This window comes from Polynucleobacter sp. MWH-UH35A, from assembly GCF_018687075.1.
Classification (GTDB): domain Bacteria; phylum Pseudomonadota; class Gammaproteobacteria; order Burkholderiales; family Burkholderiaceae; genus Polynucleobacter.
In genome coordinates, this window is sequence record NZ_CP061285.1 from 452,685 (window position 1) to 510,355 (window position 57,671).

At 46.2% G+C, this 57,671-nt stretch carries 51 protein-coding genes and 1 tRNA gene (2 of these 52 cut by a window edge); 31 read left to right on the plus strand and 21 right to left on the minus strand.

The window, feature by feature from the left end; all coding sequences use genetic code 11:
• Window positions 1–801, plus strand: the 3' portion of a protein-coding gene (gene aceA, locus ICV36_RS02450; RefSeq protein ID WP_215400964.1) for an isocitrate lyase. The gene continues 498 nt to the left of window position 1, outside the view; 801 of the gene's 1,299 nt are visible here — the last part of the coding sequence; the start codon falls outside the window, past its left edge; it ends in the stop codon at window positions 799–801.
• Window positions 802–908: 107 nt separating this feature from the next.
• The gene (locus ICV36_RS02455; RefSeq protein ID WP_215400965.1) at window positions 909–1,349 is read left to right on the plus strand and encodes an HIT family protein; all 441 of its coding nucleotides are present in this window, start codon (window positions 909–911) and stop codon (window positions 1,347–1,349) included.
• Here ICV36_RS02455 and ICV36_RS02460 read toward each other — a convergent pair.
• From ICV36_RS02460 to ICV36_RS02480, 5 genes are read right to left on the minus strand one after another with little or no spacing between them, the layout of a single operon-like run.
• On the minus strand, window positions 1,346–1,771 hold the full coding sequence (locus tag ICV36_RS02460) for a DUF1841 family protein (protein ID WP_215401530.1): 426 nt from the start codon (window positions 1,769–1,771) through the stop codon (window positions 1,346–1,348). The genes ICV36_RS02455 and ICV36_RS02460 overlap by 4 nt on opposite strands.
• Window positions 1,764–2,420, minus strand: coding sequence for an endonuclease III (gene nth / locus ICV36_RS02465; protein WP_215401529.1), 657 nt, complete (start codon window positions 2,418–2,420; stop codon window positions 1,764–1,766). Before nth ends, ICV36_RS02460 begins: the two co-directional genes overlap by 8 nt.
• On the minus strand, window positions 2,420–3,106 hold the full coding sequence (gene rsxB / locus ICV36_RS02470) for an electron transport complex subunit RsxB (protein ID WP_215400966.1): 687 nt from the start codon (window positions 3,104–3,106) through the stop codon (window positions 2,420–2,422). Before rsxB ends, nth begins: the two co-directional genes overlap by 1 nt.
• A 53-nt stretch (window positions 3,107–3,159) precedes the next feature.
• Window positions 3,160–4,440, minus strand: coding sequence for a polyhydroxyalkanoate depolymerase (locus ICV36_RS02475; protein WP_215400967.1), 1,281 nt, complete (start codon window positions 4,438–4,440; stop codon window positions 3,160–3,162).
• A 41-nt stretch (window positions 4,441–4,481) separates the two neighbouring features.
• Complete coding sequence (locus ICV36_RS02480; RefSeq protein ID WP_215400968.1) at window positions 4,482–5,681, minus strand: amino acid aminotransferase; 1,200 nt, start codon at window positions 5,679–5,681, stop codon at window positions 4,482–4,484.
• Between the two features lie 171 nt (window positions 5,682–5,852).
• On the opposite strand from ICV36_RS02480, the gene uvrB reads away from it, so the two are divergent.
• The 8 genes from uvrB to fdx all read left to right on the plus strand — a co-directional run bounded on the left by uvrB (window position 5,853) and on the right by fdx (window position 13,575).
• Window positions 5,853–7,994, plus strand: a complete 2,142-nt coding sequence (gene uvrB / locus ICV36_RS02485) for an excinuclease ABC subunit UvrB (RefSeq protein ID WP_251375053.1) — start codon at window positions 5,853–5,855, stop codon at window positions 7,992–7,994.
• Window positions 7,995–8,145: 151 nt separating this feature from the next.
• Window positions 8,146–8,715, plus strand: coding sequence for a Fe-S cluster assembly transcription factor (locus ICV36_RS02490; protein ID WP_215400969.1), 570 nt, complete (start codon window positions 8,146–8,148; stop codon window positions 8,713–8,715).
• 29 nt (window positions 8,716–8,744) lie between these two features.
• Window positions 8,745–10,004 (plus strand): IscS subfamily cysteine desulfurase, encoded by a 1,260-nt coding sequence (locus ICV36_RS02495; RefSeq protein ID WP_371743207.1) that lies wholly within the window; start codon window positions 8,745–8,747, stop codon window positions 10,002–10,004.
• A 40-nt stretch (window positions 10,005–10,044) separates the two neighbouring features.
• Entirely contained in the window at window positions 10,045–10,431 is a 387-nt protein-coding gene (gene iscU, locus ICV36_RS02500) for a Fe-S cluster assembly scaffold IscU (RefSeq protein ID WP_068322308.1), read from the plus strand.
• Between the two features lie 32 nt (window positions 10,432–10,463).
• Window positions 10,464–10,787, plus strand: coding sequence for an iron-sulfur cluster assembly protein IscA (gene iscA, locus ICV36_RS02505; RefSeq protein WP_068948041.1), 324 nt, complete (start codon window positions 10,464–10,466; stop codon window positions 10,785–10,787).
• Window positions 10,765–11,292: a Fe-S protein assembly co-chaperone HscB gene (hscB, locus tag ICV36_RS02510; RefSeq protein ID WP_371743208.1), complete on the plus strand. Its 528-nt coding sequence runs from the start codon at window positions 10,765–10,767 to the stop codon at window positions 11,290–11,292. The genes iscA and hscB overlap by 23 nt, the downstream gene beginning before the upstream one ends.
• Window positions 11,293–11,320: 28 nt before the next feature.
• A complete protein-coding gene (hscA, locus tag ICV36_RS02515; protein ID WP_215400971.1) occupies window positions 11,321–13,186 on the plus strand; it encodes a Fe-S protein assembly chaperone HscA in 1,866 nt (621 codons plus the stop codon).
• Between the two features lie 50 nt (window positions 13,187–13,236).
• On the plus strand, window positions 13,237–13,575 hold the full coding sequence (fdx, locus tag ICV36_RS02520) for an ISC system 2Fe-2S type ferredoxin (protein ID WP_215400972.1): 339 nt from the start codon (window positions 13,237–13,239) through the stop codon (window positions 13,573–13,575).
• 168 nt (window positions 13,576–13,743) lie between these two features.
• Here the strand turns inward: fdx and ICV36_RS02525 are convergent, their stop codons facing one another.
• The 6 genes from ICV36_RS02525 to ICV36_RS02550 form a co-directional block, all read right to left on the minus strand.
• The gene (locus ICV36_RS02525) at window positions 13,744–15,087 is read right to left on the minus strand and encodes a sulfate adenylyltransferase subunit 1 (protein WP_215400973.1); all 1,344 of its coding nucleotides are present in this window, start codon (window positions 15,085–15,087) and stop codon (window positions 13,744–13,746) included.
• Window positions 15,087–16,010: a sulfate adenylyltransferase subunit CysD gene (gene cysD, locus ICV36_RS02530; protein WP_215400974.1), complete on the minus strand. Its 924-nt coding sequence runs from the start codon at window positions 16,008–16,010 to the stop codon at window positions 15,087–15,089. Before cysD ends, ICV36_RS02525 begins: the two co-directional genes overlap by 1 nt.
• Window positions 16,011–16,051: 41 nt before the next feature.
• On the minus strand, window positions 16,052–16,780 hold the full coding sequence (locus ICV36_RS02535; protein WP_215400975.1) for a phosphoadenylyl-sulfate reductase: 729 nt from the start codon (window positions 16,778–16,780) through the stop codon (window positions 16,052–16,054).
• Window positions 16,777–17,571, minus strand: coding sequence for a sulfite exporter TauE/SafE family protein (locus ICV36_RS02540; protein WP_215400976.1), 795 nt, complete (start codon window positions 17,569–17,571; stop codon window positions 16,777–16,779). The genes ICV36_RS02535 and ICV36_RS02540 overlap by 4 nt, the downstream gene beginning before the upstream one ends.
• 18 nt (window positions 17,572–17,589) lie before the next feature.
• On the minus strand, window positions 17,590–17,754 hold the full coding sequence (locus ICV36_RS02545) for a hypothetical protein (protein ID WP_215400977.1): 165 nt from the start codon (window positions 17,752–17,754) through the stop codon (window positions 17,590–17,592).
• 110 nt (window positions 17,755–17,864) lie between these two features.
• Window positions 17,865–18,641 (minus strand): ferredoxin--NADP reductase, encoded by a 777-nt coding sequence (locus tag ICV36_RS02550; protein WP_215400978.1) that lies wholly within the window; start codon window positions 18,639–18,641, stop codon window positions 17,865–17,867.
• 166 nt (window positions 18,642–18,807) lie between these two features.
• Here ICV36_RS02550 and ICV36_RS02555 point away from each other — a divergent pair, with 166 nt between their 5' ends.
• Entirely contained in the window at window positions 18,808–19,284 is a 477-nt protein-coding gene (locus tag ICV36_RS02555; RefSeq protein ID WP_215400979.1) for a disulfide bond formation protein B, read from the plus strand.
• A 47-nt stretch (window positions 19,285–19,331) separates the two neighbouring features.
• Here the strand turns inward: ICV36_RS02555 and lysS are convergent, their stop codons facing one another.
• The 4 genes from lysS to ICV36_RS02575 all read right to left on the minus strand — a co-directional run bounded on the left by lysS (window position 19,332) and on the right by ICV36_RS02575 (window position 24,783).
• Window positions 19,332–20,882: a lysine--tRNA ligase gene (lysS, locus tag ICV36_RS02560; RefSeq protein WP_215400980.1), complete on the minus strand. Its 1,551-nt coding sequence runs from the start codon at window positions 20,880–20,882 to the stop codon at window positions 19,332–19,334.
• 32 nt (window positions 20,883–20,914) lie between these two features.
• Window positions 20,915–22,019, minus strand: a protein-coding gene (gene prfB / locus ICV36_RS02565) for a peptide chain release factor 2 (protein ID WP_215400981.1) whose coding sequence is annotated in 2 segments (ribosomal slippage) — window positions 20,915–21,946 and window positions 21,948–22,019 — 1,104 coding nt in all. Because the reading frame shifts where the segments join, the coding sequence is not laid out codon by codon here.
• Window positions 22,020–22,053: 34 nt separating this feature from the next.
• A complete protein-coding gene (gene recJ / locus ICV36_RS02570) occupies window positions 22,054–23,805 on the minus strand; it encodes a single-stranded-DNA-specific exonuclease RecJ (protein ID WP_215400982.1) in 1,752 nt (583 codons plus the stop codon).
• 21 nt (window positions 23,806–23,826) lie between these two features.
• Window positions 23,827–24,783 (minus strand): hypothetical protein, encoded by a 957-nt coding sequence (locus ICV36_RS02575; protein WP_251375054.1) that lies wholly within the window; start codon window positions 24,781–24,783, stop codon window positions 23,827–23,829.
• A 67-nt stretch (window positions 24,784–24,850) separates the two neighbouring features.
• Here ICV36_RS02575 and ICV36_RS02580 point away from each other — a divergent pair, with 67 nt between their 5' ends.
• From ICV36_RS02580 to ICV36_RS02595, 4 genes are all read left to right on the plus strand, one after another.
• Entirely contained in the window at window positions 24,851–26,113 is a 1,263-nt protein-coding gene (locus ICV36_RS02580; protein ID WP_215400984.1) for a lipoprotein-releasing ABC transporter permease subunit, read from the plus strand.
• A complete protein-coding gene (locus ICV36_RS02585) occupies window positions 26,106–26,801 on the plus strand; it encodes an ABC transporter ATP-binding protein (protein ID WP_215400985.1) in 696 nt (231 codons plus the stop codon). The genes ICV36_RS02580 and ICV36_RS02585 overlap by 8 nt, the downstream gene beginning before the upstream one ends.
• 11 nt (window positions 26,802–26,812) lie before the next feature.
• On the plus strand, window positions 26,813–27,649 hold the full coding sequence (locus ICV36_RS02590; protein WP_215400986.1) for a TatD family hydrolase: 837 nt from the start codon (window positions 26,813–26,815) through the stop codon (window positions 27,647–27,649).
• A 112-nt stretch (window positions 27,650–27,761) separates the two neighbouring features.
• Window positions 27,762–30,128: a DNA internalization-related competence protein ComEC/Rec2 gene (locus ICV36_RS02595; RefSeq protein WP_251375117.1), complete on the plus strand. Its 2,367-nt coding sequence runs from the start codon at window positions 27,762–27,764 to the stop codon at window positions 30,126–30,128.
• A gap of 74 nt (window positions 30,129–30,202) precedes the next feature.
• On the opposite strand, the gene ICV36_RS02600 is transcribed toward ICV36_RS02595, so the two are convergent.
• A tRNA-Met gene (locus ICV36_RS02600) sits at window positions 30,203–30,279 on the minus strand.
• Between the two features lie 155 nt (window positions 30,280–30,434).
• On the opposite strand from ICV36_RS02600, the gene ICV36_RS02605 reads away from it, so the two are divergent.
• From ICV36_RS02605 to radA, 3 genes are read left to right on the plus strand one after another with little or no spacing between them, the layout of a single operon-like run.
• Complete coding sequence (locus tag ICV36_RS02605) at window positions 30,435–32,378, plus strand: potassium transporter Kup (RefSeq protein ID WP_215400987.1); 1,944 nt, start codon at window positions 30,435–30,437, stop codon at window positions 32,376–32,378.
• 47 nt (window positions 32,379–32,425) lie between these two features.
• On the plus strand, window positions 32,426–32,884 hold the full coding sequence (locus tag ICV36_RS02610; RefSeq protein WP_251375055.1) for a hypothetical protein: 459 nt from the start codon (window positions 32,426–32,428) through the stop codon (window positions 32,882–32,884).
• A 31-nt stretch (window positions 32,885–32,915) separates the two neighbouring features.
• Window positions 32,916–34,280, plus strand: coding sequence for a DNA repair protein RadA (gene radA, locus ICV36_RS02615; RefSeq protein ID WP_215400989.1), 1,365 nt, complete (start codon window positions 32,916–32,918; stop codon window positions 34,278–34,280).
• Here radA and prmB read toward each other — a convergent pair whose 3' ends face one another.
• Genes prmB through dapD form a run of 3 tightly spaced genes read right to left on the minus strand, consistent with a single transcriptional unit; the run spans window position 34,281 to window position 37,211 of the window.
• Window positions 34,281–35,177: a 50S ribosomal protein L3 N(5)-glutamine methyltransferase gene (prmB, locus tag ICV36_RS02620; protein WP_215400990.1), complete on the minus strand. Its 897-nt coding sequence runs from the start codon at window positions 35,175–35,177 to the stop codon at window positions 34,281–34,283. It abuts the gene before it with no gap.
• Between the two features lie 46 nt (window positions 35,178–35,223).
• Window positions 35,224–36,375 (minus strand): succinyl-diaminopimelate desuccinylase, encoded by a 1,152-nt coding sequence (gene dapE, locus ICV36_RS02625; protein ID WP_215400991.1) that lies wholly within the window; start codon window positions 36,373–36,375, stop codon window positions 35,224–35,226.
• An 8-nt stretch (window positions 36,376–36,383) separates the two neighbouring features.
• Entirely contained in the window at window positions 36,384–37,211 is an 828-nt protein-coding gene (gene dapD, locus ICV36_RS02630; protein WP_215400992.1) for a 2,3,4,5-tetrahydropyridine-2,6-dicarboxylate N-succinyltransferase, read from the minus strand.
• Between the two features lie 175 nt (window positions 37,212–37,386).
• Between dapD and smc the strand changes: the two genes are divergently transcribed.
• The 4 genes from smc to ICV36_RS02650 all read left to right on the plus strand — a co-directional run bounded on the left by smc (window position 37,387) and on the right by ICV36_RS02650 (window position 45,105).
• Window positions 37,387–40,908, plus strand: coding sequence for a chromosome segregation protein SMC (gene smc, locus ICV36_RS02635; protein WP_215400993.1), 3,522 nt, complete (start codon window positions 37,387–37,389; stop codon window positions 40,906–40,908).
• A complete protein-coding gene (locus tag ICV36_RS02640) occupies window positions 40,909–41,982 on the plus strand; it encodes a cell division protein ZipA C-terminal FtsZ-binding domain-containing protein (protein WP_251375056.1) in 1,074 nt (357 codons plus the stop codon).
• A 9-nt stretch (window positions 41,983–41,991) separates the two neighbouring features.
• Window positions 41,992–44,007 carry an NAD-dependent DNA ligase LigA gene (gene ligA, locus ICV36_RS02645; RefSeq protein ID WP_215400994.1) on the plus strand — a complete coding sequence of 672 codons (2,016 nt, stop codon included), beginning with the start codon at window positions 41,992–41,994 and terminating at the stop codon, window positions 44,005–44,007.
• Window positions 44,008–44,127: 120 nt separating this feature from the next.
• Window positions 44,128–45,105, plus strand: a complete 978-nt coding sequence (locus ICV36_RS02650) for a glycosyltransferase (protein WP_215400995.1) — start codon at window positions 44,128–44,130, stop codon at window positions 45,103–45,105.
• Between the two features lie 1,440 nt (window positions 45,106–46,545).
• Here ICV36_RS02650 and ICV36_RS02655 read toward each other — a convergent pair.
• Window positions 46,546–49,140: a [protein-PII] uridylyltransferase gene (locus ICV36_RS02655; protein WP_215400996.1), complete on the minus strand. Its 2,595-nt coding sequence runs from the start codon at window positions 49,138–49,140 to the stop codon at window positions 46,546–46,548.
• A 4-nt stretch (window positions 49,141–49,144) separates the two neighbouring features.
• Window positions 49,145–49,981, minus strand: a complete 837-nt coding sequence (gene map, locus ICV36_RS02660; RefSeq protein WP_215400997.1) for a type I methionyl aminopeptidase — start codon at window positions 49,979–49,981, stop codon at window positions 49,145–49,147.
• Between the two features lie 268 nt (window positions 49,982–50,249).
• Here map and rpsB point away from each other — a divergent pair, with 268 nt between their 5' ends.
• From rpsB to bamA, 9 genes are all read left to right on the plus strand, one after another.
• Window positions 50,250–50,999 carry a 30S ribosomal protein S2 gene (gene rpsB, locus ICV36_RS02665; protein ID WP_071467757.1) on the plus strand — a complete coding sequence of 250 codons (750 nt, stop codon included), beginning with the start codon at window positions 50,250–50,252 and terminating at the stop codon, window positions 50,997–50,999.
• Window positions 50,999–51,883, plus strand: coding sequence for a translation elongation factor Ts (gene tsf, locus ICV36_RS02670; protein WP_215400998.1), 885 nt, complete (start codon window positions 50,999–51,001; stop codon window positions 51,881–51,883). Before rpsB ends, tsf begins: the two co-directional genes overlap by 1 nt.
• A 185-nt stretch (window positions 51,884–52,068) precedes the next feature.
• Window positions 52,069–52,779, plus strand: a complete 711-nt coding sequence (gene pyrH, locus ICV36_RS02675) for a UMP kinase (RefSeq protein WP_215400999.1) — start codon at window positions 52,069–52,071, stop codon at window positions 52,777–52,779.
• A gap of 24 nt (window positions 52,780–52,803) precedes the next feature.
• A complete protein-coding gene (frr, locus tag ICV36_RS02680; protein WP_215401000.1) occupies window positions 52,804–53,364 on the plus strand; it encodes a ribosome recycling factor in 561 nt (186 codons plus the stop codon).
• 25 nt (window positions 53,365–53,389) lie between these two features.
• Complete coding sequence (locus ICV36_RS02685) at window positions 53,390–54,163, plus strand: isoprenyl transferase (RefSeq protein WP_215401001.1); 774 nt, start codon at window positions 53,390–53,392, stop codon at window positions 54,161–54,163.
• Between the two features lie 24 nt (window positions 54,164–54,187).
• Window positions 54,188–55,015 carry a phosphatidate cytidylyltransferase gene (locus ICV36_RS02690; protein ID WP_215401002.1) on the plus strand — a complete coding sequence of 276 codons (828 nt, stop codon included), beginning with the start codon at window positions 54,188–54,190 and terminating at the stop codon, window positions 55,013–55,015.
• 5 nt (window positions 55,016–55,020) lie between these two features.
• On the plus strand, window positions 55,021–56,211 hold the full coding sequence (gene ispC / locus ICV36_RS02695) for a 1-deoxy-D-xylulose-5-phosphate reductoisomerase (protein WP_215401003.1): 1,191 nt from the start codon (window positions 55,021–55,023) through the stop codon (window positions 56,209–56,211).
• On the plus strand, window positions 56,199–57,332 hold the full coding sequence (locus tag ICV36_RS02700) for an RIP metalloprotease (RefSeq protein WP_215401004.1): 1,134 nt from the start codon (window positions 56,199–56,201) through the stop codon (window positions 57,330–57,332). The genes ispC and ICV36_RS02700 overlap by 13 nt, the downstream gene beginning before the upstream one ends.
• A 71-nt stretch (window positions 57,333–57,403) precedes the next feature.
• Window positions 57,404–57,671: the 5' end (the start) of an outer membrane protein assembly factor BamA gene (gene bamA, locus ICV36_RS02705; RefSeq protein WP_251375057.1), read on the plus strand. Its footprint extends 2,006 nt past the window's final position; only the first 268 of its 2,274 coding nucleotides appear in the window; the start codon lies at window positions 57,404–57,406; the stop codon falls past the right edge of the window.

Consider the following 57,671-nt stretch of genomic DNA (forward strand, 5'->3'; position numbering starts at 1 on the left):
TTTGAGTTAGCAAAAGCACTCATTAAGCAAGGCGCTGCCGGCGTTCACTTTGAGGACCAACTTTCTTCTGTTAAGAAATGTGGTCACTTAGGTGGAAAGGTATTGCTGCCAACTACTGAGTCAGTACAAAAATTAATCGCAGCCCGTTTAGCCGCTGACGTAATGGGTGTTCCAACAATTATCTTGGCACGTACCGATGCTGAAGCTGCTGATTTGTTAACTTCAGACTATGACGCAAACGACAAGCCATTCTTGACTGGTGAGCGCACTGCAGAAGGCTTCTACAAGACTCGCAAAGGCTTGGATCAAGCGATTTCCCGTGGTTTGGCATACGCTGAATACGCTGATATGGTTTGGTGTGAAACTGGTACGCCTGACCTCGAGTTTGCTCGTCAGTTCGCTGAGGCAATTCGTGCGAAGTTCCCAGGCAAGATGTTGGCTTACAACTGCTCACCTTCTTTCAACTGGAAGAAAAACTTGGACGATGCAACTATTGCTAAGTTCCAACGTGAACTGGGTGCAATGGGTTACAAGTATCAGTTCATTACTCTCGCTGGTATTCACTCTATGTGGTACAACATGTATGACTTGGCGCAAGACTACTCTAAGCGTGGTATGACTGCTTATGTTGAGAAAGTACAAGAGCCAGAATTCGCTGCTCGTGACCGTGGTTACACCTTCGTTTCACATCAGCAAGAAGTTGGTACTGGTTACTTCGACGACGTAACGACTGTTATTCAAGGTGGCAAGTCTTCTGTGACAGCTTTGACTGGTTCTACTGAAGAAGAGCAGTTCCACTAAAAAATCCCTAAGTAGTGCGTAGTAAGCAGTAACATACCAATACTGCCGCGGCATCTAAATTACCCCACAAGGGTGACTTAGATGCCGTTTTCGTTTACATTCTTCCCATGACTAATTGCGTACTCTGTAAAGAAGAACTCAAGCCTGAAGAGGGGCAGCTTATTTGGCGCGGTGATGACTGTCGAGTCATCATGGTGAATGATCCCGATCTGCCTGGTTTCTGTAGGGTGATCTGGAATCGCCATGTGGCCGAAATGACTGACCTCACCTATGGAGAGCGTGAGCACATCATGACTTTGGTATTTGCCGTTGAAGAAGCGGTGCGCCATGTGATGCATCCTGATAAGGTAAATATTGCTGCCCTGGGGAACATGGTTCCTCACATTCATTGGCATGTCATCCCAAGATTTAAGGACGATGCTTTTTTTCCTGGGTCAGCTTGGTCTAAAAAGACTCAAGAAACAAAAGAATCTACATTAGAAGCCAGAAGAATAAAGACTCAAGAATTACCGACAGGAATTAAAGCTGCCATTGCTAAGCTTGCTTAAGTTAGCTTTTTAAGGGCCTCTAAATACTTCTCGGGATTGAGTGGTTGGCCTTCTCGCTGCGCCTCCCACATCACCTGTCCTAGGCATTCCATCATCGCATGTTGTGCTTCGTGCATTGAGCCCAGTTTTTGTGAGAGTTTGTCTGCGATCTCTTTAATGCCGGGTGGTTGATTGATGGATATCTGTTCGCTGATCGAAAGGTGCATTGATAAATGCAAGAAGGGATTTGTTTCACCGCGTTCAGGAGTGTAGTCTTGCCCTAGGGCACCTTCAGGATCAGCAAGGAGCTCGTGGTATTCCGGATGCTCTACCATCCAGTCACTTGCAATCGTCTCCATGGGATCGAGAATATGGTTTTCTATTTTCTTTTTCCAGGTGTCGCAGAAAAAACGACGCACTTCCTCTCGAGTTGGGTTAAATATCGCCACGAACTTTTCCTTTGCCTGTCTTTTGTTTGAAGCCACATAGAGGCTCTACTATGCATTGTGCACAATCTGGATTGCGGGCTTTGCAGGTGTATCTACCGTGCAAAATAAGCCAATGATGGGCATCATGCAGATACTCTTTTGGTACACGCTTGAGTAGCTGCTCCTCGACCTTCAAGACGTCCTTGCCAGGCGCTAAGCCGGTTCGGTTGGAGACTCTGAAGATATGTGTATCAACGGCGATAGTCGGCTGACCAAAGGCGGTATTGAGAATGACGTTCGCAGTTTTTCTGCCTACGCCGGGTAGAGCTTCTAATTCTTCGCGGGTTTGCGGTACTTCGCCACCATGTTTTTCCAGGAGAAGCCGGCAAGTCTCCTGAATATGTTTTCCTTTGGAATTAAATAATCCAATATGCTGAATGTACGGCCTCACTCCTTCTTCACCAAGATCTAGGAGGGCTTGCGGAGTATTGGCAACCTTATAGAGCTTGCGTGTTCCTTTGTTGACCGATACATCAGTTGCTTGCGCGGATAACAATACGGCAATTAATAGCTCGAATGGCGAGCTATATTCCAGCTCTGTTTTTGGTTTGGGATTATTAGCTTTGAGCTGCTCAAAAAAAGCACGACGCTTTTCTAGATTCATCATTTCTTTTGTTGGGCGCGGGCAATGGCTGCTGCAATAATGGCTCGTTTGCGCTCTTGCTCTTTTAGCTCGTCTGCAGAAGATGGATTTTCCGCATTCACTACTGCTAATTTAGTCGCAGCCTTTTTCGCCAGGCGTTCATCATTGTCTTTTTGCTCTCTATCAAGCCGTTGTTCGCGATCGTGATACCGCTTGCGGGAAATATCTGCTAACTCTTGGGTCCAAGCATCCCAACCAGTTTTCTTGCCAGTGACTTCAATCATGCTGATGCAATCGACAGGACATGGAGGAATGCAGAGATCGCAGCCCGTGCACCATTCTGTTAGTACCACATGCATTTGCTTGGAGGCGCCGACGATTGCATCTACGGGGCACGCCTGGATGCACAGCGTACAGCCGATGCATTTCTGAGGGTCGATGAAAGCTACTGGGCGCGGACGCTCAATGCCGCAATTTGGGTCAATAGTGGGGTGAAGCTCAAAGGCGTCTTGTGGGTAGATAGGCGTCAGGATCTTACTTAGTCGCGCAATCCCCTCAACGCCACCAGGAGGGCAGCGATTAGGCGGCACATCGCCAGTTGCCATTGCCTTGGCATACCCACGGCAATCTGGGTAGCCGCACTTAGTGCATTGAGTTTGCGGCAGAATACCCTCAAGTTGATCGATGAGGTTTTTTGTTTGGCTCATGAAATCACTGGTAGAGATCTTCGCAAAATTAAAGGCTCCGAAGAGCCCTTAATTTATGCAGACTTGGTAGTCCGTGTCGCAGTTTTCTTCGTGTTCTGATGTTCGCGAATGAACGTTTTAATTTTTGGATAGACCTTCTCACGCCAACGTCGACCCGAAAAGATGCCGTAGTGACCAGCACCAGCAACCTCATAATGGTCTTTATTTTCTTTTGGAATTCCAGCGCATAAAGCATGGGCTGAACGTGTTTGACCACTTCCAGAGATATCATCCAGCTCACCTTCAACAGTCAGAAGCGCAGTCTTTTTAATATCCTGTGGTTTAACGAGCTCCCCGGCAACTTTCCAGGTGCCATTCGGTAATGCGTAGTCTTGGAATACAGTTTTAATAGTATCCAAGTAGAACTTAGAGTCCAGATCCAGAACGGCGTTGTACTCATCATAGAAGCGAATATGTGCTTCAGCATCTTGCTCGTCACCGCGCACTAGATTCTGGAAATAATCCCAGTGAGATTGCAAATGGTTCTGCGGGTTCATTGCAATGAACCCAGTGTGTTGCAAGAAGCCTGGATAAACTTTGCGACCAGCGCCAGGGTAAGTAGGCGGTACGCTATAAATTACATGACTCTCAAACCACTCATAAGACTTTTGGTCGGCTAAGTTATTAACTGCAGTTGGAGATTTACGTGCATCAATTGGGCCGCCCATCATGATCATGGATGCTGGAGTTGCTTCGCCTGCTGATGCCATCAATGAGATTGCGCCCAATGTCGGAACGGTAGGTTGGCAAACAGAGATCACGTGTAAGTCTTTTGCACCAATGGTGCGAATGAACTCTTGAACATAGTGTACATAGTCATCAAGACCAAACTCGCCATCTTCTAATGGCACCAAACGTGCATCAATCCAGTCGGTGATGTAGACCTTATGGTCCTGTAAGAGTGTGCGTACAGTGTCGCGCAATAAGGTTGAGTGGTGTCCAGATAATGGAGCAACAATTAATACGACCGGATCTTCCTTCAGTTTCTTGATGACTTCAACATCATCAGAGAAGCGCTTGAAGCGCACCAAATTGCAAAATGGTTTTGCAAGCGTAGTTCTTTCGTGAATAGCCACTTCTTTTCCATGTGCTATCACTGAACGAATGCCAAATTCTGGCTTCTTGTAGTTTTTACCTAAGCGATAGAGGAGCTCATAGCTGGCGGCTAATCTATCTGATCCCGGAACCTTGGAGGCAGGGTTCGCTGCATTAATAAAAGCTTCAGAAGCGGCTCGTGCCCATGAACTAACTGGTTGAAGTAAGGCTTTTTGAAATTCGTGTAACTGATATAGCATGGTACCTCCGGTAATTCAGTGTATACGCCTATTGCACTTGCTTAAGACAATACGCGGGCGATTGCTTTTGCTACTTTATCAATATTTTTAGTATTGAGTGCTGCGACACAAATGCGTCCAGTAGAGAGTGCATAAATGCCATCTTCTTTCTGTAAGCGCTCTACTTGCTCAGCTGTTAAACCTGAGTAAGAAAACATGCCACGCTGCTTTTCGATAAAAGTAAAATCTTGCTTCACACCAGCAGCAGCGAGTTTTTCCACGAGACCATGACGCATGGCTTTAATGCGATCACGCATTTCTGCCAACTCATCTTCCCAGAGCTGACGTAATTCTGGTGAATTCAAAACCGCAGCGGCAATCGCAGCGCCATGGGTTGGAGGGTTGGAGTAGTTTGTGCGAATCACACGCTTCAATTGAGAAAGCACGCGAGTGGATTCATCTTTACTTTGCGTCACGATTGACAGGGCGCCAACACGCTCACCATAGAGTGAAAAAGACTTGGAGAAAGAGCTAGATACAAAGAAAGACATGCCTGATTCAGCGAAGAGACGCACTGCAATACCATCTTGCTCAATCCCAGCGGCAAAGCCTTGGTAAGCCATATCCAAGAAAGGGATGAGGCCTTTATTCTTGCAGATATCGATGACTTGACGCCATTGTGCTTCAGTAATGTCGGCACCAGTTGGGTTATGGCAGCAAGCGTGTAGCAACACAGTAGTGTTCTTTGGGAAGGACTCTAAAGACTTCACCATGCCATCAAAATCAACGCCGCGAGTTTTGCCGTCAAAGTAGGTGTACTCAACCACTTCAAAACCAGCAGATTCAAAAATACCGCGGTGGTTTTCCCAGGTTGGATTGCTGATTGCGCATGGCGCATTTAAGTTGAGACGTTTAATGAAGTCAGCGCCAACCCGCAAAGCGCCTGTACCGCCAAGACATTCAGCAGTAACAACGCGACCATCTTTAATGAGTGCAGAGTCAGCCCCAAACAATAAATTTTGCACTGCACTGTTGTAAGGGTTTGGACCTTCGATTGGAATGTAGCTGCGTGGTGAGTGCTTCGCAACAATTGCCTCTTCAGCCTTAATCACTGCTTTTAAGAGAGGAACCTTGCCATCGTCGGTGTAGTACACGCCAACACCCAAATTCACTTTGTCAGCACGTTGGTCTGCAACATAGGCTTCGGTGAGGCCAAAAATAGGATCTTTAGGGGCTAATTGAACTGAGGCAAACAGGGTCATTTGTGCTTGAAATTGAAGGTTATAGGGTGGTTTTGTTCTTAATTGACGTTAAATTCAGTTTAATTGTCGGTTTTTGAGGCCAGAATCAACTATTTCCTAAGAAAAACGGCAAAATCAATGTTTGTACAAAATTCGCTGTGAAGAAATCTCACAGGTGAAATGATAGCCGAGATGCCCCCTAAGTTACCGAAAACTGGATCAAAAACCGAAGTAAAAGTGGTCGATAAAAGCCCTGTGGCCGATCCCTTGGGGGATGCTGGTCACGACCTGGACCCAGCCAAATTTGTTACCTTCCCGGACTCCCCTTATCAGCTGTACCAGCCGTTTCCGCCTGCTGGGGACCAACCTCAGGCAATTGATGCCCTGGTGGAGGGTATTGAGGACGGATTGACCTTCCAGACGCTTTTAGGAGTTACGGGATCCGGAAAGACCTTCACGATGGCGAATGTCATCGCCAGAACGGGTCGCCCAGCCATCATTTTTGCCCCTAATAAGACCTTGGCGGCTCAGCTTTATAGCGAATTTAGGGAGTTTTTTCCAAAAAACGCCGTGGAGTACTTTGTTAGTTACTACGACTATTACCAACCTGAGGCTTATGTTCCTCAGCGCGATCTTTTTATTGAAAAAGATTCCTCGATTAATGAGCACATCGAGCAAATGCGTTTGTCAGCCACTAAGAGTCTTTTAGAGCGTCGTGACGTCATTATTGTTGCAACGGTCTCTGCAATTTACGGCATCGGTAACCCTGGCGACTATCACAGCATGGTGATGACATTACGTCCTGGGGACAAGATGAGTCAGCGCGATATTTTGACGCGACTGATCGCTATGCAATATGACCGTAACGAAATGGATTTCAAACGCGGCGTATTTAGAGTGCGCGGCGACACCATTGATATTTTCCCTGCTGAACATAATGAGCTGGCAGTACGCGTTGAGTTATTTGATGATGTCATTGAAAGCTTGCAATTCTTCGATCCGCTAACCGGGAAAATTCGTCAAAAGATTCCACGTTTTACCGTCTATCCAAGTTCGCACTACGTTACACCGCGCGACACTGTTCTTAAAGCAATTGAAACCATCAAAACAGAATTGCGTACTCGCTTAGACGAGTTTGTTAAAGACGGCAAGCTAGTCGAAGCGCAGCGCCTTGAACAGCGCACCCGTTTTGATCTGGAAATGCTGAATGAATTAGGTTTTTGCAAAGGGATCGAGAACTACTCGCGCCATCTCTCTGGTGCCGCACCTGGCGAAGCACCCCCTACGCTAGTGGACTATTTGCCCAATGATGCCTTGATGTTCCTTGATGAAAGCCACGTCTTAATTGGGCAGCTCAATGCAATGTACAACGGCGATAAATCCCGCAAACATACCTTAGTGGAATTCGGTTTCCGTTTGCCTTCTGCGATGGATAACCGTCCATTGAAGTTTGCTGAGTTCGAAACCAAGATGCGTCAAACCATTTTTGTTTCCGCAACGCCTGCTGATTACGAGAACGCTCATCAAGGTCAGGTTATTGAACAAGTAGCTAGACCAACAGGGTTAGTCGATCCAGAAATTGAAGTCTTGCCTGCAAGCACACAGGTTGATGATTTGCTCGATCAAATTCATGCGCGCGTCAAAGTAGGTGAGCGCGTATTGGTAACTGTGCTAACTAAACGCATGGCTGAGCAATTAACGGACTACCTTTCGGATAATGGCGTCAAAGTGCGTTATGTACATTCTGATATCGATACGGTAGAACGTGTAGAAATTTTGCGCGACTTACGTTTAGGTGTCTTTGATGTATTGGTTGGTATTAATTTGTTACGCGAAGGTTTAGATATCCCCGAGGTTTCGTTGGTTGCCATTTTGGATGCTGATAAGGAGGGCTTCTTGCGCTCTGAGCGCAGCTTGATTCAGACGATTGGCCGAGCTGCTCGAAACGTCCGAGGAAAAGCGATTCTGTACGCCGATAAGATCACGGATTCCATGCGCAGAGCAATGGGGGAGACGGAAAGGCGTCGTGCCAAACAAATCGCCTTTAATAAGCAACATGGTATTGAGCCTAAAGGGGTTCAAAAGCGCATCAAGGACATTATTGATGGTGTCTATGACGTCAAAGAGAAGCGTCAGGAGATGCAGGTTGAGCAAGAGCGTGCTCGCTATGAGGATATGGGTGAGAAGGACCTGGCCGCAGAAATTAAGCGTCTTGAGAAGCAAATGAACGCTGAAGCGAAGAATCTGGAGTTTGAAAAGGCTGCCAGCACCCGAGATAGGCTTACTAAGGTCAAAGAAATGGCCTTTGGGGCAAGGTCCAGAGACTCGGTTTAAGTATTCATCCACTATTTCCTGGTTTATGAGAGGGATTTTTGGGATAATTCCCGAGCAGATTGCTGGGGAATATGTTAAAGTTGAGTGGAATGGTCGGGTATTACCCGCCCGACTGTTAGCTGTCCATAACAATCCATTACCAAGGTGACATATGAGACTTACAACCAAAGGTCGTTTTGCAGTAACCGCAATGATTGATTTGGCCCTGCGCGAGACGCATGGCCCCGTAACTTTGGCCGGAATTAGCCAAAGACAAAAGATTTCACTTTCTTACCTCGAGCAGCTGTTCGGTAAATTGCGGCGCTTCAATATTGTGGAGAGTACTCGTGGCCCTGGCGGCGGTTACGCCTTAGCGCGACCATCCTCCGAAGTAAGCGTTGCCGACATCATTGTTGCTGTTGACGAGCCTCTTGATGCAACCCAATGCGGCGGCAAAGGAAACTGTCATACCGATGAAGAGAATCATGGCCGTTGTATGACTCATGATCTCTGGAGCAATCTCAATTCCAAAATGGTTGAGTATCTCAGCTCAGTAAGCTTAAAAGATTTGGTTCAACAGCAAGAAGGACGAGGCATTGTCATTCAAGATATGCGTCCGAAAAAAATCAAAGTTGAATCTGCTAAAGCAGATAAGCCTGCACCTGTGCTTGCGGCAAAAAAAGAAATCGCCCCTAAGACCCCCTTGGTGAATTCCGTATTCAACTTGGCGCGACAAAGCTAATAACAGTAACAATAACTAGTAAATAAACCATGAACGCACCACAAGATCTTCCGCAACAACCGGTACCGATGTTTAGTCCTAAACACTTCCCTGTGTATATGGACTATTCCGCCACGACGCCGATTGATCCTCGTGTGGTTGACAAAATGTTGCCCTACTTGCGTGAGCAGTTTGGTAACGCTGCCTCACGCAGTCATGCTTATGGCTGGGCTGCTGAAGAAGCGGTTGAGTGGGCGCGTTCAGAGGTTGCTCAGTTGGTGCACGCTGATCCAAGAGAGATCGTCTTCACCAGCGGCGCTACTGAAAGTATTAATTTGGCACTAAAAGGTGCTGCGCATTTCTACAAAGATCGCGGCAACCATATTATTACTGTCAAGACTGAGCATAAGGCCACTTTAGATACCTGTCGTGAATTAGAGCGAGAGGGTTATGAAGTCACTTACTTGGATGTATTGCCCAATGGCTTAATTGATTTTGCGCAGCTCGAAGCGGCAATGAAGCCTGGCACAATTTTGGCATCAGTAATGTATGTTAATAATGAAATTGGAGTTGTACAAGATATTCCTGTGATTGGCGATCTATGTCGGTCGCGCGGTGTGATCTTTCATGTGGATGCAGCACAAGCAACGGGCAAGGTTGAAATTGATTTAGAAAAGATCAAAGTAGATCTGATGAGTTTTTCTGCTCATAAAACCTATGGTCCAAAAGGTATCGGCGCTTTGTTTGTGCGTCGTAAGCCACGTATTCGTATTGAGGCGCAGATTCATGGCGGTGGGCATGAGCGCGGTATGCGTTCTGGTACCTTAGCGGTTCACCAAATCGTTGGTATGGGCGAGGCTTTCCGTATTGCTCGTATTGATATGGCAGAAGAGAACAAGCGAATCCGTGCATTGCGTGATCGCTTATTAAATGGCTTGAAAGACATTGAAGAGGTTTATGTCAATGGCGACATGGACCATCGTGTTCCCCATAACCTGAACATCAGCTTTAACTATGTTGAAGGCGAATCTATGTTGATGGCCTTGAAAGATTTGGCTATCTCATCTGGCTCAGCATGCACTTCAGCTTCCTTAGAGCCGTCTTATGTATTACGTGCCTTAGGCCGTAACGACGAGTTGGCCCACAGCTCGATTCGTTTCACATTAGGACGTTTCACAACGGAAGAAGAAGTGGATTTCACGATTAAGTTGGTGAAAGATAAGATTGCCAAATTGCGAGAGTTATCCCCGCTGTGGGAAATGTACAAGGATGGAATCGATCTCAGCACGATTCAGTGGGCAGCACACTAAAAAGAATATAGAAAAAATATAGAAATAAAGAGGACATAGCATGGCATATAGCGAAAAGGTCATTGACCATTATGAAAATCCCCGTAACGTTGGCTCTTTTGAAAAGGGTGATGACAGCGTAGGTACCGGCATGGTTGGCGCGCCAGCTTGCGGCGACGTGATGAAGTTACAGATTCGCGTGAACGATCAAGGCGTGATTGAAGACGCTAAGTTCAAGACTTATGGCTGTGGCTCTGCGATCGCCTCATCCTCATTGGTAACCGAGTGGGTTAAGGGTAAAACCTTGGATCAAGCGCTTGAGATTAAGAACTCACTGATTGCTGAAGAGCTAGCTTTGCCACCAGTAAAAATTCACTGCTCTATCTTGGCAGAAGATGCTATTAAGGCAGCTGTTGCCGACTACAAAGAGAAGCATCCAGCTAAATAAAGCAGACGAAGTAAATAAGAAGAATCAAAACTATGGCAATTACCCTTACTGAAAAAGCGGCGAAACACGTTAACCGCAATCTAGAAAAGCGCGGCAAGGGTTGTGGTTTGCGCTTGGGCGTTCGCACTACCGGTTGCTCTGGTTTGGCGTATCAGTTGGAGTACGTAGATGAGCCTGCGGCTGAGGATCAAGTATTTGAGTCCAATGGTGTCAAGGTGTTTGTAGATCCAAAGAGCTTGGCTTACTTAGATGGTACCGAGCTAGACTTTGTGCGTGAGGGTTTGAACGAGGGGTTTAAGTTTCAAAATCCAAACGTAAAAGATGAGTGTGGTTGTGGCGAATCCTTCCGCGTCTGACGATTACTTCCGTTTCTTTGGACTAAATCAGCAATTCAAAATCGATTTGCCTGCTCTAGATCAGGCATACCTAGCGATTCAGAAGGAAGTGCATCCCGATCGCCACGCTCGCGGTAGCGATGTAGACCAACGCTTAGCGATGCAAATGGCTACCTTGGCTAACACTGCGTTCCAGACGCTCAAGAACCCTATTCAACGTGGCTTATATTTATGTAAGCTTCATGGTGTTGACGCTAATTTGGAAACCAATACCGCCATGCCTGCTGCTTTTCTCATGAAGCAAATGGAGTGGCGTGAGAGTTTGGATGAGCAGGCAGAGGATTTACCCGCTCTAGAGTCTTTAATGACTGAGGTTGAGCGGTCCAAAGAAGACGCCCTTACTGAAATTGCTCAAGCTATCGATGGCGCCAAAAATTATGAGCGTGCTGCAGAATTATTGCGCGGCTTGCTGTTTATCGATAAGTTTGCGATTGAGCTTGATGACACTATTGCGGCTCTAATCTAGTTCATATCCAAGCTAAACTCTATTTCTTATGGCCTTATTACAAATCTCTGAACCCGGTAAATCGCTAGCACCTCATCAGCGCCGCATTGCCGTGGGCATTGATTTGGGTACGACTAATTCTTTGGTGGCTATAGTGCGTGATGCGTTGCCTAAAGTGCTTGCTGATGCACAAGGGCGCGAACTACTTCCTTCTGTCATTCGTTATTTGCCTAATGGCAGAACTCAGGCTGGCTTTGAGGCTCTTGAGAGCCTAGTGCTTGACCCAAAAAATACAATTGTTTCGGTCAAACGCTTCATGGGTCGAGGGTTAGCTGACGTCCAGCATATTGAAAATACTCCTTATGACTTTGTTGATCAACCGGGCATGCTTAAGCTGAGAACAGTTGCTGGTGATAGGAGCCCGATTGAAGTTTCTGCAGAAATATTAGCGCGCTTACGTCAATTGGCAGAGGACTCAGTCTCTGATGAAATCGTTGGGGCAGTAATTACAGTTCCTGCTTACTTTGATGATGCACAGCGCCAGGCAACAAAAGATGCTGCGAAATTAGCGGGTGTTGAGGTGCTTCGTTTGTTAAATGAGCCTACTGCGGCTGCAATTGCTTATGGACTCGATAATGCCTCTGAAGGTGTGTATGCAGTTTATGACCTGGGTGGCGGAACCTTTGATATCTCCATACTGCGTATGAGTCGCGGAGTTTTTGAGGTGCTCTCTACTGGCGGTGATTCTGCCTTAGGGGGTGATGACTTTGATCATCGTTTGTATTGTTGGGTGATTGAGCAGGCAAAACTTCCGCCGCTATCGATTCATGACCACCGCACACTCTTGCAGGCCTGTAAGCATGCCAAAGAACAATTGAGTCACAACCCTCTGGCTCGTGTACATGAGACGCTTGCCGATGGCACGGTAGTCAATGTCGGCATTAGTCAGGCGCAATTCTTCGAGATTACGCAGAACTTAGTTGCTAAAACCCTAAGCGCTTGTAAAAAAGCCCTGCGTGATGCGGGATTAAAGGCGGAAGATGTTAAGGGTGTTGTCATGGTGGGTGGTTCAACCCGTATGCCAAATGTGCAACGCGCTGTAGGTGAGTTATTTAGTACCCAGCCTTTAAATAATTTAAATCCTGATCAAGTGGTTGCGCTCGGTGCAGCAATGCAGGCTGACTTATTGGCAGGCAATCAAAGCAAGGATGATGAATGGTTGCTCTTGGACGTCATTCCACTATCTCTTGGTATTGAAACGATGGGTGGTTTGGTGGAAAAGATTATTCCCCGTAATACGCCAATTCCGGTTGCAAGAGCGCAGGATTTCACCACTTTTAAAGATGGGCAGACTGCTTTGGCGATTCAAGTGGTGCAGGGTGAGCGTGAGTTAGCGCAAGATTGTCGTTCACTGGGAAGATTTGAATTGCGCGGCATACCTGCCATGGCTGCAGGTGCTGCCCGTATTCGGGTGACTTTTCAGGTAGATGCCGATGGCTTGCTTTCAGTAAGCGCTACTGAGCAAGGTTCTGGTGTCAAGGCATCGATTGATATCAAACCTTCATATGGTCTTACAGACGCTGAAATTACACGTATGCTGCAAGATGGTTTTACATCAGCCAAAGAGGATTTGCTATCTAGATCTTTGCGTGAAGAACAAGTAAATGCACAGCGCTTGCTCGATGCAGTACAAACAGCCCTCGATAGCGATCGTAATCTGCTCAATGCGGATGAGCAAGTAGCCATTGATCGCGAGATGGCGGCTTTGCAAAAGATTTTGAACGAAGAGACAGATAGCTCAGTTGTTCGTAAGGCAGTGGATCATGCTGCAAAAGCGACTGATGACTTTGCTCAAAAACGTATGAATGCGAGCATTCAGAAGGCTTTATCTGGCAAGAATGTTGCTGAGATTTAAGAAAAAAAGACCTGAAACGAATTCAAATTAAATACCAATAGAACAGAATCATGACTCAAATCGTCGTACTACCGCATAGTGAGTATTGCCCTGAAGGTGCAGTTGTAGAGGTTGCTCCGGGTACTTCGATTTGTGAGGCTTTGTTGGAGAATGACATTCCGATTGAGCATGCTTGTGATATGGTCTGCGCCTGCACCACCTGCCACGTCATTGTGAAAGAGGGATATCAAAGCCTTAATCCCCCTGATGAGAATGAGGAAGATATGCTGGATCGTGCTTGGGGTTTAAATCCTCAATCTCGTTTATCTTGCCAGGCCATTGTGGCCAAGCAAGATTTAGTGATTGAAATCCCTAAATATTCAATCAATCACGCCAAAGAAAACCATTAATGCACCAATTTAGGGCTTTTAGCTCTAAATTCATGCAATTCATTAATTTCTGGAGTAAGCTCGGCTTTAATATGAATCCATAGTTTCATTTTTTAGGTAGCACCTCCAAAAATCTTTTAAGCCATCCTTCGGGGTGGCTTTTTCTTTGTGCCCATGGAGTAAAAGTGCTTACTGGGCTACCGCCTCGCGAATCATGCCTGCAGCCACCGTATGGTTTGTTGCTTCATCAATCAAGATAAAGGCACCAGTTCGTTGGGATTGATCAAAAAGATCAGCACCAATCGGCTTTTGCAAGATTAAATCTACGCGCCCAATTTCATTGGCTGACAGTGCGTGTACGTCGCTTGCATGAGATAGGGTCTGCACATCCAGGACTTGTTGAATGCCCTTCACTTTTGCCCCAACAGTATTAGTGGTATGGCGCAAAGCATATTTGCGGCTCAACGAGAGTGGTTCGCTATTTAACCAGCATAAGTCCGCAGAAAGTTGTTTCGTTAAGACTGGCGGTTTTGAGTCATCGGCACCAATAAATAAAGAACCGCGCGATACGTCAATATCCTCAGACAGTTGAATTGCTACTGCTTGACCAGCCCCTGCTGAATCTACCGCATTATTGCCATTGCTTTGCTGGTTACTCGAGCGGTTACCTAGATAAATTTCTGCAACTGTCGCTTCAGATCCGCTTGGTAATACCTTGATCTTTTGCCCTTTGTGAATACTGCCAGACTCGATTTCTCCCAGGTAGCCACGGAAATCATCAGAAGCACTACCATCTTGGCGGGCTACATATTGCACTGGAAAGCGTAGTGCTAGTTTTTCAGATTCAGGGCTAGTGTCTAGACTCTCAAGCCACTCTAAAAGGGTGGGGCCTTTATACCAAGGTGTATTGTTGCTCGCAGTAACAACGTTGGCACCTAGCAGTGCAGAAATCGGAATTAAGGTTGGCTTAGGCAACCCAATTTTTTGAGTCAGATCTTCAATCGCAATTTTGATGGTATTAAATACTGTCTCATCAAATTCGTATAAGTCCATCTTATTGACAGCAAACACGACATGACGAAGGCCTAATAAATGAACAATCGCCGCATGACGTTTAGTCTGTGCCAATAAAGTAGCTGGAGTGGTGTTGAGGTCAACGCGTGTTGCATCAACCAAAATGACTGCAACATCAGATTGAGATGCGCCAGTCACTAAGTTGCGAGTGTATTGCTCGTGGCCTGGAGCATCAGCAACAATAAATTTACGTTTTGGGGTGGAGAAGTAGCGATAAGCTACATCAATAGTGATGCCTTGCTCACGCTCAGCCTCTAAGCCATCAGTAAGGAGGGCTAAATCAACGCCTGCATCAGAGGAGGTAACGCGAGCATGTTTGGTTTTGGAGAGAGATTCTAATTGGTCCACCAAAATAGATTTGGTGTCATAGAGCAAGCGCCCAATCAAGGTGCTTTTGCCATCATCTACACTACCAGCGGTTATGAAGCGAACGACGTTTTGATGTTGATTGGAATTCATCAGAAGTAACCTTCTTTCTTGCGGCGCTCCATCGAGGCCTCATTGGTTTGGTCATCCATGCGGGTTGCGCCACGTTCGGTAATTTCGGTAATAGCGGTCTCAGCAATGATCTCCAAAGGAGTAGCTGCAGTGCTCAACACGGGGCAGGTGCAGCTAATATCACCTACAGTGCGGAAACGCACGTTTAGGATTTCGCTGATATCACCTGCTGCTTTAGGCGTTACATCAGTTACTGGAACTAATAAATTATTTTTCTTTATTACTTCACGTGGATGCGTGTAGTAAATACTTGGCAGCTCTAATTTCTCGCGAGCGATGTATTGCCAGATATCGAGCTCTGTCCAGTTGGAGATGGGGAACACGCGCATGTTCTCACCTTTGGCAATACGGGCGTTATAGAGATTCCAAAGCTCTGGGCGTTGTGCTTTAGGATCCCATTGACCGAATTCATCACGGAAGGAGAAGATACGCTCTTTAGCGCGTGCTTTTTCTTCATCACGACGTGCGCCGCCCATTAATGCATCAAACTCATGTTCCGCAATAGCCTCTAAGAGGGTTACCGCTTGCGCAGCATTGCGGGAATCGGTTTCTTTACGTAGGCGAACAGTGCCCTTTTTGATCGAGTCTTCAACCTGACCCACAATCAGTTTTACACCCGTCTTTTCAACTACAGCATCTCGATAAGCAACTACTTCTGGATAGTTGTGTCCAGTATCAATATGCAAAATAGGAAACGGCAGTTTTACAGGGCGGTCGCCAAATTGAAACGCCTTGCGGGCTAAGTGGAACATCACGATGGAGTCTTTGCCGCCAGAAAAGAGCATGGCAGGGTTTGAGCACTGTGCAACCACTTCACGGATGATGTAAATAGATTCGGCCTCAAGCCAATCTAAGTGATCATCAAGCAATTTTTGTTCTGACATTCTGTGAGTTATTTCTACTAAGTTTTGATATTGAGTTTGGATTATTTATTAAGGTGTAAGCCACATTCTTTGCTATCGCTTTGCAGCCACCACCAGCGACCAGCCCGAATATCCTCACCCTTTTTGACCTGACGGGTGCAGGGCTCGCAGCCAATGCTGGGGTAGCCCTTGAGGTGCAGTGGATGTATCGGTATGTTTTCTTGTTTGATATGAGCCCAGATATCTGATTCGCTCCAATCAAACAAGGGATTGAACTTTGCGATACCCCTTACATCATCTAATTCTTCTAAATTGAGTTCGGTGCGAGTGATGGACTGTTCGCGTCGTTGGCCCGTAATCCAGGCATCAGCACCAAGAAGTGCGGCATTTAGAGGTTTGATCTTGCGCGCACCACAGCAAGCCTTTTTGGGTTCTTCACCATCGTAAAAACCATTTACACCATATTGATCGATGAATGCTTGTACGTCATCGTCTTTTGGATAAATTTTTTCAATTGAAATGCCATATTGACCTTCTGTGGTTTTAACCATGTCCACAGTCTCTTGATGAAGGCGACCTGTTGCCAAGGTGAATAGCTTAATTTTGGCTCCAGTTTTAGTAATCGCATCCGTTATGACCATGTCTTCAGCTGCTAGGCTGGTTGCGAAGCGAACATCAGAGAAGAGCGTGGAAATATCAGCCAAACGTTGCTTTAAAGCGGCAGACTTCTGGGCAAGCTCATCTGGTGTGAGCGCACTTGGTGGAATTGACCAAAAATCAGGCGCAATCATGAAGCAACCAATTTGATGCCAACCAAAAATAGTGTTACCGCGAGGGTATTTCGTGTTGCTTTTTCGGATAGTGAGCTTGAGAGCTTAGCCCCTAGCCAAATCGCTGGAACGGATCCCAGTAGAAGTCCAAGCAGTAAGTCAAAGTGAACATTTCCGAGCCACCAGTGGCCGATACCAGCAAGAGCGGTGAGAGGAACTGCATAAGCAATATCAGTGCCAGCAACTTGTGAGGGCTTGAGATGCGGGTACAAAATGAGTATCAAAGTTGCTCCTATTGCACCAGCCCCAATGGAGGAAACTGTGACCAATATGCCAATCACTGCGCCAACAGCGACGGTTGCAATTTTGAGGTTTGAGCCGCTAGGAAGAAGACTAGGATTATCCTGCACCCATTTCAAAATCTTCGCTCTAAATAGTAAAGATATGGCTGTTAATAAAACTGAAACCCCGATAGAGAAGCTGATGAAGTGATTAAAGCTTTTGGAGACAGGGCCAATAAACTTCAGTGCCAGAATAGAAAGGATGGCTGTGGTGATACTACCAAGACACAATAGCTTTACGATGTCCCAGCGAACATTCCCGTGCAGTCGATGTGCTACAGTGCCGAACCCTTTGGTGATAGCGGCAAAGGCCAAATCGGTTCCGACAGCAGTTGTTGGAGCAACTCCAAAGATAATGGTTAATAAAGGCGTCATCAGCGAGCCGCCACCAACACCTGTCATACCGACAAGTAGTCCAACCAACGCGCCAGAAACAATAAACTGTGATGAGTCTTGAAAAAATTGCAGCATGAATTCTTCCCGTTTGGTTTATGTGAATGATTGTTCAAACTCTTCGAGTTTGATGGCATTCATGAGGAAGAGAATTTGACGCTGGAAACTTTTTCGTTCGATGGCCTTTTCAAGCGGTAATCGATCATGTTCACGTAATAGCTTTGTGATTACTGGGTTGTAATGCTCGCGTACGGGTGACATCAAAGTTCCTTGGTAAATATCTCGTTGAAGAGAATTTACCAAGGGGTCTATATATCCACAAGGAATATATAGCGATATCTAAATTACTTTTAGATATAAAGAAGAAAGACTTATTTTTCTACGAAAGCCCGCTCAAAGACATAGTCACCCAACTGACCAAGACTTGGGGAAACCTTAAACCCTTTGGCATCGAGCATTTCGGAAGTTTCTTTGAGCATAGAAGGGCTGCCGCAAATCATGGCGCGATCCACTGCTGGATCCAATGGCGGCAAACCAATATCTTTAAAGAGTTGGCCAGATTCAATTGCAGTAGTAAGACGGCCAGTGTGCTTAAAAGCCTCACGTGTCACTGTTGGGTAGTAAATGAGTTTTTCACGAACAAGTTCGCCTAAGTATTCATCTTGAGTCAACTCATTCTTGATGTAGTCCTCATAAGCAAGTTCACTAACGAGACGCACGCCATGAATGAGAATAACTTTCTCAAACTTTTCATAAGTCTCTGGATCACGAATGATGCTCATGAATGGAGCAAGACCAGTACCGGTGCTAAAGAGGTAAAGATGCTTCCCAGGATTTAAGTCGTCCAATACCAGGGTGCCAACAGACTTCTCACTGACGAGAATTGGGTCACCAACTTGGATCTTCTGGAGGCGTGATGTTAGGGGGCCATCTTGAACTTTGATGCTCAAAAACTCAAGGTGCTCTTCATAGTTTGGGCTAGCAACGCTGTAAGCTCGCACCAATGGTTTGCCTTCAACCTCTAGACCAATCATCAAGAAGTGGCCGCTGCGAAAACGCAAGCTCTTATTGCGGGTGGTAGTAAAGCTGAAAAGAGTGTCGTTCCAATGGTGAACGGATAAAACGGTTTCGGTGTTGTATGCGGCCATAAATACGTTTTGATGAGAAGTGGCAAAAGGATAATTATCACATTCTTAGGCTTTAAATTAAGGCTAATTCCATCAAAAATACGACTCAGTCGTGATATAGATCAGACTTTTAGTAATAAGACAGTGGTTTACGGAGAGTTCTTTACCCATTGGCTATCATCTATAGATGAAAAGAATCCAATACCTCTTCCTGTCAATTTTTAGCCTGAGTTTGGTGATTGTTGCCGTGATCTTGCAGCAGACGGGCTACCAAGGTGTTAGCTTTATGCCCTGTCCTTTATGCATTTTGCAAAGGATTGGCTATCTTGGAGTCGCAATTTCTTGTTTATTGGCGGCAGGTATTGCACCACTAAGAAGGTTATTTCATGGCTTGGCGCTTTTGGCTGCTGGATATGGAGTAGCAGTGGCTGGTCATCATGTTTGGCTTTTACTTCACCCACGTGAATCTTGCGGTATAGATCCTTTGGAGACTTGGATTAATCAATTTCAGTTAGCGAACCATCTTCCCTGGTTATTTAAGGCCGATGGATTATGTTCTGCAAAGCTCCCAGCAATTTTGGGATTGCAAGTACCAGAGTGGTCCTTGCTGTGGTTTTCGGTTCTCTTATTGATATTGTTAATTACCTTCTTTAGGAAATCCTAAGCAATAAAAAAGGCACCCTATGGTGCCTTTTTCTTCTGAAGAAGTGATTACTCTTCTTCGCGGCGTAGATGTGGGAACAAAATCACATCACGAATATTTGGAGCATCGGTAAGTAGCATTACCAAGCGATCTATACCAATACCGCAACCGCCAGTTGGGGGCATGCCATACTCGAGAGCTCGAATGAAGTCATGATCGAAGTACATTGCCTCTTCATCGCCTGCTTCTTTTTGCTCAACTTGCTTGCGGAAGCGATTAGCTTGATCTTCAGCATCGTTTAATTCAGAGAAGCCATTGGCAATCTCACGGCCAGTGATAAAGAGCTCAAAGCGCTCAGTAATACCTGGGCGAGTATCCGATTCTCTAGCAAGCGGACTCACTTCAATCGGGTAATCAATGATGTAAGTTGGCTCCCAGAGGTGCTCTTCAGCTACCAATTCAAAAAGGGCTAATTGGAGGGCGCCAATACCAGCATTTTTGAGGGTAGGAGCGTCTGGATTCTCGCCACCTTTTTTCAATTCTGCACGAATGAAGGCTGCGTCTTCAAGTTGGGCTGCCTCATAGCTCTTGCCAGACTGACCGCAGTACTTCAGGATGGCTTCAGTAATAGTCAAGCGTTGGAATGGCTTACTCAGATCAAGTTCGCGACCTTGGTGAGTCAAAACAGCAGTACCTTGTGCATCGATTGCTGCTGCACGAATCAAGCCTTCTGTGAAATCCATGAGCCAACGATAGTCTGTATATGCTGCGTAGAATTCCATCATGGTGAATTCTGGGTTGTGACGCGGACTCACACCTTCATTACGGAAGTTGCGGTTGATTTCAAATACACGTTCAAAGCCACCGACCACCAGACGCTTTAGGTAAAGCTCTGGGGCAATACGCAAAAACATTTGCATATCTAAAGCATTGTGGTGCGTAATAAATGGTTTAGCTGCAGCGCCACCAGGAATCGGGTGGAGCATTGGTGTTTCGACTTCCATGAAGTCGGCGTCAAGCATGTGGCGACGTAATGAAGCGATGGCATTGCTACGCGCTTTGAAAGTATTACGACTCTCTGGGTTCACAATCAAATCCACATAGCGCTGACGATATTTAGTCTCTAGGTCTGAGAGGCCATGGAACTTATCTGGCAATGGTCGCAGTGATTTGCTGAGTAAGCGCAAATTGCTACACTCAACTGATAGCTCACCTTTATTGGTTTTAAAGAGGTTGCCTTCAGCCGAGATAAAGTCTCCCATATCCCAGTGTTTAAAGGCACCATGGACATCGGCTCCACTGAGTTCATCATTGATATAGAACTGAATTTGACCGCTGCGATCTTGAATGGTTGCGAAGCTTGCTTTACCCATCACGCGCTTAAGCACCATGCGTCCCGCTACTTTGACATGCACTTTCTTTGCAGCTAATTCTTCTTTGGTTAGGCTGTCGTAGTGAGCATGTAAATCAGCTGCCAAATGCGTTGGAACAAAATCATTTGGAAATGCAACGCCACCTTCGCGAAGCTTAGCGAGTTTTTCACGGCGCTCCGCAATGATGTGGTTCTCATCAACTGCTTCAGTAGCTGGGGCATTGTCTAAATTGGTTTTATCGTTCATATCTATAGTGATGCAGTAATGGGTGTTAGTTTTTATACGCCTTGCTTCAGGCTAGCTTCAATAAAGGCATCGAGATCACCATCCAATACTTTTTGGGTATTTGATATCTCGACGTTGGTGCGTAAATCTTTAATACGGCTTTGATCTAATACATAAGAGCGGATCTGATGACCCCAACCCACATCTGTCTTGCTGGCCTCTAATTTGTCTTGTTCGGCGCGACGTTTTTGCATCTCATGCTCATAAAGTCGAGACTTCAACATCGTCATGGCTTCAGCGCGGTTGCGGTGCTGACTGCGATCGTTCTGGCACTGCACCACAATCCCAGTTGGAATATGGGTTAAACGGACTGCGGAGTCGGTTTTGTTAATGTGCTGACCGCCTGCACCAGAGGCGCGGTAGGTGTCTGTACGAATATCAGCAGGATTGACTTCAATCTCAATCGAGTCATCAATTTCTGGATAGACATAGATGGAAGCAAAGGAGGTATGACGTCCGTTTGAAGAGTCAAACGGTGACTTACGTACTAAACGATGCACCCCAGTTTCTGAGCGGAGGTGTCCATAAGCATATTCACCATCGACTTTGATAGTCGCGCTTTTAATGCCAGCAACGTCACCATCAGACTCTTCAAGAATTTCAGTTTTATAGCCTTTGCGTTCGCAATACTTGAGGTATTGGCGATAGAGCATGCTCGCCCAGTCGCAGGCTTCTGTGCCACCAGCACCCGCTTGAATATCAATAAAGCAATTGCAAGAGTCCATCTCATTGTGGAACATGCGGCGGAACTCGAGGTCGCCAACAATCTTGCTATAGCTCTCAACATCCTGCTCAATTGCAGCGATCGTTTCAAAATCACTTTCCTCTTTGGCCATGTCAAACAGCTCAAGAGCACTAGTAATGTTGGTATTGAGATCGGTAAGGGTTGTAACTACGCCATCAAGCAACTTCTTTTCTTTGCCGAGTGCTTGTGCTTTCTTTTGATCATCCCAAATCGTGGGATCTTCTAGTATTGAGTTAACTTCAGTAAGGCGACGTGACTTTACTTCGAAGTCAAAGATACCCCCGAAGAGCTTGCTCACGGGTGAGCAGATCGGACAAGGTATTTGAAATAGTGTTTAGTTGTTCAGCTTCCATCCCCTAATTATAAGGGGGTTATTGCAGTCGATCCTTAGGTGCTAGCCGCTTCGTCATGGGCTTCAATCATTAATTGAACACGGGCTTGACCTTGATAGCGGTCGGTCACGAGGCGGTAGGCCAATCTGGCCTTAGCGGGTAGGCTTTGTGTGCGGTTAAACCAAACTGCTGTTAATGGTTTCGAGCTTGCTCCAGCCCCCAGGGGCTTAACCATTAAGCGAAGATGTTTTTCTTTCATGAGGCTTTGTTGGGCAATTTCAAATTCCCCGTAGAAAACCGGCTGAGGAAAGCCTTGACCCCAGATCTCTTCTGCCAAGAGGTCGCCAATTTCAGGGGTAAATTCAGAAAGCTCTAGGGCGCCATCGTGAGCATGGCGGCGCTCTAGTAATTCGTCAGTTAGTAATTCAGAAGCAACTTCTTGGAAGCAGGCGTCAAACTTTTCGAAATCACCTTTGCGAATCGTCAGGCCTGCTGCCATTGCATGGCCACCAAATTTCAGAATGAGTCCAGGTTCGCGTTTGGAAACTAAATCTAGAGCATCTCTTAAATGAAAGCCCGTCAGTGAACGGCCTGAACCGCGTAATTCTTCGCTCGCATTTCCATCGGCTGGAGCAAATACGATAGTGGGGCGGTTGAAGCGCTCCTTTAGGCGCGAAGCAACAATACCAACTACACCTTGGTGCCACTCGGGATTCCACAGACAAATGCCGTTGCGATCTGACATCGTTCCCGAAAGTTGATCCTCAGCAAGGTGAGAAAGAGCGGTTTCTTGCATGCCCGCTTCAATGACACGTCTTTCACGATTAATGCGATCTAGCTCATGTGCCAGAGTCATCGCTTCATCGGCGTTATCGGTTAGCAGCAGGCGTATACCTAATGTCATATCGGCTAGACGCCCAGCAGCATTGAGCCTCGGGCCGATGGCAAAACCCAGGTCAAAGGTATTCGCTTTGCGTGGATCACGTGTAGCCGCTTGAAAAAGTGCCTGAATACCAGGTTGAGATATTCCTGCGCGAATGCGCTTTAGGCCATTAGAAACCAATACCCGATTGTTGCGATCGAGCTGTGCAACGTCTGCAACCGTTCCTAAGGCAACAAGATCTAAAAGATTTTCTACCTTGGGTTGAGTCTCGTTTGTAAATTTACCGCGCTTGCGTAGTTCAGCACGCAGAGCAATCAGCAAATAAAACATCACGCCAACACCAGCGAGTGCTTTACTTGAAAAAGTGCAGCCCGGTTGATTGGGATTTACGATTGCTAGTGCTTTTGGCAAATGATCTCCGGGGAGATGGTGGTCGGTCACAATCACTTCCATACCAAGTTCTTTGGCGCGATTAACACCAGCCTCACTTGCGATGCCGTTATCAACAGTAATTAAATATTTTGGTTTGGGATTTTGTTGCGCTGCTAATTCCACTACCTCAGGAGTCAAGCCATATCCCATCGTAAAGCGATTAGGTACCAGAAACTGAATTGGAATATTTGAACCACCCAACATACGCAGGCCCCTAAGGCCGACAGCACATGCCGTTGCTCCGTCGCAATCGTAGTCAGCGACGATGAGCATGGGCTCATTTTTCTCCAGAATATCTGCCAATAAAGTTGCTGTGCTGAGGCAGTTTTTCAGTTCTACCGGTGAAAGCAGTTGCTTAAGATCGAGCGAGAGTTCTTCAGGAGATTGCAGACCTCTTGCTGCATAGAGCCTGGCCAATAATGGATGTAGGCCACTTTGTGTCAACCACGTAGCGGTGCGTTCTGAGAAGGGGCGTTGAGAAAATAGGCTCATATAAATCTCATGGGCAGCTGATCACTGAGTAATTTCTTTCCAAGTCAGAGGCTCTGCTTTTTTCCAGAAGACCCAAGATTTTTTATGGAGATCTTTGGTAGTGAAGATGCGTTCCCGCACTTTTCCTTTTGGAAAATCGACAATAACAACTTCATCTAGTTGTTTACTTTGCAATGCTCTGCTTAATTGAGGCCAAGCCAGTTGAGGCTGCTCCAGCCAGGCAAAGGCGCCAGATAGATTATTCTCATTCAAGATAACTTCGTATGGAAGGCCTAAAAGCCTTGCCAGGCCGGCCAGCAAAGGGTGTTGACCGATGAGTTGATGTGATTGTTTGAGGGCATCAGGGGCTTGAACATCGTTGAGTTTGCCAATGCCGCTAATCCAGAGAGAGTTAATAGGGGGTAGACCACGTTGAGCTCGTTCTGCATTTACCGAGCCAATGTGCCAGATCATCTGGATTTCATTTTGGAGTTTGCGCCAACGTTTGGCGACCCCTTCTTGATTGGTATCGCGTGGCATCCACCAATCAATATTGCGACCATGTGCTTGATCAACGCTATGACTTGCTAAGCTTGCAAAAGGTCCGGCGGGAATAAACCAATAGTGTTGATTTTCAAAAAGGACTAAGTTCTGAAAATCTTCCTCTATGAATGGAAGCGCAGCTTTGAGAAGTTGATCGGACTCTTCTGCCGTCAGATCAATCTGATTCTGCCCCATCAAAATAAGGTGATCTCGTGTGGCATGTAAGTGAACTGGTTGTAGGCAAGCTATGACTTGCTCTGGATCGACCGCTAGGTTGGATTGCCCAAGAAGCAATACCGGGGCTATTGGAGTCAAGTTCCCGAGCAAATAGCGCTCATGAGGTAGCCCTTGGCATGGACCCTTCTTGCTATCAAGCTCATCTAAGGCATCTTCTCCTGAGAGCATCAGGGTAAAGCGGCGCAGATGGGCTTTAGCGGAGTTGGAATTGGCAGTCATTCCCCTGATTTTAGGTGGCATTTAGGTATTCCGCCCTAATGCCTGTGTGATTCACTAAACTGTGACTATGTTGAGACTTCCTATTGAGCTAGAAATTGGCCTGCGCTATACCCGATCCAAGCGTCGCAAGACGGTAGGGAAGCGTGACGGTTTCTTATCCTTTATCTCCGGAATTTCTACTGCCGGTATCGCTTTGGGGGTTGCCTCGCTTATTGTGGTTCTTTCTGTCATGAATGGTTTTCAGAAAGAAGTACGCGATCGTATGTTATCGGTCTTGTCCCATGTGGAAATCACTACTCCAGATGGTTTGGCTAATTGGGAGCCGCTGGCACTAAAAGTTGCCACTCAACCTCATGTAGTTGGTGTGGCGCCAATGGTGAGTTCACAGGGGTTATTGAGTCGCGAAAGTATGATGCGCGGCGTTGCAATTCGTGGCATCTCGCCTAGCGAGGAGGGTAAGGTCTCTGATTTACCAAAACAATTTGTTGCCGGCAATATTGATGATCTCAAGCCGGGAAGTTTTGGTGTTGCACTCGGCGCCCAACTTGCAGCCATTGTTGGCGCACATGTGGGTGATCGTATTAATTTGATTGTTCCTGAAAGTGACTTAACGCCAGCAGGTGCTATGCCGCGCATGCGAACACTGCAGGTAGTTGGGATTGTGGATAGCGGGCATTATGAATATGACAGCTCCTTGGCCATCATGCACTGGAAGGATGCTGCTGCCTTATTGCGACTTCACGATCCATCTGGTCTGCGGATCAAGGTAGATGAAATGCAGCGCGCACCAGAGGTAGCAAATGAGTTGGCTGGCATCGTGCCTCAAGCGCTTTGGGTAACAGATTGGTCAAGATCTAACCGTAATTGGTTTGCTGCTGTGCAGACTGAAAAGAAAATGATGTTCATTATTCTGACTTTGATTATTGCAGTTGCCGCCTTCAACTTGGTGTCTACCCTGGTGATGACGGTAAATGAGAAGCAGGCCGATATTGCGATATTGAGAACGATGGGTGCGAGCCCTGGACTGATTCAGAGAATCTTTTTAATCCAGGGATTGGCGATTGGTTTATTGGGTTCTTTGGCAGGCGTTGCTCTCGGTTTGTTGATCGCACTCAATATTGATGTCATCGTGCCATTCATTGAAGCAATCTTCCGAGTGCAGTTCTTGCCCCGTGAGGTGTACTTTATTAGCGAGCTTCCTTCAGATGTGAGAGCGGGGGATGTGCTCACTGTTGGATTGATGGCATTTGGCCTCTCCGTGTTGGCAACGCTTTATCCAAGTCGTCGTGCTGCCAAAGTGCAGCCTGCGGAGGCTCTTCGTTATGAATAACTTAAATCACTTAGTGCTCAAAGCTAGAGGGCTTGCAAAGACCTACGGTCAGGGCCCTACAGCAGTTGAGGTTCTCAAGGCCATTGATTTGGATGTCGCGCCCTCAGAAAAGGTTGCCATTGTTGGCTCCTCAGGTTCTGGTAAAAGTACTCTGCTACACCTCTTGGGCGGCTTAGATAGTCCAAGTGCTGGTTCTGTAGTGTTAGCGGGCTCAAATCTGAGTGACTTGTCAGTTAGAAAATTAGATCAGCTTCGCAACCATAGTCTTGGATTTATTTATCAATTCCATCATCTTTTGGATGAATTTAGTGCAGCAGAGAATGTGGCACTCCCATTGCGTATTCGCGGTCTCAGCAATGATGAATCGATGGCTCGTGCTAGTAAGATGCTGCAAGCAGTAGGCTTAGCAGCCCGTGAATTACATACGCCAGGAGAGTTATCGGGTGGAGAGCGTCAACGTGTAGCAGTGGCCCGTGCCTTAGTCGGTAATCCAGCATGTGTTCTTGCAGACGAACCAACAGGCAATCTAGATACCGAGACTGCTGATGGTGTTTTCGATTTGATGTTGGATATTGCCCGTGATCAAGGGACTGCTTTTGTGATTGTGACCCATGATCCAGTACGCGCTAAACGTTGTGATCGGATTTTGCATTTAGAGCATGGAGCTTTGAAGACATTTTCAGGGTGAGTGGATATCCCATGTGGATCGATACCCATTGCCACTTAGATGCCCCTGAGTTTGCAGACTCACTAGATGCGGTGATTCATGCTGCCGCTGAAAAAAACGTTCAAGCAATTCTGCTTCCCGCTGTAAAGGTGGCTGATTGTGCTTATGTCAAAGAGTTAGCGCATCAATGTAGTCAACGAATCCCTGGGCTGGTATACACCCTTGGCATTCATCCGCTTTATACCAATCAAGCGCAAGAAGAGGATATCGAGACGCTCGAGAAAAGCATTGTTGAGTCGCTTTCTGACCCGCGCTTTGTAGGTGTGGGTGAGATAGGTTTAGATTATTTTGTCGAGGACCTAGATCCTCATAAGCAGGAATTCTTTTTTAATGCCCAATTGGATTTGGCACAGAAGTATCAACTACCTGTAATCCTGCATGTGCGACGCTCACAAGATGCAATCCTAAAAGCATTACGTCGTCGCAGAATCCCCTCCGGCATAGCCCATGCTTTTAACGGCAGCTTCCAACAGGCCGAACAATTTATTGAGCTTGGATTTAAGTTAGGCTTTGGTGGCGCAGCTACTTATGAGCGGGCTTTGCAAATTCGCAGACTTTTACAAGAATTACCATTGGATAGCATCGTAACGGAAACAGATGCACCAGATATTCCGCCGGCATGGCTCCGAGATGAAGGGCTTACATTCAATGAGCCCGCTTTTGTTTCAAGAATTGCAAGGGCGTTAGCCTCAATTCGCGGGGTGGATGAGGAACATTTTGCTTCAGCCGTATGGGCAAATGCAATGCAAGCTTTGCCCCGTTGGTTGGCACTCTGCGCAACTATCCCTAAACTCAACTTAGCTTCCTAATTATTTGCGATTAGCTATTACGGCGTTTATCGCCGGGGGATCGCTCCTTCTCTTTTTGCCGCAAGTTCCAGAATACTGGTTGCAAATATGCATCTTTATCGGAGCCCCTTCTTTGCTGGCGGCTTATTTATTTCCCCAGAGATCTCCCATTAAAAGATTCGCATTCATCATTTTTATATTTGTAGTGGGGTTTAGTTGGAATGCTCGCTATGCTGAAAATCGCTTGGAAAATATTCTTGTCATAGAGTTAGAGGGTAAAGAGTTAAATCTTGAGGGCACGGTAGCAGCCCTGCCACAGAGTCATTCTTCGGGTGCCAAGTTTGCATTTGAAGTAGATCGTGCTAGCGCGGGAGGAGAAAATATTGGCTATTTTCCTGGGCGTATTTACTTAAGCTGGCAGCCTGCCTGGAGAAATCCTCAGTTAATTCCTGAGCTGATTCCTGGGCAACGGTGGAAGTTTAAGGCGAAGCTCAAGCGTCCATACGGATCCTTAAACCCGCATACATTTGATTTTGAGCGTTGGTCCTTTCATCAAGACTTTGGTGCTAGTGGTTCGGTTAGATCAGGTGAGTTATTGCTAGATCAGGATATTGCCTGGCTCGATTTTGAGTTACGTATGGAGCTAGCACGTTGGCATTTACGTAAAAAGATACAGTTGATGTTACCCGGCGATGCAAGGTATGCAGGCGTATTAATTGCATTGGTGATGGGTGATCAAAATGCAATTAACCAGGATGACTGGCAAGTATTTAATGCAACGGGTATTGGGCACCTGATATCAATATCAGGACTGCACGTCACGATGTTGGCGGGGGTTGGTGCTTCGCTGGCTGCTTTTATTTGGCGACGACGAACTTTGCCCCTCATTCTTCCCGTGGGTAAGATGGCAGCGATCTCGGGATTTGTGACTGCGTTTGTTTATGCTTGGTTGGCAGGCTTTCAGATTCCAGCGCAAAGAACAATGTACATGGTTGGTGTAGTAGCGTTTGCTTTATGGACGGGCCGAAATCCACGTTCATTTGATATCTGGTGGTGGGCTTTAGCTTTTGTTCTGCTTGTTGATCCTATGGCTCCCTATACCCCAGGATTTTGGCTGTCCTTTGGAGCTGTGGCGGCGATTTTATTTGCTATGGGTGAGTCTTCGGGTTTATTGGGCATCCCCACCGGAAAAGAATTGGAGACAAGCTGGAAGCATCGCATGTTCCAAGCCCTTAGAGAGGCGTGTCGAGTTCAAGCTGTTGTCACGTTGGCATTACTACCATTTACTTTGTATTGGTTTTATCAAGTCTCTGTTGTTTCTCCGCTAGCAAATGCATTGGCTATTCCTCTCGTGAGTTATGTCGTAACACCACTGGCCATCGCTGGCGCCTTACTCCCAGAATTTATTGGTCGCTGGCTGTTGTGGCCTGCTCACGCATGCATGGAGTATTTGGCGATAGTACTCGAGTGGATGGCGGGCTGGAGTTGGTCAGTTGTTTGGTCAAAGCAACCAGAGTGGTGGATGCTACTGGTGTCTGTGTGTGGAATCGTGTATGCCATTCGTCCAGGCGAAATAAAACACACCTGGAAGTGGAGATTACTTGGCATTGTGCTTACTACCCCATTGTTTCTCTCATCAACCAAATGGTTTGGGAGTGAGAATCTTGCTCAGGGAGAATTTACGGCGAGCGTTTTCGACATTGGTCAGGGAACAGCAATACTTATCGAAACTGCCAACAGAAAACTACTGTATGACACTGGACCTATTCAAGGTAAGAAAGATGATGCAGGGCAGAGAGTCATCCTTCCTTATTTACGTGGGCGTGGAATTGATCGTATTGATCGCATGGCTATAAGTCATAGTGATAGTGATCATATTGGCGGCGCTGGAATATTGCTTAAGCATATCCAGTTTGATTCCATGATGGGGTCTCTACCCAAATCAAATCCTTTACTTCAAAATTTACAAGAAAGAAAAATACCATCTATCCCTTGCCGTTTCGGGCAGCGCTGGATATGGGATGGTGTTGAGTTTTTGATTTGGCATCCTCACGAGGAAACAGTATTTGCGGAGCATTACCCCGGCAAGCCAAATGAAATGAGTTGTGTACTTGAGGTACGCAATCATCAAAGCTCCTTATGGTTAACGGGAGATGTTGAAAGACATGGTGAGGCTGAAATCATTGAACGACTGGATGATCGTATGCTGAGGAATATTGGAGATAGGGAATTAATCTTCATGGCGCCACATCACGGCAGTAAAACTTCCTCGTCTCTAGGTCTTTTAAAAAGATTGGAGCCTGATCAAGCTTTTGCACAAAATGGCTACCGCAATCGATATGGCCACCCACATCCAGATGTGACCGCACGTTATCGGACTTTGGACATTCCTTTTTATCAAACTCCAGAAACTGGAGCGCAGACATGGCTATTTAAAAAGAACACAAAGGCTTCGACACAATTTTGGAGGCAGGAAATAAAACGACTATGGCATCGCTAAACCTAGAAATTGAGCTTTTAAATGCCCAGAAAAGCAAAAAGCCCTTAAAAATTAAGGGCTTAGTACGTAATTCTTGGTTGCGGGGGCAGGATTTGAACCTACGACCTTCGGGTTATGAGCCCGACGAGCTGCCAGACTGCTCCACCCCGCGTCTGAAGCTGAAATTCTACCATTTTTCAGGGGTGCCTGTCGAGGTTTTCCTGTAAATAACGCATAAATAAGCGGTTTTTGACTAGAAATTCTCGATTTAATGGCGGCAGTTAAGGAGTAACATATTGCCACGCAACATCACGCTAAGGTTTATTAATGTCAGTTAGCAATCCTGAGTTTTCAGAGTCATCCTTATTAAGGCCTGTGGAGATTTCTCGAGAGGATCACCCTCACAAGAAAGGTGCTTCCATCTCTCTTATGTTCGCGGCTATTGGCGTAGTCTTCGGTGACATTGGTACAAGTCCTTTATATGCGCTCAAGGAATGTTTCAGTCCCGATCACGGTATTCCGTTTTCACCGGATGCTGTTTATGGTGTGATTTCGATGGTGTTCTGGGCTTTTGCGATTGTGGTTTCGCTCAAGTATGTTCTATTCGTGATGCGCGCTAATAACCACGGTGAAGGCGGTATTTTGGCTCTGATGGCGCTTGCACTGAGAACTGCGCCTGCAAACTCAAAGCGATCCCTACTTATCATCATGGCTGGTGTATTTGGCGCCTGCATGTTTTATGGTGATGCAATCATTACCCCGGCGATTTCTGTGCTTTCTGCAGTTGAGGGTCTAGAGGTAATTTCCAGTGATCTCACGCGCTATGTGATGCCGATCACTATTCTTATTTTAATTATTCTCTTTTTCATTCAGAAGACTGGCACTGATGTTGTGGGTAAGCTTTTCGGCCCAATCATGATGGTCTGGTTTATTGCCATTGGATTGATGGGTGTGCATCAAGTTATTCAGAACCCCGCTATTTTTGCAGCCATTAATCCACTACATGCTATTCGTTTTCTGGTTGAGCATTCTTTACAGGGTTTTATTGTTCTGGGTGCTGTTTTCTTGGTGCTAACGGGGGCTGAAGCTCTATATGCTGATATGGGCCACTTTGGACTTAAGCCAATTCGCATGGGCTGGTTTTTTATTGTGATGCCTTGTTTGCTCTTGAACTATTTTGGTCAAGGCGCAATGTTTTTGAGTAATCCTGAGACCATTACCAATCCATTCTTCTTAATGGTGCCTGAATTCTTGGTATTCCCATTGGTGATATTGGCTACAGCTGCAACTGTCATTGCCTCGCAGGCCGTGATCTCCGGTGCTTTTTCAATGACAAGCCAAGCTATTTTGTTGGGCTTTGTACCGCGCATGAAGATTCGTCATACATCCGATAGGGAGATTGGCCAGATCTATATGCCGCTCGTGAATTGGGCGCTCTTGGTTTTGGTGATTGCTGTTGTGTTGGCGTTTAAAAAGTCTGAGAACTTAGCTGCTGCTTACGGTATTGCGGTTACTACCACAATGATTGTGACTACATTTTTGGCGGCAATTGTGATGCGAGTAGTGTGGCGCTGGAATACCCTCTTTGTCACCTTGGTGATCAGTGCATTCTTGATTGTCGACTTGGCTTTCTTGACGGCCAATCTTCTCAAGATCATGGAGGGCGGATGGTTCCCTTTACTTTTGGGTGCTGTTTGCTTCCTGTTCTTAATGACTTGGTTCCAGGGGCGCAAGATACTGCGTCAAAATGCTATGAACAATGGCATTGAGCTCAAGAGCTTTATTGATTCGCTGATGATGCATCCTCCGCATCGCGTAGAGGGCACTGCCGTATTCTTGACTGCGCATGTGGATTATTTGCCTGTCTCGTTTCTGCACAACTTAAAACATAACCACGTACTTCATGAGAGAGTCTTTTTCTTAAAGGTTAGTATTTGGGATGTGCCGTACGTAAAAGATAAAGAGCGCATTACCTTGCGTGATCTTGGTAATGGTATTTTTGTGGTTCGTGCTGTATATGGATTTAATGAAACCCCAGATATGGGACAAATCATTGAGTTGATTGAGAAGTCATCCGATCTGAAATTTGATTTGATGAACACCTCATTCTTCTTATCCCGTGACACGATTGTTTCTACTGAAATTCCTGGAATGGCCATCTGGCGTGAAAAATTATTTTGCTGGATGTATCAAAATGCTGGCCGCCAATCAGACTTCTTCAAAATTCCGGCAAATCGCTTGGTGGAGCTGGGTGCAAAGGTCGAGATTTGAGAAAAAATCTTTTACTCCAATCAAAAATATTCATTTCGATATTTTTATTGGCTACTGCACTTAGCGGCGTTGTCCTGGCTACTCCTGCAGAAGAAGCAGAGCTTGAGCAGCTGGACAGAATTGAGCAAGAGTTAGAGCTTCAACGTGAATGGGCAAAATATCGCTGGGGTAAAACATCTTCTGAGTGTTACCAAAGGTATTGGGTAAATTCTTGTTTAAAAGATGCTCGTGCAGATTACCGCAAGGAAATCTATCCCATTCGCGAGCAAGAAGTGGCCTTGCATGAGGTGCAGCGTAAATTGCGTGAGAGCCTCAAGAACCAAGAGGATATTAAGCGCGCAGCTGAGCGAGCTTCACCAGAAAAAGCGGCCGAGCGAGCTGCTAATCAAGCCGAGTACGAGCAAAAGCAAAGGGATGCAGCAGCAAGGGCCGCTGACTTAGAGCAACGTCGTAAAGATGCTCCTAAGCGTGCGCAAGAAAATAAAGCGGGCACTCAGCTCGATTAATTTTATTCATTTCAATTTCATCGGGTAACTCTTGGCTAAAGTCAAAACGGTTTATATCTGCCAGTCTTGCGGTGGTACGTCTGCCAAATGGCAGGGTCAGTGTCCATCTTGCCAGGCTTGGAATACCTTGGAAGAAGGCCTTCCAGAAACCACTTCAAATTCACGATTTCAGGGGTTGGCGCAATCCTTGCCAAGGCAAAAGCTCTCCGCAATTACTGCGGAAGACTTGCCAAGATTTAGTACGGGTGTCGAGGAGTTTGATCGTGTGCTGGGTGGTGGCTTAGTTCCAGGTGGCGTAGTGCTCTTGGGTGGCGATCCTGGTATCGGTAAATCAACTTTGCTATTGCAAGCGCTTGCAGAGATGAGCGCTGCTGGGATGAATGTCCTCTATAGCAGTGGTGAGGAATCTGCTGCACAGATTGCGCTGCGTGCAAAGCGTATTGCATTAAACGCACCTCAATTGGAAGTATTGGCTGAAATTCAGTTAGAAAAACTGATTTCCATTATGGATACCGCAAAGCCACAAGTGCTTGTGGTGGACTCCATTCAGACTTTGTATTCAGAGGTGCTAAGTTCAGCCCCTGGTTCTGTGGCTCAGGTGCGCGAGTGCGCAGCGCAGCTTACTCGAGCGGCAAAATCCAGTGGTATCTGTGTATTGATGGTTGGGCACGTTACCAAAGATGGTCATCTGGCTGGTCCTAGAGTTTTAGAGCACATTGTTGATACCGTTTTGTACTTCGAAGGCGATACCCATTCTTCATTCCGCTTAGTGCGATCTATCAAGAATCGCTTTGGTGCAGTGAATGAGCTAGGTGTATTTGCAATGACCGAGAAAGGTCTACGCGGCGTCACCAATCCGTCAGCAATCTTTTTGTCACAACATGAACAAATGGTTCCGGGTGCTTGCGTGCTAGTGACGCAAGAGGGTAGTAGGCCCTTATTGGTGGAAATTCAGGCGCTAGTGGATACGGCGCATGTACCCAACCCTCGCCGCCTTGCGGTTGGTTTGGAGCAGGCGCGCTTAGCAATGCTCTTAGCAGTGTTACATCGTCACGCTGGCGTAGCTTGCTTTGATCAGGATGTTTTCTTAAACGCGGTGGGTGGTGTCAAGATTTCTGAGCCAGCTGCTGACTTAGCCGTTCTCCTTGCAATTCAGTCATCGATCCGCAATCGCGCTTTACCAAAAGAGTTAATTGTCTTTGGTGAGGTTGGTTTGGCGGGGGAGATTCGTCCTTGCCCACGTGGTCAGGAGCGTTTGAAAGAAGCCGCTAAGTTAGGGTTTACTGTGGCCATCATTCCCAAAGCCAATATGCCTAAGACTAAGATTCCAGGATTGAAGGTAATTCCGGTTGAGCGAATTGATCAGGCAATTGCTGCTGCAGCCGAATTGAGTTAACTAGCGCAAGTCTTCCGCTTGAATCAGTAAGACTTGCTCTTCACCGGCAGACACTTCCATCCAGATTGCTGGAATTTGTGGAAAAGCTTTTTTGAAGTTCTCATATTCATTGCCAATCTCAAGCAAGATGGCGCCGCGCTCTGATAAGTAATCTGGCGCTGAAGCAATGATGCGTCTAATGATGTCCATGCCATCATCACCGCCTGCTAATGCCAACTCTGGCTCGGCATGATATTCCGCAGGCAGCGCATTCATGGAGGCTGCGTTTACATAAGGTGGATTACAAATGATCAGGTCGAAAAGGTTGTCTTCATTAGGCTCTGGCAAAGCATCCCAAAGGTCGCCGTCCAATAATTCCACTTGAGAGCTCAGGCCGTGACGATCAACGTTGCGAGCAGCGACAGATAGTGCAGGCATGCTGATATCGCAAGCGCTCACATGTATATCGGGACAAGACAAAGCCAGGAGAATTGCTAGAGAGCCATTGCCCGTGCAAAGGTCTAGCGCTTTGCCATCGGCTGGCAGCCAAGGCTCTAGTGAGCCATCGACGATGAGTTCAGCAATCCAGGAGCGCGGCACAATGCTTTGCTCGCTACAAAAGAATGGCACGCCCATGAGCCATGCTTCGCCTAGGATATAGGCTAATGGCTTGCGTGTAGAGATTCTGGTATCGGCAACGGCAGATGCTTTTTGCTGCTGCTCTGTAGTGATTGCATCGTCAAGATGATCAAGTGCTTCCGCTGGACTCAGATCAAGTTGCTTGCTGACAATCCATAGGGCTTCGCTCTGTGCATCAATTGCCCCATGCCCATAATGCAAGTTCGCTGCTTCAAGCTTTTGTGCAATCTGATCGATGCACTGATTCACGGTATGGTGTTGCTGAGGCTCAGGGTCCATGATGGAGAGGTTCTTTAAAGAATGAGGCGGGCGCGCAATTGAGCAATTAAGAAATTAACTGTTCGAGAGTCTGACGATAGATATTTTTGAGTGGCACCACATCATCCACGATGACACACTCATCAATTTTGTGGCTAGTTGCATTGAGTGGACCAAATTCCACAACCTCTTGGCAGATTTTGGCAATAAAGCGGCCATCGCTTGTACCGCCTGTTGTCGAGAGTTCCGTCTCTACATTGGTTTCTGCTTTGATAGCTTTGCGCAATGCCCCAGCTAGGTCACCATCGCCAGTAATAAAGGGGCTACCGCCTAATACCCAGTCAATCTGAAACTCAAGACCTGCGTCTTTGAGAGTCTTCTCCAAGCGTTCGCGCAATTGCTCTGGTTTACTCTCGGTCGAGAAGCGGAAATTAAAGTCGATAACGAGTTCACCAGGGATTACGTTATTAGCGCCAGTGCCAGCGTGAATATTGGAAATCTGAAAACTGGTAGGCTGGAAATATTCATTGCCTTTATCCCACTCGGTTTCTACTAATGCAGAGATCGCAGGAGCAGAGAGATGAATGGGGTTCTTGCCCAAGTGAGGGTAGGCGATATGCGCCTGAATACCTTTGACTTTGAGTTTGCCGGATAAAGAACCACGACGACCGTTCTTAATCATGTCGCCCAACTTATCTACAGAGGTAGGTTCACCAATAACGCAGTAGTCCAATCTCTGACCCTGCTTTTGTAGGCGCTCGCACATAATGACTGTGCCATCATTAGCAGGACCTTCTTCATCGCTAGTAATTAAGAAGGCAATAGAGCCTTGATGATTTGGATGTGCGATAACAAATTCTTCCGTAGCAACAACAAAGCCTGCTAGGGAGGTTTTCATATCCGCGGCGCCACGACCATAGAGCATGCCATCACGGATGGTTGGTGCGAATGGGTTACTTGTCCACTTTTCTAGTGGGCCGGTAGGGACCACATCAGTGTGACCAGCAAACATCAATACTTTGCCTTGGTCGCCAGCTTTACCCTTTTTGATTGCCCATAAGTTAGTTACCTGAAAATTTTCAGGACCACTCACAACGCTCTCAGTATGAAAGCCAATAGCTTGAAGACGCTTGGCAATTAAATCTTGGCAGCCACCATCAGCCGGTGTAACGGACTGGCAGGCGATGAGAGCCTTAGTCAGCTCAAGTGTGGCGCTCATGGATAGGCTTAGTCGCGGAGTAATTCGTTAATGGCAGTCTTTGCTCTAGTTTGAGCATCAACCTTTTTCACGATGATTGCTGCATATAAGCTGTACTTGCCGCAAGCGGATGGGAGTGAGCCAGGGACAACAACGGAACCAGCCGGAACGCGACCATAGTGCACTTCACCAGTTTCGCGATCGTAGATCTTGGTGCTTTGACCAATGTAGACGCCCATGGATAAAACGGCGTTTTCTTCGATAACTACGCCTTCAACCACTTCAGAGCGGGCGCCGATAAAGCAGTTATCTTCAATGATGACAGGGCCTGCTTGGATAGGCTCAAGAACTCCCCCAATACCAACACCACCAGAAAGATGAACATTTTTACCGATTTGGGCACAAGAACCTACCGTTGCCCAGGTATCAACCATCGTACCTTCTCCCACATATGCGCCAATATTGACGTAAGAGGGCATTAATACGGCATTTTTGCCGATAAATGAGCCGCGGCGGGCTACGGCAGGGGGAACCACTCGGAAACCACCAGCAGCAAAGTCAGCTGCGGAGTAGTTCTCAAATTTGCTGGGGACTTTGTCGTAGAACTGGGTATAGCCACCAGCACTCATTGGTTTGTTGTCTTCAAGGCGGAAAGAGAGCAAAACGGCCTTCTTCACCCACTGATTGACCTCCCATTTACCTACATCGCGGCGTTCAGCCACGCGGATGGTGCCTGCGTTGAGGCCTTCCAGGACTGCGTTTACGGCGTTACGGACATCACCTGGAGCGCTATCTGGGGAGAGGTTTGCGCGGTTTTCCCAGGCTTGTTCGATGATGTTTTGTGGTGATTGGCTCATGCTTTTTAGTTAACTATCAGATTGTTAAGGGATTTTGTCCCTGAGGGTAGATTTATCATTATATAGATGGGGCAAAAACGCGTCTAAGCAGGCAAGAGCTTGCTATCATCTTCCCACTTTAGCTTTAATTGTTTACCCCTTTATTTGAACCTCATTTTTCCCTGCAAAGTACGCCGTGCAACTGAAATCCATCAAACTTTCCGGCTTTAAGTCTTTCGTAGACCCAACCCATTTTGAAATGCCTGGCCAACTTATCGGCGTTGTGGGTCCTAACGGTTGCGGAAAGTCGAACATTATTGACGCCGTCCGCTGGGTTTTGGGTGAATCCCGCGCTAGCGAATTGCGTGGTGAATCCATGCAAGACGTTATTTTTAATGGTTCAGGTTTGCGTAAGCCATCTGGCCGCGCCAGTGTGGAATTGATTTTTGACAATACCGAAGGTCGTGCTCAGGGTCAGTGGAGTGCTTTTACTGAATTAGGTATTAAACGTGTTTTAACTCGTGACGGAAATTCGAGTTACTACGTGAATAACCAAGTAGTGCGTCGTAAAGACATTCAAGATATTTTCTTGGGCACTGGCATGGGCCCAAGAGGTTATGCAATTATTGGTCAAGGCACGATCAACCGCATTTTGGAAGCAAAACCAGAAGAGCTGCGCGTGTTCTTGGAAGAAGCTGCTGGTGTTTCTAAATACAAAGAGCGTCGCAAAGAAACTGCTGCACGCTTAGAAGACACTGTAGAAAATTTAACGCGTGTTGAAGATATCTTGCGTGAGCTCGATCAACAGTTAACGCGCTTAGAAAAACAAGCGACTGTTGCGGAACGTCACGCAGAGCTTTCTACGCAGATGAAATCGCAGCAACAGCTCTTATGGTTTGTGCGTCAGACTGAGGCTGGCAAAGAGCAAGAGCGCCATGCCAACGGCATCCGTGATACCCAGGTGGGCCTAGAAGAGCAGACTGCAAAGCTGCGTCATGCTGAAGCTGAACTAGAAACGATGCGTACACAACAGTACGCTTTACAAGATAAAGTTTCCCAAGCGCAAGGCGATTTATATCAAACCAATTCAGATGTAAGTCAGGTTGAAGCACAGATTCATTATGTGCAAGAGGCGCGCCAACGTTTGCAGCAGCAGAGTCAAGATCTGCAGGCGCAATTACAACGTTGGACCGTGCAAGAAACTGATGCAGCACAAGCGCAGCGCACTGCTGAACACGAGTTATCTTTAGCTGCTGAAAAAGAGCAAACCTTATTGGCTGACTTAAATGGCTTGCAAGAACAAATGCCAAGTCGCGAAGAGGCTTATCAAAATGCATCGCGTGAGTTAAATAATGCACGCGATTCTTTGGCGACAATTGAACAGCGTCTTGCCAGTTTGGGTGAGCGCCTACGTTCAATCTCAGCACAATCTGATGAATTAAAAGGGCGCGAGAATCGCCTCACTATCGAGTTAGATGGTTTGCGTCGTCCAGATGCTGAAGCATTACAGATGGCAATTGATCGTCAGGCAATGGCCGCTCGTAAAGTGGATGAGGCCAAGCAGCGCGCAGGTGAGGCCCAACAACGTGTGCCAGCGGCTGATGAAGCCCGCAACGCTGCTCAGCAAAAAATACAAGAAGCTAATCAAAATTTAGCGCAGACTGAAGCAAAATTGACGGCGTTGACTGCTTTGCAGGCTAGCGTACAGGCGCAAGGCAAGATTGGTCCTTGGTTAGAGAGTAAGGGTCTTAAAGAGACTAAGCGTCTTTGGCAAGAGTTGAAGGTCGAGAGTGGCTGGGAAGCTGCTCTGGAGTCAGTATTGCGTGAGCGTTTAGCTGCTGTTACAGCAAAGAGCGTACAAGAAACCTTGGCTCTGGCTAATGATGCGCCTCCAAGCCGTTTGGCGATTTTGCTCGCTGAAGAAATTACTCCAGCCCATACCTCTGCTCCGGCTGACTTCACGCCATTACTCAGTCGCGTGCAAAGTGCAGGCGCAGCAAGACTGACTTCAGTATTACAAGAGTGGTTGGACAATATTTATATTGCGAGCAGTCTGGAAGATGCTTTGCATCGCCGTGAAAAATTACCTGCAGGTGGCGCATTTGTTACTCAACAAGGTCACTTAGTCAGTCGTGTTGGTGTGCAGCTTTATGCGGCTGACTCTGAGCAGGCTGGCATGTTGGCTCGCGCGCAAGAGATGGAAAGTCTCGAAAAACAATTGCGCGCACAACAGCTCATGCAAAGCGAACTCAAAGGTGAATTGGATCAGTGCGTAGCAAACTACCAAGCAGCGCATCAAGCTGCCGAGCAAGCGCGTGAGAATGCTGAGCATGCCGTTCAAGAAGCGCATGGCTTTGAGGTTGAAAGAATGCAGTTGACTCAGGCTGAAGAGCAATACAGTCAACGCGCAGCCCAGATTCAGGGTGAGTTGAGTGAATTGCGTCAACAGATGGAGCAATTGGGTCAAACTCAAGAGCAATCTGCGGCCGAATTAAATGAATCCGAAGAGTCAAAACAAGGTTTGCAAGAAGCCTTGCAAGTTGCGCAAGAAAAATTAGAGCGATCCACTGAAGAGCGTGATCGTTTGCGTGAATCACTTCGCGCTGCTGAGATGGCTGCTCAAGAGGCCGCATTTGCAACCCGCTCATTGCAGCAGCGCATTGCTGATTTGCAGCGTGATCAAAGCACTGCCCGTACTCAGATCATGGAGATTCAGGATAAGCATGATGCTGCCGCTCAAGAACTCGAAACCTTGAGCGATGAAGAAGCGCAAGACAAATTACAGGGCTTATTGCTGGCACGTAGTGCTCGTGAAGCTGCTTTGGCAAATGCACGCACTGAGCAGGATGCTTTATTGCATCAATTGCGTGAAGCTGATGAGTCACGTATGCAGGTTGAGCGTAGCTTGCAACCAATGCGCGACAAAGTTGTGGATTTGCAATTGCGTGAACAGGCTGCTCGTTTAAATTTTGAGCAATTTGCCACCTTGTTGTCAGATGCTGAGGCTGACCTCACTGCACTTGAGGCAAGTTTCAGCCCTGATCTGAAGGTCGGCGCATTGCAAACTGAAGTGAATCGTTTAAATACAGAGATTCAGTCTCTAGGCCCAGTCAACATGGCTGCGCTAGATGAGTTATCCAGCTCTCGTGAGCGTAAGCAGTTCTTGGATGCTCAATCTGCTGACTTGAACGAAGCGATGCAGACTTTGACTGATGCAATTGCGAAGATTGATGCGGAAACTCGCGATCTCTTGCAGGGTACTTTTGATCAGGTGAATGCCCACTTTGGCAAACTTTTCCCAGAGTTATTCGGTGGTGGTCATGCTGAATTGGTAATGACGGGCGAAGAGATCTTGGATTCTGGTGTACAGGTAATGGCCCAGCCTCCTGGTAAGAAAAATAGCTCTATTTACCTCCTCTCCGGTGGTGAAAAGGCATTGACTGCGATTGCCTTGGTGTTCTCGCTCTTCCTCTTGAACCCAGCCCCATTCTGCTTACTCGATGAGGTTGATGCTCCATTGGATGATGCAAATACCTTGCGCTATGCGCAGTTGGTTGCCAAAATGTCAGATAAGACACAATTTTTGTTTATCTCACATAACAAGATCACCATGGAAATCGCTCATCAGCTCATTGGTGTCACGATGCAAGAGCAGGGTGTATCCCGCATTGTTGCAGTGGATATTTCATCCGCGGTATCAATGGTGGAGGCTGCTTAAGTGTACGTGGAACAAATCATGACGATGTTGGGTTTGTCTGATTTGCAATTGGCTTTGGCTGTTATCGGTTTATTGATTCTGATAATGGTAGCCGTCCTGAATATTAAGTACGCTCGCGCTCGTCGTAAGGCAAAAGAGCAAAGTGACTATTCATTGGATGGTCGTTTTGCACGAGAACCCACTTTCGGTCCGGGTTTTGCTGATGCCGACCCCTCGCGTATCGAACCCAGTTTTGGCGATGTGCAGCCAATGACGATTTCTGCTCCAGAAAAATTTACGATTGACCCCAGAATTGATTGCGTCATTACGCTGCGTTTTGACGAGGCAATTAGCGGCGCAGAAATTCTTCAGGAAATCAATGCTTGGACGGATCTTGAGGCGCAATCAACTGCACGTTGGATGTGTGAAGGATTGAATGCCAATATTGATGTTGCGGAAGATTGGGAAGAACTTCATCCCGACTCCACATACTCAGATTTGCAGTTGGCCATTCAGCTAGCTAGTCGTAAAGGCCCAATTGGCGTCTTGGAGCTCTCTGATTTCTGCTCTCGTGCCCAAGCTCTTGCTGAAACTTTGGGCTCACAAATTGATATGCCTAGCGTTAGCGCCATGCTGGAGAGCGCTAAAGAATTGGATGTAATGGCTGCGGAGAGTGATATTCAATTGAGTATCAATATTCTGTTTGATGAGCCTTGTCCTTGGGGGAACTTCGATGCGCTGATGCGTCAACGCGGCTTTAAGTTGGCTCGCAATGGGCGCCAATATGAATATCTCAGTAAAGGTCTGGTGCTTTTTAATAGTACCGATTTAGATCCCAATAAGCCTGTTTCCCAAATTACGCTGCTCCTAGAGGTTCCCTTGGTACCACAAGAAGAACGTGCCTTTGAAAGAATGCTCTCTGAGGGTGTTGAGCTTGCGCAGGCTGCTCATGGCCGCTTAGTAGATGACAACGGCATTAACTTGAGTGAAGCTGCGGTGATTAGCATTCGCCAGCATCTTGATGTGCTGTATGCCAATCTTGAGAAATCTGGCATTCCTGCTGGATCTTCTACAGCTAGCAGACTCTTTAGCTAGGAATTCGCCTTGTCGTCCACAAGTCCGACAAATTTAGCGGAGCGGTACGCATTCTTGCAGGCAGAGCTTGCACGCTTAGAACATGCTTACTACGTTCTTGATAACCCACTGTTGCCTGATATTGAGTACGACCGTTTATATCGTGAGCTATTAGATATTGAAGCCGCTCATCCAGAGTGGATTACTCCAGAGTCTTTATCGCAGCGAGTTGGTGGTGCAGCATTAAAAGAGTTTGATTCGGTAACCCATGAAGTGCCGATGCTTTCTTTGAATAATGCATTTGAAGATGCTGAGTTGATTGCTTTTGATCGCCGTTGCCGCGAGGCGCTCCATGCAGACCATGTGACTTATGCCGGTGAACTCAAGTTTGACGGCTTAGCAATTTCCCTTCGATATGAAAATGGCTCACTAGTCACGGCAGCAACTCGTGGGGATGGTGCAAGTGGCGAAGATGTCACCGCCAACATCAAAACAATTCGTGCGATTCCACTCAAGCTCACTGGAAAGAATATTCCCAAGGTTCTAGAGGTGCGTGGTGAGGTCTTTATGTATCTCAAAGACTTTGAGAAGATGAATCGACAAGCTGCCGAACTGGGTGAAAAAGAATTTGCCAATCCACGCAACGCAGCGGCGGGCAGCCTTCGTCAATTAGACTCAAAGATTACCGCTAAAAGACCCCTGTCTTTCTTTGCTTATGGCCTAGGCGCCCTAGAGCCCCAGTCTTGGTTACCCAAAACCCATGAAGAGTTACTTAACGCCTATGTTGAATTAGGACTACCTGTTTGTTCGGAACGTAAGGTATTGCATTCTGTTGAAGAGATTTTGGCTTTCTATAACGAGATTGGTGCAAAGAGAGATTCATTGCCTTATGACATTGATGGTGTGGTGTACAAGGTCAACTCATTTGCTGAGCAAGCGAAGTTGGGTTTTGTCTCACGAGCACCCAGATTTGCTTTGGCACATAAATATCCAGCCCAAGAGGCGCTCACCACAGTTTTAGGTATTGATGTCCAGGTGGGCCGTACTGGTGCTATTACTCCAGTGGCTAGATTGGCGCCAGTAGAAGTAGGCGGCGTTACCGTAACTAACGCTACGCTACATAACGAAGATGAAGTAAAACGTAAAGATGTGCGCATTGGCGATACCGTCTCAGTAAGAAGGGCGGGCGATGTAATCCCTGAAGTGGTTTCGGTTATTAAGGATCGCCGTCCAGCAGATGCTAAAGAGTTTGTGATGCCAGCTAACTGTCCGGTATGTGATTCACATATTGAGCGCTTAGTTGATGAGGCAGTTGCGCGTTGCAGTGGTGGTTTATTTTGTGGCGCGCAACGTAAACAAGCCCTGATTCATTTTGCACACAGAAGGGCAATGGATATTGAAGGCCTTGGCGAAAAGATTGTTGATCAGTTGGTGGATAACAATCTAGTCAGGACCCCTGCGGATATTTACCGACTCGGGTTTACTGCCCTTGCTAATTTAGAACGTATGGGTGAGAAGTCTGCAGATAATCTGATTCAGGCAATTAACCAATCTAGAAAAACTACGCTAGCCCGATTTATCTTTGCCTTGGGTATTCGTCATGTGGGCGAGACCACCGCAAAGGATTTAGCGAATCATTATCAGTCTATGCATGCCTTAATGGACGCAGGCATGGAAGATCTACTCACCGTAAAAGACGTAGGCCCTGTTGTCGCTGATTCCATCACCAGCTTTATGCAAGAAGCCCATAATCGTGAGGTCATTGAGCAACTGCTAGCCTCTGGAATGCAACTTGCTGTTGAAGAAAAGGTTATTAGCGCTGCGGTTGTGGGTAAAACTTTTGTTCTAACCGGTACATTCCCCACAATGACAAGAGATGAGGCTAAAGATCTCCTCGAAAAAGCGGGTGCCAAAGTAGCAGGATCTGTCTCCAAGAAGACTGACTATGTCGTTGCTGGCGCCGATGCCGGTAGTAAGCTCACAAAAGCAGAAGAATTGGGTGTATCGGTAATCGATGAAGCAGTGATGCTGGCTTTGTTGAGGTAAGGTAAAGAATTATGGATATAAAAATCACCATTAATTTAATAAAAAGCTTGTTTTTTGGCTTGGCTCTCATAGAAAGAGGTTGCATGTATTTAATAAATTCTCCGCTTAGAGGTGTATTAATTGCTTAATAAGAATCTAAAAATTGGTGTCGTTATACCAAGCTATAAAGTGCGTCTACAGATAGGGCGAGTTTTAGCTAAAATTGGCCCCGAAGTCTCATGCATCATTATTGTTGATGATTTTTGTCCTGAGGGCACCGGAGCATTTGTGCTTTCTAAGCTCATGGATCCCCGTATTCATGTAATTTTTAATGAGAATAATATTGGTGTGGGTGGCTCAGTATTACGTGGTTATCATAAGGCTATTGAATTAGGATGCGATGTTCTGGTAAAGATTGATGGCGACGACCAAATGGATCCTGCATTGATTTCGAGGTTTGCAGCACCTATACAATTTGGAAGGGCTGACTATGTAAAGGGCAATAGATTTTTCTCTCCAGAGTATTTGAGTGGCATGCCAAAAATTCGTCTGTATGGAAATGCTTTTTTGTCGATGCTGACCAAACTATCTAGTGGCTATTGGAATATTTTTGATCCAACTAATGGTTACACAGCAATTCATGCATCTCTAATTGAGTACCTTACCAAATCTAAAATCGATAGTAGATATTTTTTTGAGAGCGATATGTTGTATCGGCTTGGAACTTTGGGGGCTGTAGTCGCGGAAGTGCCGATGCGTGCAGTTTACGGCGATGAGAGAAGTAATTTAATTATAAGGAAGATAGCTTTTGATTTTTTGTTTAAAAATTTAAAAAATACAATCAAAAGAATTATATATCGCTATTTTGTTCGTGATTTTTCATTTGCAAGTCTAGAGCTATTTTTCGGGGTTATATTTTTTGTATTTGGCTTTCTATATGGAGCTTTCCATTGGCTTGAATCGATTCAAAGTGGAATACCATCAACATCTGGTCAGGTGATGATTTCAGCATTGCCAATATTGGTTGGATTTCAAATGGTTTTAGGTTTTATAAACTATGATATCCAATCCACCCCTAAAAGTGTGATACATACAGAATTAATGCGAGGCGACCATTAGCGGGGCGTCTAAATCTTATTTTTAATTGGGCGGACTTGAGGGTTTGGGAAAATGATTTTTTTAGAGTTAAATGAATTTAATCCGAGTTTAATGAGTTTGGCAGCGAAAGAGTTGAATTTGGAAAATTTAACTCGTATATTAAGTTTGAAACATGCAGCTACGAATACTCTTGATTTAGAAGGGAGGTATGGCTTGACCCCTGGTTCAATGGGTTTCTACCCATACCGAAAAGACCTCAGATGTGCATGGGGTAAGGCATTTGGGTGACGTTCCCAATTTGCAATACCCACGGATTTGGGAGGCTTTAGGTGCCCAGGGAATTACCTCTGGAGTGTGGGCGCAATGAACGCTAGTAGACGAGGCACAGAGAACTGCAAATTCTTTTTCCCTGATCCGTGGTCTTTTTGTGAAAGCCCCTACCCCGAAAAACTTAACAATTTACTTCATTTTCCGCGCTATTTTTCTAAGAATTATAGAGATTTAAATAAACTTGAGGTTATTAAGGGTATCGGACGATTAATACTTTTTCTGCTCAACGTGCCAATAATGGCAAGTTTACTTCCAATTACACCCAAGGTCATAAATACATAGCTAAAAATGGTATTCCGGAATACTTGCTCTTTATTATTTTCGATCTTGTTAATACGCAAATTTTTTTGCACTACCGAAAAATATATAGAACAGATTTTTCACTGTTATTTTTAAATTCAATTGCGCATCTTTAGCATCACAAGTGGACCATTAAAGATGGCTTGTCAGGCGAGATGATTGCCATTTTTAAAATCCTTGATTATATTTTTGGCCAAATATTTTCTTCGACTGGGGATCAAGAAGGGTTGCTGATTGCGAATGCATTCTCACAATCATATACTTTTGATAGGGATGAATTTTTGTATAGACAAAAAATCCTACAGAATTTTTCATAAAAGTTGGGATAAAATTTCCTCGTGTAGGGCAGGCTACGACTAATGATGGGCATATTTTTTTGGCTCCATCGATGATGCCAACGCCGTTAAAGATATTCTAAATGCAGCATCTGTTGATGGTGAAAAATTATTTGAAGTTGATAGCGATAATTCCAATCCTAAAAAGATTTTTTATCAGGTGATTGTGTGGAGGTCGTTAGCAAAGGGGTCTCAGATAGCAATTAATGGAAAAAGCCTTCAGTTTTTTGATCAATTCGACGCTGTTGCTAAGATAACAGACTCTCATATTCCGCAGGGGGATATTTTTTCAAAGAATAGAAATTTCTGAGAGTATTTTCAACCATGATCTCTATTATTTGATCCTAGATGTTATTGTTAATAAGAAATTTTTTATGGAAGCTTGAATCTTTCATAATAACCTTATGTACAAACTTGATTATTTGATGCTATCTGATTAATGGGATTTACATTAGTATTTGCACGCTGTTTGCTCGCAGCCAAATGTTTAAGTTTGTCACCCTAAAGCCTCTAGCAACTCAGTCTCTAATTGAATCTGTAACTTAGGATTCTTACCTAGGTTAGCAGCATCGAGCAGCAATACGTCTTCTACTCGCTCTCCTAGGGTATTAATTCTGGCGGTATGAATAGAGACTTGATGTTTGGCTAGCACTCTCGAGATCGTGTAGAGCAAGCCAGTGCGGTCACTTGCTGAGAGTGCCAGTGTGTAATACCTGCCACGATCATCTGGAACCATGTGTACACGAGGCTGAATAGGGAAGGTGCGCGATTGTCTTGAAAGACGACCCATACTTGGCGCTGGTAGTGGTTCGCTATTAGTTAGTGCCGCCGTGAGTTCAAACTCAACCAATTGAATAATGTCTCGATAGCTGCCGCCCTCATCTACCAAGTTACTGCCAGAGATTTGAAAGCTATCCAATGCATATCCATGGCGTGTTGTATGGATGCGTGCGTCCCAAATGGAGAAACCGTGCTTCTCAAAATAGGCACAGATGCGTGCAAATAGATCTTCCTGGTCTTTGACGTAGACAGCTACTTGCAGTCCTTCGCCAATCGGAGACAGTCGCGCTCTCACAATCGGCTGTTCGCTATTTACCTTGTTAAATAGATGGCGCGTAAGCCAGGCAATATCAGAAGAGTCTTGTCTTAAGAAGAAAGCAACGTCCAATTGCTTCCACAGTTCTTCATAAGCATCATCATTGATGCCGTAAAGGCGTAACTTGGCTCTAGATTCTTCTTGATGCTGCGCTAGTTCTGAGGATGCATCTGGCTTAGCTCCGCCAAGCACCCTCAAGGTTGCGCGATATAGGTCTTCTAAGAGTTTGCCTTTCCAGGCGTTCCACACTTTAGGGCTGGTGCCACGTACATCAGCCACAGTCAATAAATAAAGGGCGGTGAGATGGCGCTCATCACCTACCTTTTTGGCGAAAGCTCTCACGACATCTGGATCGGTGATATCTTGCTTTTGAGCTGTTTGGCTCATATTGAGATGTTCGGCCACCAGCCAGACTAATAACTCGGTGTCTTTTTTATCAAGACCATGCTCTTTGGCGAACTTGCGCATGTCTGCTTTACCCAGCTGAGAGTGATCGCCACCGCGTCCTTTGGCAATGTCATGAAAGAGTGCGGCAATAACAAGTAACCAAGGTTTCTCAAAATGGGCGATTAGGCTGCTACAGAATGGAAACTCATGCGTATGCTCAACCACCATAAAGCGCCTTACATTACGCAAGACCATCAAGATGTGTTGATCAACGGTATACACATGAAACAAGTCATGCTGCATCTGACCAACAATTTTTCTGAAGGCTGGAAGATAGCGTCCTAAGACGCTACTGCGATTCATGAGGTGAAAAGCTCTGCTTACGCCCTCTGGTTGTTTCAAAATCTCAATAAAGAGTGAGCGATTAATGGGATTGGTGCGCCACTTGCTATCCATCTTGGTTCTAGCGTTATAAAGCGCTCTAAAGATGGTCGCAGACAAACTCTTCACATTTGAGGTTTGGGCGAATACTAGGAAAGTTCGCAGGATCTGTTCTGGATGTTTCTGATAGAGCTGTGGGTCAGTGATATCTAATACCCCTTGGCGCTCAATAAAGTGTTCGTTACCCTCGCCTGGAATCGGAAGAATCGTCTTGGATTCTTGCGGAAAGAGGAGTGCTTCGATGTTTTGTAACAAAACATCATTCAGTTGGGTTACTGCTTTAGCTGCCCAGTAGTAGCGACGCATAATTGCCTCGCTGGCTTGGCGGTTAGATTCTGTTTCAATGCCCATGGATTTGGCTAGGGCTGCTTGCAAGTCAAAGGCGATGACATCTTGTCGACGCCCGGCAAGTAAATGTAAATTGGCGCGCAGAGTTTCTAAAAAGCGTTGATTGCGGTTTAACTCAGTAAGTTCACGCTGTGTGACTAGACCAGCCTCATTTAGATCCTTAAAAGTATCACCCAATAATGCGGCTTTACTAACCCAGGAGATAACCTGTAAATCACGCAATCCACCGGGACTCTCTTTGCAATTTGGTTCCAGAGAGTAGGGTGTGTTTTGGTACTTGTAATGACGCTGAATTTGTTCTGCTTGCTTAGCCTGGAAGAAAGCTTTTGGATCCATGGCAGATTCAAAAGCTTTAGCAAAGTCTTTGAATAATTGTTTCTTGCCACAAATGAGGCGGGCTTCTAAAAGTGAGGTGCGTACAGTGATATCTTGCTCTGACTCTGAGATGCATTCAGCCACACTTCTCACGGAAGAACCAATTTCTAATCCAGTATCCCAGCAACTTGCAACAAATTGCTCAACTTGTTTTGATAAGGCTCTGGCTTTTTCTTCATCGGCTGGTAGCAGAATCAGAATATCAATATCGGAGTAAGGAAATAAAGCGCCTCTACCGAAGCCGCCAACTGCCACTAAGGTGGCTTCATTATTTAATCCGCAACTATTCCATAAATGGCTAAGTAGTTGATCGCTCAACTTAGAAAGTTGTTTAGTTAACTTTCCTACCGATTGTGTTTTTCTGAATTCGTTGTAAGCAATCTCGCGAGCAGCGCGCAGACTAGCTGCGTCAGTAATGTTGCTGCCAGCTTGGGGCTTGTTCATGAATTTAGGCGCTTACTAATGTGGGTCTGAATGAAAGGCCTTTGACGCAGTCAGGTGGAGGATTGCTGCCTTCTGACCAGGTTAGCACTTCAACGCCGGTTTGAGTGACTAGTAGCGTGTGCTCCCATTGTGCTGACAAGCTGCGATCCTTTGTTTTGACAGTCCACTGATCGGGCATGGTGCGGATATCGCGTTTCCCTGCATTAATCATCGGCTCAATTGTGAATGTCATGCCGGCTTCTAGTTTTTCACCGGTACCGGGTTTGCCGTAGTGAAGAATTTGGGGGTCTTGGTGGAATACTTTGCCGATACCATGACCGCAATACTCGCGCACTACTGAGTAACCTGCTTTTTCAGCGTGAGTTTGAATAACGTGGCCAATGTCACCAAGTGACGCGCCAGGTTTAACTTGTGCAATGCCAAGCCACATACACTCAAAAGTAATTTGGGTCAGGCGTTTTGCCATGACAGAAACTTCACCCACCATGAACATGCGACTAGTGTCACCGTAGTAGCCATCGGGAGTAATGACGGTGATATCTAAATTAACTACATCGCCAGTTTTCAGAATTTTGTCGCCAGGAATGCCATGGCAAATCACATCGTTTACTGACGTGCAGATGGATGCCGGAAAAGGAGGGTAGCCTGGTGGCTGATAGTTCAGTGGAGCAGGGATGGTCTTTTGGACATCGCGCATGTATTCATGGCAAATCCGATCCAGCTCGCCTGTTGTAACCCCGGCTTTGACGTGGGGCGCCACATGATCCAGAACCTCGCTGGCTAAGCGGCCAGCTTCGCGCATCCCTAGGATGTCTTTTTCTGCGGTAAATACACTGTTCATGCCTTGATTATCAACGACTTGGAGAGTTTTAGTTTGCCCCAATTGCCTAAAAATTAGGCAATTAACCTGTTTTGAGGGCATCAGGACGCAATTTTGGGGTTCCACCTCTTTTTCTGCTTATGGGTACAGGAGGCTAGATCATTGATATTTAAGCTATAATTTTGGTCTCAGGTCTATTTTGGACTTGAAATCGCGAGTTGAGCCTTCCAGGGTGGCGTTTTTTAGCGCAGCTAGGACTCAACTTTAGAACCAACCCTTAGGAGAAGTTATGTCAGTAACGATGCGTCAAATGCTGGAAGCCGGTTGCCATTTTGGTCACCAAACTCGCTTCTGGTCCCCAAAGATGGCCCCTTTCATTTTCGGTCATCGCAACAAAATCCACATCATCAACTTGGAAAAAACATTGCCAATGTTTCAGGACGCCCTGAAATTTGCAAAACAAGTTGCTGCTAATCGTGGCACGATTTTATTTGTTGGTACTAAGCGCCAATCACGCGAGATTATTGCCGAAGAAGCTGCTCGTGCAGGTATGCCTTACATCGACAGCCGTTGGTTGGGCGGCACGCTCACTAACTTCAAAACTGTTAAAGGCTCCCTCAAGCGTTTGAAAGACATGGAAGTTGCTAAAGAAGCTGGCGACTGGGAAAAGCTTTCAAAGAAGGAGGCTTTGACCAATGACCGTGATCTCGACAAATTGCAAAAAGCACTTGGCGGTATCAAAGATTTGAACGGCGTTCCTGATGCAATTTTTGTAGTGGACGTTGGCTATCACAAGATTGCTATTACAGAAGCGAACAAGCTTGGTATTCCAGTAATCGCTGTTGTGGATACAAACCACTCACCAGAAGGTGTTGATTACATCATCCCTGGTAATGATGACTCCAGCAAAGCGGTAACCCTCTACGCACGTGGCATTGCTGACGCAATCCTCGAAGGCAAAGCAAACTCTGTTCAAGAAATCTTGACAGCAGTTAAAGAAGGTGAAGAAGAGTTTGTTGAAGAAGGGAAAGCAGAATAATGGCCGCTATTACCGCTGCAATGGTTGGCGAGTTACGCGCCAAAACTGATGCTCCGATGATGGAGTGCAAAAAAGCTTTGACTGAGGCTGATGGTGATATGGCTCGTGCAGAAGAAATTCTGCGTGTAAAGCTTGGTAGCAAGGCTGGCAAAGCAGCTTCTCGTGTAACTGCTGAAGGTATCGTTGCTGCTTCTATCAATGGCACTACTGGTGCATTGTTGGAAGTGAACTGCGAAACCGACTTTGTTTCTAAGAACGATGACTTCTTGGCATTTGCAAATGATTGCGTGAAGTTGGTTGCTGAAAAGAACCCAGCTGACGTTGCTGCATTGTTGGCATTGCCATTGAATGGTCAGACTGTTGATGAAGTTCGTAGCGCATTGATCGGTAAGATCGGTGAGAACATCATGCCACGTCGCTTTAAGCGTTTTGCTGGTAGCAACAAGTTAGTTTCATACCTTCACGGCACCCGTATCGGTGTAGTGGTTGAGTTTGAAGGCGACGATGTTGCGGCCAAAGACGTAGCAATGCACATTGCTGCAATGAAGCCAGTGGCTTTATCTATGGCCGATGTTCCTGCTGAAGCAATTGCTGTTGAGCGTAGCGTTGCGGTTCAAAAAGCTGCTGAGTCTGGCAAACCACCAGAAATCGTTGAAAAGATGGTAGAAGGCTCTATTCAGAAGTACCTCAAAGAGGTTTCTTTGTTGAATCAGACTTTTGTTAAAAACGACAAGCAAACCGTTGAGCAAATGCTCAAGGCTGCAAATACAACAATCAAGGGCTTCACCATGTTTGTTGTAGGCGAAGGCATTGAGAAGCGTCAAGACGACTTTGCGGCTGAAGTGGCTGCACAGGTAGCTGCCGCCTCTAAAGCAACGGCTTAATAGGTCAGTTTGGGGCTTGCCCCAGCCGATTGGTAATACCCAAAAGGGCATAGAAACCTTAGTTTCTGTGCCCTTTTCTTTAGCCTACCTCAAACCTTTATAATTTGGCTGAGATATTAAAAAGCGCTTAAAGATCAATAAGCTAAGTAAGTAAATTACTTGGCAAATTACGGAAAATAAAAACTATGCCAGCCTACAAACGAGTCCTCCTAAAACTATCTGGTGAAGCCCTTATGGGTGACGATGCTTTTGGCATCAATCCAGTCACCATCGATTCCATGGTTAAGGAAATCGCCGAAGTTGTAAATAGTGGAGTGGAGTTAGCAATTGTGATCGGTGGCGGAAATATTTTCCGTGGTGTTGCTGGTGGAGCTGCTGGCATGGATCGTGCAACCGCTGATTACATGGGTATGCTGGCAACCATGATGAATTCCTTGGCTTTGCAAGATGCATTGCGCCAAAAGGGTGTTGAGGCACGCGTGCAATCTGCACTTCGTATGGACCAAGTGGTTGAGCCTTATATTCGTCCACGCGCAATCCGTGCAATGGGTGAAGGTAAGGTGGTTATCTTTGCTGCTGGCACAGGAAACCCCTTCTTTACTACAGACACAGCTGCCGCTCTGCGTGGCGCTGAGATGGGTGTTGAGGTAATGCTCAAGGCGACTAAAGTAGATGGCATCTACAGTGCGGATCCAGTGAAAGATCCGGCAGCTACTTTGTATAAAACAATTACGTTTGACGAAGCATTAATTAAGAATCTACAAGTCATGGACGCAACTGCATTTGCATTGTGTCGTGATCGCAAATTACCAATCAAAGTATTTTCAATTCTCAAGCCAGGCGCATTAATGCGTGTCGTGCAAGGTGAACCTGAAGGTACTTTGGTTCACGTTTAAGGTACATGTTTAATAGGGGGCCTGATGTCTGCAGCAGAAATTAAATCCACCACTAGTCAAAAGATGGAAAAGTCTCTTGAGGCTTTGAAAACCAATTTAGCAAAAATTCGCTCTGGCCGTGCTAACCCAGGAATTTTGGAGCACATTCAGGTGGATTACTATGGCAACCCTACGCCATTAAGCCAGGTTGCTAGCTTAGGCTTGGCAGATGCCCGCACCATCAATGTTCAGCCATTTGAAAAGACGATGGTTGCAGTAGTTGAGAAGGCGATTCGTGATTCTGATTTGGGTTTAAATCCAGCATCACAAGGCACAGTGATCCGCGTGCCAATGCCCGCCCTAACTGAAGAGCGTCGTCGTGAGCTCACCAAGGTTGTCAAAAGCGAAGGCGAAGATACTAAGATTGCTGTGCGCAATCTGCGCCGTGATGCAAATGAGCATCTCAAGCGCTTAACAAAAGACAAAGAAATTTCTGAGGATGATGAGCGTCGTGCCACCGATGAAATTCAAAAGATGACTGATAAAGCAGTAATCGATATTGATAAGATCATCGCCGAAAAAGAAAAAGAGATCATGACGGTTTAAGCGCCTGATTGAACCTTAGTATTTGATGACTCAACACGCCAGCTCAACTTTAGCTATCCCAGAGGTCAGTGCCATACCTCGCCATGTGGCGATTATTATGGACGGCAATGGACGTTGGGCAAGTAAGCGCATGATGCCTCGCGTTGCGGGGCACTCAGAAGGCTTAAGTGCAGTTCGTAAGATTGTTCAAGAATGTCGTAAGTTAGGCGTTGAGTACTTAACGGTATTTGCATTTAGTTCTGAGAACTGGCGTCGCCCACCTGAAGAGGTAGGCTTCTTAATGAAATTATTTCTGAAGTCGCTAAAAGGCGAAGTCGCACGTCTTGCAGAAAATGATATTGCTTTACGCTTAATTGGCGATTTAAGTCGCTTTGATTCAGCCATTCAGGAAATGGTGGAATTTTCTGAAAAAAAGACTGCAGACTGCAAAGGCCTAACCTTTACGATTGCTGCTAACTATGGTGGGCGTTGGGATATCTTGCAAGCCATGCGCCAATGTCTTGCAGCTAACCCCAACTTAAAGCCAGAACAGGTAACTGAAGAGTTGCTTCAACCCCATCTCTCGATGGCTTATGCCCCAGAGCCAGATTTATTTATTCGCACTGGTGGCGAGCAGCGTGTTAGTAATTTCTTGTTATGGCAATTGGCTTATACCGAGCTGTATTTCACGGATATCTTATGGCCTGACTTTGACGAAAAGGAATTACACAAAGCGTTTGACTGGTTTAGTCAGCGTGAGCGCCGTTTTGGCCGTACCAGTGCTCAGCTTGCATCGCAAGCCATGAGTGATGCAGTTTGATGTAGTTCACTACTAATATTCACCATGCTAAAAACCCGCGTCATTACTGCCCTTGTTCTACTGGCGGTATTGCTGCCCATTCTGTTTTTGCTCCCTCAAATCTATATTGGTGCTTTCTTTTTAGTGGCTTTGTTAGCGGCTGCCTGGGAATGGAGTCGCTTGCTTGCGCCTGAAGCGGGGCGTGCTGCTTGGATTTACGCATTATTTTGCTTAGCGATTATCTTGTTTCTGCTGGGTATGCAGAATGCCTCATGGCAATTTGCTTTATTGCTTTTGGCGGTCATATTTTGGTTTTTTGTGGCGCCATTCATATTGGCTAAAGGCATGGACGTTTCACTTGCAAAGCTGCGACCCTTTTATGTGGTGCTGGGTTTGATTGTCTTGCCGGCGACTTGGTTTGCATTGGTATTCTTGCGTGAGCTGGGTCTCATCTTTTTACTCAGTAGCATAGCCTTAGTGTGGGTGGCAGACATTGGCGCTTACTTTGTGGGTAAGGCATTTGGTAAGCACAAACTTGCGGTGCAAATTAGCCCTGGGAAATCGATTGAGGGTGCTGTCGGAGGTCTATTGCTTTGTTACGTTTACGCATTCTTATGTGTTTACTTTTTACCCTTTGAATCTACATTGTTTGGTGCTTGGGCAATCCGTTTTGGTTGGGTTCCGATGTTCTTGATGGTGACAGTGTTAACGGCATTCAGTATTTTTGGAGATTTATTTGAGTCACAACTCAAACGCTTGGCAGGTGTAAAAGATTCTAGCCATTTATTGCCTGGCCATGGTGGTGTTTTGGATCGCGTAGATGCTTTGATTCCAGCTATGCCAATCGCAGCGCTCTTGGCGGGATTGGTTTAACGCCGGTGAAACAGCTTGCCATCTTAGGTTCTACTGGCTCTATCGGCGTTAATACGCTCGATGTTGTGCGCGGGCATCCAGATCGATTTAAGGTTGTTGCGCTTACAGCAGGCAAGCAAGTAGACCTCCTAGCTCAGCAATGTATTGAATTTAAGCCTGCAATTGCCGTTGTTGCTGATGCTGATGGTGCGACACGCTTAAGCAAGCTCTTGCTTGAGAAGAAAATTGATACTCAAGTTTTATACGGACCAGATGCGCTGGTTAGCGCTGTTACTCAATCAAATTGCGATACCGTAATGGCTGCGATTGTGGGTGCGGCAGGATTGGTTCCTGCATTGGCTGCTGCTAAAGCAGGCAAAAGGGTATTGCTCGCCAATAAAGAGGCATTGGTGATGTCGGGCGATTTATTTATGCAGGCGATGAGAGTAGGGGGCGGTGAGTTATTGCCAATTGATAGTGAACATAATGCGATTTTCCAATGTCTGCCAAATCAATTCTCCAGAGATCAAAGTTCTAGCCAAGGAGTTGAAGAGCTTTGGTTAACTGCCTCAGGTGGTCCATTCAGAAATACGCCGTTAGATCAGTTAGTAAACATTACTCCAGAGCAAGCTTGTGCGCACCCTAATTGGGTGATGGGCCGAAAGATTTCCGTAGATTCTGCGACGATGATGAACAAAGGTCTTGAAGTGATTGAGGCGTTTTGGTTATTTGGATTGTCCTTGGAAAAAATTAAGGTGTTGATTCATCCGCAGAGCGTAGTCCATTCGATGGTGCGTTATCGTGATGGCTCAGTGTTAGCGCAGTTGGGTCAGCCTGATATGCGCACTCCGATTGCATATGGTTTAGCGTGGCCTGAGCGAATTGATGCTGGAGTAGCGCCATTGAGTTTGACGCAGTTAGCATCCTTGAGTTTTTCCGAGCCAGAGCTCGAGCGCTTCCCATGTCTTTCATTGGCATTTGCTGCTGCTAAGGCGGGCGGCACAGCCCCCACAGTTCTGAATGCTGCCAATGAAGTTGCGGTGGCTGCATTCTTGGATGAAGGTTTGCCTTATTTACAGATTCCAGTAGTGGTAAGCAAAGTGCTAGAAAGCATTCCTGCGGCGAATGCAGATTCACTCGAATTAATCTTGGCTGTTGATACTCGCGCTCGTCAAGCGGCGCAAACAGTGGTGAAGGATATTCTTTGCAAGCGTTGATTACTCTCGCTGCATTTTTATTTACCTTGGGAGTGTTGGTCAGCTTTCATGAGTTTGGACATTTTTTAGCAGCTCGTTGCTGTGGTGTTCGAGTGCTCCGCTTTGCAATTGGTTTTGGTAATCCCTTGTATACCTACCATGCAAAAAATAAAACGGAGTGGGTAGTGGCATCCATTCCTCTCGGTGGTTACGTCAAGTTACTTGATGGTCGAGATGCGCAACAAACAATATCTCCCGCAGAGCAATCCCAGGCATTTGATCGCAAGCCACTGTGGCAACGATCTCTCATAGTGGCGGCTGGTCCATTCGCCAATTTTTTTCTCGCCATTGCCTTTTTTGCCCTCATTTATCTATCTGGCGCACCTCAATTGCCGGCCGTTTTACAAGCTCCGCCTGAAAATTCTGTAGCTGCTAAGTTGGGGGTGGTTGAGGGTGATCGAGTAATTGGTTGGCAAGATTTGAAGTCTGAAGCTGACGCTATGCCCCTTTTTGGTGAATTTGAGCCTATCCCGAGCTGGAATGCATTGCGCTGGAGTTTGATGGATGCGCTAACCGGGGAGAATGGATTTGCCCTTGAGTTGCAAAATCCTGCTGGTGGACGCTCTATAAAACCCTTTTACGCCAAGGATTTACCTAAAATCAGCCCAGATAAAGACCCGATGGTAGCGCTTGGTATCTTGCCGGCGTTGACACCCTTGTCGCAATGGCAGGATTTGAAATTGGGGCCATTGGACGCAGTGATCTTTGCCTCTCAAAGAGTCTGGGTTATTACCAAGGTTTCTGCAAGGTTAATGGCTGGATTATTTACCGGAAATACCTCCTTAAAGCAGTTGGGTGGGCCGCTGAGTATTGCTGACATGGCAGGCAAGTCAGCCCAGGTTGGCTGGCAACCCTTTTTGGCATTTTTAGCCCTGATGAGTATTAGCATCGGTTTGCTGAATTTGCTTCCTTTTCCGATGCTTGATGGGGGTCAGCTACTGTATGATGCATGGGAGTTGGTTGCCGGTAAGCGGATTTCGACTTCAATGCAAGAGCAGCTTCAAAAAGTAGGCTTTATTTTGCTGATTTCTATGTCATTACTGGCCTTGTTTAACGATTTACAACGCTATATTTCGCCTTGAATTCTCTGACACATTTTTCCCGTATTTTTGCCCGTTGCATAACCCAAATCTTGGTATTTATTGCGCTAGGGATGAGTTTGAATGCTCATGCGGCTGATTCTTTTGTAGTGAAAGATATTCGTGTTGAAGGATTGCAGCGTGTAGAGCCTGGTACGGTATTTAGCTATTTACCAGTGCAGGTGGGTGACACCTTTACGGATGAAAAAGGTGCCGAGGCAATTAAGGCGCTCTATAACACTGGCTTCTTTAGAGATGTGCAGATTCAGGCCCAAGGAAATGTCCTGATTGTGATCGTTGAGGAGCGCCCAACGATTTCTCGAATTGAATTTACCGGGATGA

Bases quoted from the DNA above. Each gene is read 5' to 3' on its own strand.
- ICV36_RS02455 (WP_215400965.1), top strand. From the start codon at position 909: ATGACTAATTGCGTACTCTGTAAAGAAGAACTCAAGCCTGAAGAGGGG.
- nth (WP_215401529.1), bottom strand. From the start codon at position 2,420: ATGAATCTAGAAAAGCGTCGTGCTTTTTTTGAGCAGCTCAAAGCTAAT.
- rsxB (WP_215400966.1), bottom strand. From the start codon at position 3,106: ATGAGCCAAACAAAAAACCTCATCGATCAACTTGAGGGTATTCTGCCG.
- ICV36_RS02475 (WP_215400967.1), bottom strand. From the start codon at position 4,440: ATGCTATATCAGTTACACGAATTTCAAAAAGCCTTACTTCAACCAGTT.
- ICV36_RS02480 (WP_215400968.1), bottom strand. From the start codon at position 5,681: ATGACCCTGTTTGCCTCAGTTCAATTAGCCCCTAAAGATCCTATTTTT.
- uvrB (WP_251375053.1), top strand. From the start codon at position 5,853: ATGCCCCCTAAGTTACCGAAAACTGGATCAAAAACCGAAGTAAAAGTG.
- ICV36_RS02490 (WP_215400969.1), top strand. From the start codon at position 8,146: ATGAGACTTACAACCAAAGGTCGTTTTGCAGTAACCGCAATGATTGAT.
- ICV36_RS02495 (WP_371743207.1), top strand. From the start codon at position 8,745: ATGAACGCACCACAAGATCTTCCGCAACAACCGGTACCGATGTTTAGT.
- iscU (WP_068322308.1), top strand. From the start codon at position 10,045: ATGGCATATAGCGAAAAGGTCATTGACCATTATGAAAATCCCCGTAAC.
- iscA (WP_068948041.1), top strand. From the start codon at position 10,464: ATGGCAATTACCCTTACTGAAAAAGCGGCGAAACACGTTAACCGCAAT.
- hscA (WP_215400971.1), top strand. From the start codon at position 11,321: ATGGCCTTATTACAAATCTCTGAACCCGGTAAATCGCTAGCACCTCAT.
- fdx (WP_215400972.1), top strand. From the start codon at position 13,237: ATGACTCAAATCGTCGTACTACCGCATAGTGAGTATTGCCCTGAAGGT.
- ICV36_RS02525 (WP_215400973.1), bottom strand. From the start codon at position 15,087: ATGAATTCCAATCAACATCAAAACGTCGTTCGCTTCATAACCGCTGGT.
- cysD (WP_215400974.1), bottom strand. From the start codon at position 16,010: ATGTCAGAACAAAAATTGCTTGATGATCACTTAGATTGGCTTGAGGCC.
- ICV36_RS02535 (WP_215400975.1), bottom strand. From the start codon at position 16,780: ATGATTGCGCCTGATTTTTGGTCAATTCCACCAAGTGCGCTCACACCA.
- ICV36_RS02540 (WP_215400976.1), bottom strand. From the start codon at position 17,571: ATGCTGCAATTTTTTCAAGACTCATCACAGTTTATTGTTTCTGGCGCG.
- ICV36_RS02545 (WP_215400977.1), bottom strand. From the start codon at position 17,754: ATGTCACCCGTACGCGAGCATTACAACCCAGTAATCACAAAGCTATTA.
- ICV36_RS02550 (WP_215400978.1), bottom strand. From the start codon at position 18,641: ATGGCCGCATACAACACCGAAACCGTTTTATCCGTTCACCATTGGAAC.
- ICV36_RS02555 (WP_215400979.1), top strand. From the start codon at position 18,808: ATGAAAAGAATCCAATACCTCTTCCTGTCAATTTTTAGCCTGAGTTTG.
- lysS (WP_215400980.1), bottom strand. From the start codon at position 20,882: ATGAACGATAAAACCAATTTAGACAATGCCCCAGCTACTGAAGCAGTT.
- recJ (WP_215400982.1), bottom strand. From the start codon at position 23,805: ATGAGCCTATTTTCTCAACGCCCCTTCTCAGAACGCACCGCTACGTGG.
- ICV36_RS02575 (WP_251375054.1), bottom strand. From the start codon at position 24,783: ATGACTGCCAATTCCAACTCCGCTAAAGCCCATCTGCGCCGCTTTACC.
- ICV36_RS02580 (WP_215400984.1), top strand. From the start codon at position 24,851: ATGTTGAGACTTCCTATTGAGCTAGAAATTGGCCTGCGCTATACCCGA.
- ICV36_RS02585 (WP_215400985.1), top strand. From the start codon at position 26,106: ATGAATAACTTAAATCACTTAGTGCTCAAAGCTAGAGGGCTTGCAAAG.
- ICV36_RS02590 (WP_215400986.1), top strand. From the start codon at position 26,813: ATGTGGATCGATACCCATTGCCACTTAGATGCCCCTGAGTTTGCAGAC.
- ICV36_RS02605 (WP_215400987.1), top strand. From the start codon at position 30,435: ATGTCAGTTAGCAATCCTGAGTTTTCAGAGTCATCCTTATTAAGGCCT.
- prmB (WP_215400990.1), bottom strand. From the start codon at position 35,177: ATGGACCCTGAGCCTCAGCAACACCATACCGTGAATCAGTGCATCGAT.
- dapE (WP_215400991.1), bottom strand. From the start codon at position 36,375: ATGAGCGCCACACTTGAGCTGACTAAGGCTCTCATCGCCTGCCAGTCC.
- dapD (WP_215400992.1), bottom strand. From the start codon at position 37,211: ATGAGCCAATCACCACAAAACATCATCGAACAAGCCTGGGAAAACCGC.
- ICV36_RS02655 (WP_215400996.1), bottom strand. From the start codon at position 49,140: ATGAACAAGCCCCAAGCTGGCAGCAACATTACTGACGCAGCTAGTCTG.
- map (WP_215400997.1), bottom strand. From the start codon at position 49,981: ATGAACAGTGTATTTACCGCAGAAAAAGACATCCTAGGGATGCGCGAA.
- rpsB (WP_071467757.1), top strand. From the start codon at position 50,250: ATGTCAGTAACGATGCGTCAAATGCTGGAAGCCGGTTGCCATTTTGGT.
- tsf (WP_215400998.1), top strand. From the start codon at position 50,999: ATGGCCGCTATTACCGCTGCAATGGTTGGCGAGTTACGCGCCAAAACT.
- pyrH (WP_215400999.1), top strand. From the start codon at position 52,069: ATGCCAGCCTACAAACGAGTCCTCCTAAAACTATCTGGTGAAGCCCTT.
- frr (WP_215401000.1), top strand. From the start codon at position 52,804: ATGTCTGCAGCAGAAATTAAATCCACCACTAGTCAAAAGATGGAAAAG.
- ICV36_RS02685 (WP_215401001.1), top strand. From the start codon at position 53,390: ATGACTCAACACGCCAGCTCAACTTTAGCTATCCCAGAGGTCAGTGCC.
- ICV36_RS02690 (WP_215401002.1), top strand. From the start codon at position 54,188: ATGCTAAAAACCCGCGTCATTACTGCCCTTGTTCTACTGGCGGTATTG.